The 55,851-nt window shown below is 72.2% G+C and carries 57 protein-coding genes and 1 tRNA gene (2 of these 58 cut by a window edge); 22 read left to right on the forward strand and 36 right to left on the reverse strand.

The window, feature by feature from the left end; genetic code table 11:
* Positions 1-1,844, forward strand: partial view of an MMPL family transporter gene (locus tag BM236_RS00815; protein ID WP_091119114.1) — the 3' portion only. Its footprint begins 370 nt before the window's first position; only the last 1,844 of its 2,214 coding nucleotides appear in the window; the start codon falls outside the window, past its left edge; the stop codon is at positions 1,842-1,844.
* A gap of 83 nt (positions 1,845-1,927) precedes the next feature.
* On the opposite strand, the gene rho is transcribed toward BM236_RS00815, so the two are convergent.
* The 4 genes from rho to BM236_RS00835 all read right to left on the reverse strand — a co-directional run bounded on the left by rho (position 1,928) and on the right by BM236_RS00835 (position 7,415).
* On the reverse strand, positions 1,928-3,901 hold the full coding sequence (gene rho, locus BM236_RS00820) for a transcription termination factor Rho (RefSeq protein ID WP_245750054.1): 1,974 nt from the start codon (positions 3,899-3,901) through the stop codon (positions 1,928-1,930).
* A 231-nt stretch (positions 3,902-4,132) separates the two neighbouring features.
* Positions 4,133-5,044 (reverse strand): homoserine kinase, encoded by a 912-nt coding sequence (gene thrB / locus BM236_RS00825; protein ID WP_091119119.1) that lies wholly within the window; start codon positions 5,042-5,044, stop codon positions 4,133-4,135.
* Positions 5,045-5,049: 5 nt separating this feature from the next.
* On the reverse strand, positions 5,050-6,117 hold the full coding sequence (gene thrC / locus BM236_RS00830) for a threonine synthase (RefSeq protein ID WP_091119121.1): 1,068 nt from the start codon (positions 6,115-6,117) through the stop codon (positions 5,050-5,052).
* Positions 6,117-7,415: a homoserine dehydrogenase gene (locus BM236_RS00835; protein ID WP_091119123.1), complete on the reverse strand. Its 1,299-nt coding sequence runs from the start codon at positions 7,413-7,415 to the stop codon at positions 6,117-6,119. The genes thrC and BM236_RS00835 overlap by 1 nt, the downstream gene beginning before the upstream one ends.
* A 41-nt stretch (positions 7,416-7,456) precedes the next feature.
* Between BM236_RS00835 and BM236_RS00840 the strand changes: the two genes are divergently transcribed.
* Positions 7,457-8,110: a hypothetical protein gene (locus tag BM236_RS00840; protein WP_245750055.1), complete on the forward strand. Its 654-nt coding sequence runs from the start codon at positions 7,457-7,459 to the stop codon at positions 8,108-8,110.
* On the opposite strand, the gene lysA is transcribed toward BM236_RS00840, so the two are convergent.
* Both lysA and argS read right to left on the reverse strand, forming a co-directional pair.
* On the reverse strand, positions 8,107-9,492 hold the full coding sequence (lysA, locus tag BM236_RS00845) for a diaminopimelate decarboxylase (protein ID WP_091119125.1): 1,386 nt from the start codon (positions 9,490-9,492) through the stop codon (positions 8,107-8,109). The two genes, BM236_RS00840 and lysA, sit on opposite strands and share 4 nt — an antisense overlap.
* Entirely contained in the window at positions 9,489-11,192 is a 1,704-nt protein-coding gene (gene argS, locus BM236_RS00850) for an arginine--tRNA ligase (RefSeq protein WP_091119127.1), read from the reverse strand. The genes lysA and argS overlap by 4 nt, the downstream gene beginning before the upstream one ends.
* A gap of 83 nt (positions 11,193-11,275) precedes the next feature.
* On the opposite strand from argS, the gene BM236_RS00855 reads away from it, so the two are divergent.
* Both BM236_RS00855 and BM236_RS00860 read left to right on the forward strand, forming a co-directional pair.
* Positions 11,276-11,348, forward strand: a tRNA-Arg gene (locus BM236_RS00855).
* Positions 11,349-11,612: 264 nt separating this feature from the next.
* On the forward strand, positions 11,613-13,349 hold the full coding sequence (locus BM236_RS00860; RefSeq protein ID WP_091119130.1) for a hypothetical protein: 1,737 nt from the start codon (positions 11,613-11,615) through the stop codon (positions 13,347-13,349).
* Between the two features lie 7 nt (positions 13,350-13,356).
* Here BM236_RS00860 and BM236_RS00865 read toward each other — a convergent pair whose 3' ends face one another.
* Genes BM236_RS00865 through BM236_RS00885 form a run of 5 tightly spaced genes read right to left on the reverse strand, consistent with a single transcriptional unit; the run spans position 13,357 to position 17,339 of the window.
* Complete coding sequence (locus BM236_RS00865) at positions 13,357-13,836, reverse strand: DUF421 domain-containing protein (RefSeq protein ID WP_091119132.1); 480 nt, start codon at positions 13,834-13,836, stop codon at positions 13,357-13,359.
* Positions 13,837-13,863: 27 nt separating this feature from the next.
* A complete protein-coding gene (locus BM236_RS00870; protein ID WP_091119134.1) occupies positions 13,864-14,382 on the reverse strand; it encodes a hypothetical protein in 519 nt (172 codons plus the stop codon).
* Complete coding sequence (locus BM236_RS00875) at positions 14,379-15,737, reverse strand: dihydrolipoyl dehydrogenase family protein (protein WP_091119136.1); 1,359 nt, start codon at positions 15,735-15,737, stop codon at positions 14,379-14,381. Before BM236_RS00875 ends, BM236_RS00870 begins: the two co-directional genes overlap by 4 nt.
* Before the next feature lie 25 nt (positions 15,738-15,762).
* Positions 15,763-16,707, reverse strand: a complete 945-nt coding sequence (locus BM236_RS00880; RefSeq protein WP_091119139.1) for an LCP family protein — start codon at positions 16,705-16,707, stop codon at positions 15,763-15,765.
* Positions 16,704-17,339, reverse strand: coding sequence for a hypothetical protein (locus tag BM236_RS00885; protein ID WP_139229986.1), 636 nt, complete (start codon positions 17,337-17,339; stop codon positions 16,704-16,706). The genes BM236_RS00880 and BM236_RS00885 overlap by 4 nt, the downstream gene beginning before the upstream one ends.
* A gap of 148 nt (positions 17,340-17,487) precedes the next feature.
* On the opposite strand from BM236_RS00885, the gene BM236_RS00890 reads away from it, so the two are divergent.
* Positions 17,488-21,240, forward strand: coding sequence for a multifunctional oxoglutarate decarboxylase/oxoglutarate dehydrogenase thiamine pyrophosphate-binding subunit/dihydrolipoyllysine-residue succinyltransferase subunit (locus BM236_RS00890; RefSeq protein WP_091119901.1), 3,753 nt, complete (start codon positions 17,488-17,490; stop codon positions 21,238-21,240).
* A 28-nt stretch (positions 21,241-21,268) separates the two neighbouring features.
* On the opposite strand, the gene BM236_RS00895 is transcribed toward BM236_RS00890, so the two are convergent.
* Positions 21,269-22,072: a maleylpyruvate isomerase family mycothiol-dependent enzyme gene (locus tag BM236_RS00895; protein ID WP_217645174.1), complete on the reverse strand. Its 804-nt coding sequence runs from the start codon at positions 22,070-22,072 to the stop codon at positions 21,269-21,271.
* Positions 22,069-22,725 (reverse strand): TetR/AcrR family transcriptional regulator, encoded by a 657-nt coding sequence (locus BM236_RS00900; RefSeq protein WP_091119143.1) that lies wholly within the window; start codon positions 22,723-22,725, stop codon positions 22,069-22,071. The genes BM236_RS00895 and BM236_RS00900 overlap by 4 nt, the downstream gene beginning before the upstream one ends.
* A gap of 58 nt (positions 22,726-22,783) precedes the next feature.
* On the opposite strand from BM236_RS00900, the gene BM236_RS18805 reads away from it, so the two are divergent.
* A complete protein-coding gene (locus tag BM236_RS18805; RefSeq protein WP_091119145.1) occupies positions 22,784-22,960 on the forward strand; it encodes a DUF6104 family protein in 177 nt (58 codons plus the stop codon).
* 9 nt (positions 22,961-22,969) lie between these two features.
* On the opposite strand, the gene BM236_RS00910 is transcribed toward BM236_RS18805, so the two are convergent.
* From BM236_RS00910 to BM236_RS00925, 4 genes are all read right to left on the reverse strand, one after another.
* On the reverse strand, positions 22,970-23,629 hold the full coding sequence (locus BM236_RS00910) for an SDR family oxidoreductase (RefSeq protein WP_091119147.1): 660 nt from the start codon (positions 23,627-23,629) through the stop codon (positions 22,970-22,972).
* Positions 23,630-23,658: 29 nt separating this feature from the next.
* On the reverse strand, positions 23,659-24,627 hold the full coding sequence (locus BM236_RS00915) for a zinc-binding dehydrogenase (RefSeq protein ID WP_091119149.1): 969 nt from the start codon (positions 24,625-24,627) through the stop codon (positions 23,659-23,661).
* 9 nt (positions 24,628-24,636) lie between these two features.
* Positions 24,637-25,830 (reverse strand): NAD(P)-dependent malic enzyme, encoded by a 1,194-nt coding sequence (locus tag BM236_RS00920; RefSeq protein WP_091119151.1) that lies wholly within the window; start codon positions 25,828-25,830, stop codon positions 24,637-24,639.
* A 166-nt stretch (positions 25,831-25,996) separates the two neighbouring features.
* Positions 25,997-26,362 carry a S24/S26 family peptidase gene (locus BM236_RS00925; protein ID WP_281247606.1) on the reverse strand — a complete coding sequence of 122 codons (366 nt, stop codon included), beginning with the start codon at positions 26,360-26,362 and terminating at the stop codon, positions 25,997-25,999.
* Positions 26,363-26,413: 51 nt separating this feature from the next.
* Here BM236_RS00925 and sodN point away from each other — a divergent pair, with 51 nt between their 5' ends.
* The 3 genes from sodN to BM236_RS00940 all read left to right on the forward strand — a co-directional run bounded on the left by sodN (position 26,414) and on the right by BM236_RS00940 (position 28,202).
* Positions 26,414-26,815: a superoxide dismutase, Ni gene (gene sodN / locus BM236_RS00930; protein ID WP_091119155.1), complete on the forward strand. Its 402-nt coding sequence runs from the start codon at positions 26,414-26,416 to the stop codon at positions 26,813-26,815.
* 144 nt (positions 26,816-26,959) lie between these two features.
* Positions 26,960-27,385, forward strand: coding sequence for an ATP-binding protein (locus BM236_RS00935; protein WP_091119157.1), 426 nt, complete (start codon positions 26,960-26,962; stop codon positions 27,383-27,385).
* A gap of 1 nt (position 27,386) precedes the next feature.
* A complete protein-coding gene (locus BM236_RS00940; RefSeq protein ID WP_091119159.1) occupies positions 27,387-28,202 on the forward strand; it encodes an RNA polymerase sigma factor SigF in 816 nt (271 codons plus the stop codon).
* A gap of 4 nt (positions 28,203-28,206) precedes the next feature.
* On the opposite strand, the gene BM236_RS00945 is transcribed toward BM236_RS00940, so the two are convergent.
* Entirely contained in the window at positions 28,207-28,599 is a 393-nt protein-coding gene (locus tag BM236_RS00945; RefSeq protein WP_139229987.1) for a hypothetical protein, read from the reverse strand.
* A 228-nt stretch (positions 28,600-28,827) separates the two neighbouring features.
* On the opposite strand from BM236_RS00945, the gene BM236_RS00950 reads away from it, so the two are divergent.
* Positions 28,828-29,082, forward strand: coding sequence for a WhiB family transcriptional regulator (locus tag BM236_RS00950; protein WP_091119163.1), 255 nt, complete (start codon positions 28,828-28,830; stop codon positions 29,080-29,082).
* Positions 29,083-29,088: 6 nt separating this feature from the next.
* On the opposite strand, the gene BM236_RS00955 is transcribed toward BM236_RS00950, so the two are convergent.
* Positions 29,089-30,564 (reverse strand): sensor histidine kinase, encoded by a 1,476-nt coding sequence (locus BM236_RS00955; RefSeq protein ID WP_091119166.1) that lies wholly within the window; start codon positions 30,562-30,564, stop codon positions 29,089-29,091.
* A gap of 68 nt (positions 30,565-30,632) precedes the next feature.
* Between BM236_RS00955 and BM236_RS19475 the strand changes: the two genes are divergently transcribed.
* Positions 30,633-31,583, forward strand: coding sequence for a DUF2785 domain-containing protein (locus BM236_RS19475; RefSeq protein ID WP_281247607.1), 951 nt, complete (start codon positions 30,633-30,635; stop codon positions 31,581-31,583).
* Positions 31,584-31,665: 82 nt separating this feature from the next.
* On the opposite strand, the gene BM236_RS19590 is transcribed toward BM236_RS19475, so the two are convergent.
* The 5 genes from BM236_RS19590 to BM236_RS00980 form a co-directional block, all read right to left on the reverse strand.
* The gene (locus BM236_RS19590; protein ID WP_370249596.1) at positions 31,666-31,740 is read right to left on the reverse strand and encodes a 50S ribosomal protein bL37; all 75 of its coding nucleotides are present in this window, start codon (positions 31,738-31,740) and stop codon (positions 31,666-31,668) included.
* A gap of 116 nt (positions 31,741-31,856) precedes the next feature.
* Entirely contained in the window at positions 31,857-32,147 is a 291-nt protein-coding gene (gene rsrA, locus BM236_RS00965; protein ID WP_091119168.1) for a mycothiol system anti-sigma-R factor, read from the reverse strand.
* Positions 32,144-32,872 (reverse strand): sigma-70 family RNA polymerase sigma factor, encoded by a 729-nt coding sequence (locus BM236_RS00970; protein ID WP_091119170.1) that lies wholly within the window; start codon positions 32,870-32,872, stop codon positions 32,144-32,146. The genes rsrA and BM236_RS00970 overlap by 4 nt, the downstream gene beginning before the upstream one ends.
* 51 nt (positions 32,873-32,923) lie before the next feature.
* Positions 32,924-33,565: an alpha/beta hydrolase family protein gene (locus BM236_RS00975; RefSeq protein WP_091119173.1), complete on the reverse strand. Its 642-nt coding sequence runs from the start codon at positions 33,563-33,565 to the stop codon at positions 32,924-32,926.
* Positions 33,562-34,329: an SOS response-associated peptidase gene (locus BM236_RS00980; protein ID WP_091119175.1), complete on the reverse strand. Its 768-nt coding sequence runs from the start codon at positions 34,327-34,329 to the stop codon at positions 33,562-33,564. The genes BM236_RS00975 and BM236_RS00980 overlap by 4 nt, the downstream gene beginning before the upstream one ends.
* A 58-nt stretch (positions 34,330-34,387) precedes the next feature.
* On the opposite strand from BM236_RS00980, the gene BM236_RS00985 reads away from it, so the two are divergent.
* Genes BM236_RS00985 through rsgA form a run of 3 tightly spaced genes read left to right on the forward strand, consistent with a single transcriptional unit; the run spans position 34,388 to position 37,266 of the window.
* Positions 34,388-34,909, forward strand: coding sequence for a DoxX family membrane protein (locus tag BM236_RS00985; protein WP_091119177.1), 522 nt, complete (start codon positions 34,388-34,390; stop codon positions 34,907-34,909).
* Between the two features lie 34 nt (positions 34,910-34,943).
* Positions 34,944-36,236, forward strand: coding sequence for a 3-phosphoshikimate 1-carboxyvinyltransferase (gene aroA / locus BM236_RS00990; RefSeq protein ID WP_091119179.1), 1,293 nt, complete (start codon positions 34,944-34,946; stop codon positions 36,234-36,236).
* Between the two features lie 16 nt (positions 36,237-36,252).
* Positions 36,253-37,266, forward strand: a complete 1,014-nt coding sequence (rsgA, locus tag BM236_RS00995) for a ribosome small subunit-dependent GTPase A (protein ID WP_091119181.1) — start codon at positions 36,253-36,255, stop codon at positions 37,264-37,266.
* 51 nt (positions 37,267-37,317) lie between these two features.
* Here rsgA and BM236_RS19285 read toward each other — a convergent pair whose 3' ends face one another.
* Positions 37,318-38,415: a calcium-binding protein gene (locus tag BM236_RS19285; protein ID WP_091119183.1), complete on the reverse strand. Its 1,098-nt coding sequence runs from the start codon at positions 38,413-38,415 to the stop codon at positions 37,318-37,320.
* Positions 38,416-38,486: 71 nt separating this feature from the next.
* On the opposite strand from BM236_RS19285, the gene hisN reads away from it, so the two are divergent.
* The 5 genes from hisN (at position 38,487) to BM236_RS01025 (ending at position 43,590) form a co-directional block, all read left to right on the forward strand.
* Positions 38,487-39,344: a histidinol-phosphatase gene (hisN, locus tag BM236_RS01005; RefSeq protein WP_091119185.1), complete on the forward strand. Its 858-nt coding sequence runs from the start codon at positions 38,487-38,489 to the stop codon at positions 39,342-39,344.
* A gap of 51 nt (positions 39,345-39,395) precedes the next feature.
* Positions 39,396-39,830, forward strand: coding sequence for a CBS domain-containing protein (locus BM236_RS01010; RefSeq protein WP_091119187.1), 435 nt, complete (start codon positions 39,396-39,398; stop codon positions 39,828-39,830).
* Between the two features lie 88 nt (positions 39,831-39,918).
* Positions 39,919-40,614 (forward strand): response regulator transcription factor, encoded by a 696-nt coding sequence (locus tag BM236_RS01015; protein WP_091119189.1) that lies wholly within the window; start codon positions 39,919-39,921, stop codon positions 40,612-40,614.
* Positions 40,611-43,211: a DUF4153 domain-containing protein gene (locus tag BM236_RS01020; protein ID WP_091119192.1), complete on the forward strand. Its 2,601-nt coding sequence runs from the start codon at positions 40,611-40,613 to the stop codon at positions 43,209-43,211. The genes BM236_RS01015 and BM236_RS01020 overlap by 4 nt, the downstream gene beginning before the upstream one ends.
* A 10-nt stretch (positions 43,212-43,221) precedes the next feature.
* A complete protein-coding gene (locus tag BM236_RS01025) occupies positions 43,222-43,590 on the forward strand; it encodes an FKBP-type peptidyl-prolyl cis-trans isomerase (RefSeq protein ID WP_091119193.1) in 369 nt (122 codons plus the stop codon).
* Positions 43,591-43,652: 62 nt separating this feature from the next.
* On the opposite strand, the gene BM236_RS01030 is transcribed toward BM236_RS01025, so the two are convergent.
* Together BM236_RS01030 and BM236_RS01035 are read right to left on the reverse strand one after the other, a co-directional pair.
* Positions 43,653-43,946 carry an RNA-binding S4 domain-containing protein gene (locus tag BM236_RS01030; RefSeq protein WP_091119196.1) on the reverse strand — a complete coding sequence of 98 codons (294 nt, stop codon included), beginning with the start codon at positions 43,944-43,946 and terminating at the stop codon, positions 43,653-43,655.
* Positions 43,946-45,202 carry a DUF445 domain-containing protein gene (locus BM236_RS01035; RefSeq protein WP_245750057.1) on the reverse strand — a complete coding sequence of 419 codons (1,257 nt, stop codon included), beginning with the start codon at positions 45,200-45,202 and terminating at the stop codon, positions 43,946-43,948. The genes BM236_RS01030 and BM236_RS01035 overlap by 1 nt, the downstream gene beginning before the upstream one ends.
* A 67-nt stretch (positions 45,203-45,269) precedes the next feature.
* Between BM236_RS01035 and BM236_RS01040 the strand changes: the two genes are divergently transcribed.
* Positions 45,270-45,665: an FAD synthase family protein gene (locus tag BM236_RS01040; protein WP_091119200.1), complete on the forward strand. Its 396-nt coding sequence runs from the start codon at positions 45,270-45,272 to the stop codon at positions 45,663-45,665.
* Positions 45,666-45,669: 4 nt separating this feature from the next.
* Here the strand turns inward: BM236_RS01040 and BM236_RS01045 are convergent, their stop codons facing one another.
* Positions 45,670-46,014: a bifunctional 3-phenylpropionate/cinnamic acid dioxygenase ferredoxin subunit gene (locus BM236_RS01045; RefSeq protein WP_091119202.1), complete on the reverse strand. Its 345-nt coding sequence runs from the start codon at positions 46,012-46,014 to the stop codon at positions 45,670-45,672.
* A 52-nt stretch (positions 46,015-46,066) separates the two neighbouring features.
* Here BM236_RS01045 and purU point away from each other — a divergent pair, with 52 nt between their 5' ends.
* On the forward strand, positions 46,067-46,930 hold the full coding sequence (purU, locus tag BM236_RS01050; RefSeq protein WP_091119908.1) for a formyltetrahydrofolate deformylase: 864 nt from the start codon (positions 46,067-46,069) through the stop codon (positions 46,928-46,930).
* 194 nt (positions 46,931-47,124) lie between these two features.
* Here purU and BM236_RS01055 read toward each other — a convergent pair whose 3' ends face one another.
* From BM236_RS01055 to BM236_RS01090, 8 genes are all read right to left on the reverse strand, one after another.
* Positions 47,125-47,694: a GTP-binding protein gene (locus BM236_RS01055; protein WP_245750058.1), complete on the reverse strand. Its 570-nt coding sequence runs from the start codon at positions 47,692-47,694 to the stop codon at positions 47,125-47,127.
* A 22-nt stretch (positions 47,695-47,716) separates the two neighbouring features.
* The gene (locus BM236_RS01060) at positions 47,717-48,085 is read right to left on the reverse strand and encodes a DUF742 domain-containing protein (RefSeq protein WP_091119208.1); all 369 of its coding nucleotides are present in this window, start codon (positions 48,083-48,085) and stop codon (positions 47,717-47,719) included.
* Between the two features lie 19 nt (positions 48,086-48,104).
* Complete coding sequence (locus BM236_RS01065) at positions 48,105-48,509, reverse strand: roadblock/LC7 domain-containing protein (RefSeq protein WP_091119210.1); 405 nt, start codon at positions 48,507-48,509, stop codon at positions 48,105-48,107.
* A complete protein-coding gene (locus tag BM236_RS01070) occupies positions 48,506-52,219 on the reverse strand; it encodes a sensor histidine kinase (RefSeq protein ID WP_091119212.1) in 3,714 nt (1,237 codons plus the stop codon). Before BM236_RS01070 ends, BM236_RS01065 begins: the two co-directional genes overlap by 4 nt.
* A gap of 235 nt (positions 52,220-52,454) precedes the next feature.
* Complete coding sequence (fdhD, locus tag BM236_RS01075; protein ID WP_091119214.1) at positions 52,455-53,285, reverse strand: formate dehydrogenase accessory sulfurtransferase FdhD; 831 nt, start codon at positions 53,283-53,285, stop codon at positions 52,455-52,457.
* A gap of 30 nt (positions 53,286-53,315) precedes the next feature.
* Positions 53,316-54,116, reverse strand: coding sequence for a GNAT family N-acetyltransferase (locus tag BM236_RS01080; RefSeq protein ID WP_091119217.1), 801 nt, complete (start codon positions 54,114-54,116; stop codon positions 53,316-53,318).
* A 30-nt stretch (positions 54,117-54,146) separates the two neighbouring features.
* Complete coding sequence (locus BM236_RS01085; RefSeq protein WP_091119220.1) at positions 54,147-54,374, reverse strand: DUF6457 domain-containing protein; 228 nt, start codon at positions 54,372-54,374, stop codon at positions 54,147-54,149.
* A 17-nt stretch (positions 54,375-54,391) separates the two neighbouring features.
* The gene (locus tag BM236_RS01090) at positions 54,392-55,543 is read right to left on the reverse strand and encodes a molybdopterin-binding protein (protein WP_091119909.1); all 1,152 of its coding nucleotides are present in this window, start codon (positions 55,541-55,543) and stop codon (positions 54,392-54,394) included.
* Between the two features lie 32 nt (positions 55,544-55,575).
* Here BM236_RS01090 and BM236_RS01095 point away from each other — a divergent pair, with 32 nt between their 5' ends.
* Positions 55,576-55,851, forward strand: the start of a protein-coding gene (locus BM236_RS01095; RefSeq protein ID WP_245750059.1) for an MOSC domain-containing protein. 492 nt of this gene lie beyond the right edge of the window; only the first 276 of its 768 coding nucleotides appear in the window; the start codon lies at positions 55,576-55,578; its stop codon lies off the right edge, out of view.

The following is a 55,851-nucleotide window of genomic DNA, read 5'->3' on the forward strand; positions in this document are numbered from 1 at the left end:
TCGCCCAGGTCGGCTTCGAGGACACCGGCGAGGAGCTCGACGACGCCACTCGCGTCGCCGTCCACCGGGCCGCCGACACCGCCGAGGACGCCGGCGTGCAGGTCGAGCTCGGAGGTGACGCGGTGGTCGACTCCGACGAGTCGGGACTCACCGAGTTCATCGGCCTCCCGGTGGCGGCGCTGGTGCTGCTGCTGACCTTCGGCAGCCTCATCGCGGCCGGGCTGCCGCTGCTCACGGCGATCGTCGGCGTCGCCACGGGCCTGGCCGGCATCACCGCCGCCACGGCCGTCTTCGACCTCAGCGACGAGGCGCCGACCATCGCGCTCATGCTCGGTCTCGCGGTCGGCATCGACTACGCGGTCTTCATCGTGTCCCGCCACCGCAGCCAGCTGGCGAGTGGCATGCCCCTGGAGGACTCCGCCGCGCGGGCCATCGCGACGGCCGGCACGGCGGTCGTCTTCGCGGGCGCCACGGTCGTGATCGCGCTCGCCGCGCTCAGCGTCGTCGGCATCCCGTTCATCACCGGCATGGGCCTGGCCGCCGCGGCGACGGTGGTGATCGCGGTCGCGGTCGCCCTGACCCTCGTCCCGGCGATGCTCGGCTTCGCGGGGACGAGGATCGCCGGGCGCCGGCGAAGCGGCCCGTCGGCGCAGCAGATCGACGAGGCCTCGAGCGACGCCGGTCGGCGTACCCTCGGCGCCCGATGGGCCCGGCTGGTGACGCGCCACCGCGTGGTCGCCGCGTTGGTCACCACCGTGCTGCTCGGCGCCTGCGCGCTCCCGGTCTTCGGGCTGAGGCTCGGCCTGCCGGACGACTCGACCGCCTCGCCGAGCGCGACGAACCGGCAGGCCTACGACCTGCTCGCCGAGGGCTTCGGGCCCGGCTTCAACGGCCCCCTCACTCTGGTCGTCGCCGGCGGAGCGGGCGATGACGTCGCCGACTCGGCGGCGGCCGTCGCCAGCGGGATCGACGACGTCGACGGCGTCGCCAACGTCGGCAGGCCGGTCCTCAACCCGGCCGGCGACACGGCCGTCATCTCGCTCACGCCCGAGAGCGGTCCCTCGACCGACGCCACGAAGCAGCTCGTCCACGACGTCCGGGACCGTGCCGAGGTGCTCGAGCACGACGTCGACGCCCAGGTTTTGGTGACCGGGCAGACGGCGGTCAACATCGACGTCTCCGAACGGCTCGCCGACGCGCTCATCCCGTTCCTCGCGGTCATCGTCGGGCTCGCGTTCGTGCTGCTGGTGATCGCGTTCCGGTCCATCCTGGTGCCGCTCACGGCCGTCGCCGGATTCCTGCTCTCCATCGGAGCCGCCCTCGGCGCCCTGGTCGGCATCTTCCAGAACGGCTTCGCGGCGGACCTGTTCGGTCTCGAGCCCGCGCCGATCATGTCGCTGCTGCCGATCATCGCGATCGGGATCCTCTTCGGACTCGCGATGGACTACCAGGTGTTCCTCGTCTCGCGCATGCGGGAGGAGCACGTCCACGGGGCTGGCCCGATCCGGTCGGTGACCGAGGGCTTCCGGCACGGCGCCCGGGTCGTCACGGCGGCCGCCCTCATCATGGGCGCCGTCTTCGCCGGTTTCATGCTCGAGAGCGGGCTGATCAAGTCGGTCGGCTTCGCGCTCGCCTTCGGCATCCTGGTCGACGCCTTCGTGGTCAGGATGACGCTGATCCCCGCCGTGATGGCCGTCCTCGGCGAGCGGGCCTGGTGGCTGCCACGCTGGCTCGACCGGTTGCTGCCCCGGGTCGACCTCGAGGGCGCCGCCCTGGACGAGCCGACGCCGGCCGTCGTCGGCGCCGGCGACGCCGGCGACGCCGAGCCGGTGCCGCAGCACTGACCGGTCGCGTCCCGGCCTGCACAGCACGAGACGCCCGCCGCGGGTATATCCCGCGGCGGGCGCCTCGTCGTCCTGCAGCCGGCTCAGCCCTGGTCGGAGCCCGGGGTCGTCTTCTGCACCTGGAGGAGGAACTCGATGTTGCTCTGGGTCTTCTTGAGCCGCTCCAGGAGCAGCTCGAGCGCCTGCTGGCCGTCGAGGGCGGAGAGCAGCTTGCGCAGCTTCCACACGATCGCCAGCTCCTCCTTGCTCATGAGGAGCTCCTCGCGACGCGTGCCCGACTGGACGGCGTCGATGGCCGGGAAGATGCGCTTGTCGGCGAAGTCCCGGCGCAGCCGGATCTCCATGTTGCCGGTCCCCTTGAACTCCTCGAAGATCACCTCGTCCATCTTCGAGCCGGACTCGATGAGCGCCGTCGCCAGGATGGTGAGCGAGCCGCCGTTCTCGATGTTGCGGGCCGCGCCGAAGAACTTCTTCGGCGGGTAGAGCGCCGCGGAGTCCACGCCGCCCGACAGGATCCGACCGCTCGCCGGGGCCGCCAGGTTGTAGGCCCGGCCCAGGCGGGTGATGCCGTCGAGGAGCACGACGACGTCATGCCCGAGCTCGACGAGCCGCTTGGCCCGTTCGATGGCGAGCTCGGCCACGATCGTGTGGTCGCCGGCGGGCCGGTCGAAGGTCGAGGAGATGACCTCGCCCTTGACCGAGCGCTCGAAGTCGGTGACCTCCTCCGGCCGCTCGTCGACCAGGACGACCATCAGGTGGCACTCGGGGTTGTTGGTCGTGATCGAGTTGGCGATCGACTGCATGATCATCGTCTTGCCGGCCTTGGCGGGCGAGACGATGAGGCCGCGCTGGCCCTTGCCGATCGGAGCGGCGATGTCGATGACCCGGCCGATCATGTTGTCGGCGCCCGTCTCCATCCGGAGTCGCTCGTTGGCGTAGAGCGGCGTCAGCTTGGAGAACTCCACCCGGGTCGTCGCCGCCGACGGGTCGGCGCCGTTGACGGTGTCGATGAGCACCATCGGGTTGAACTTCTCCTTGCGCTCCCCCTCGCGGGGCTGGCGCACCTGGCCGGTGATCGCGTCGCCGCGGCGCAGGCCGAGCTTGCGGACCATCGACAGCGAGACATAGACGTCGTCGGGGCCGGGCAGGTAGCCGCTGGTCCTGACGAAGGCGTAGTTGTCGAGCACGTCGAGGATGCCGGCCGCGGGCACCAGCACGTCGTCGTCGCGTACGTCGACCTCCGGCTCGTTGCGCTGGCCGCCCTGCCGCTGCGGGTTGCGCTCGCGGTCGCGGTCACGACCCCGACGGCGGCGGTTCCGACGGCTGCCGCCCTCACCGTCGGCGTCCTGGGCCTGGTTGCCCTGGTGGCCCTGCTCGTCCTGGTCCTGGCCGTGCTGGCTGCGGTCCGGCCGGTCCTGGTTGCGCTGGTCCTGGTTGCGCTGGTCCTGGTTGCGATCTGCCTGGTCGCCCTGGGCCGCCTGGTCGCCCTGGTTGCGCTGGTTGCCGCCCTGGTTGCCGCCCTGGTTGCGCTGGCCCCGCTGCTGGTTGCGGTCCTGCTGCTGGCCCTGCTGCTGACCCTGCTGCTGACCCTGCTGCCGGTCCTGCTCGGCGCGCGACTCCGCCCGGTCCTGGCGGTCGTCCTGCTCGGCCTGGCGCTCGGCCTGGCGTCCACGCCGCTCACCGCGGTCGCGGGTCTCGGCCGGGGGGGCCTCCTCCTGCGGGGCGCGCGCGGTCTCGGGCGCAGGCGTCTGCTCGGCCCGGTCCTCGGCAGCCTTCGCGCCGCGAGCGCGGCGCGGCTTGCGGGTGTCCGCCTTCGGGGCGTCGCCCTCGCTGGAGGTCGAGGCGGTGGAGGCGGAGGCGGCCGCTGAACGGCCGCCGCTCGGCTGGGCGGCCTTGATGGCATCGATGAGCTGGGCCTTCTTCATCGACCCGGCACCGGAGATGCCCATGCCGCTCGCCATGGCCTTGAGGTCCGCGAGCAGCATCGCGTTGAGCCCACCGCGCTTCTTCGGGGCGCTCTCGGCGCCCGCCGCAGTGGGTTCGATGGTTTCCGTCACGTGAGGTCCTTCCCACGTATCACAGCCTGAGCCGGCGTACCGCCGGCGGCTGACCTGGTGTTGAGGCTTCCCTCGTTCATGGAGGTCCCGGTCGGGGCAGGGTTCACTGCGCGGGGTGAGGGAAGAGGGTTTCCGCATCGCGGACCGATCGGTCCTCATGATGCCACGCCGAGCTGTGCGGCGCGGAATGACTGTCACAACACGCCGCCCGCGTGTCTGATTCCGGCCCGGTCACTCGACGCGGGCGCCGTCGAGAGAGACGGCGAGGTGCTGCGCCGACCACCCGGCGGGACAGCGGGCCAGCAGGTCATGGGTCAGGCTCGACCCGTCGCTGTCGGTGAAGGCGAGCACCGTGGGCCCGGCACCCGAGACCACAGCCGCGACGCCATCGGCGCGCAGCGCGTCGACGAGGGCCAACGAGTCGGGCATGGCCGGGCGCCGGTAGTCCTGGTGCAGGTAGTCGCGGGTCGCCCGGTGCAGCTGCTCGGGCTGGCTGGCCAGTGCGGCGACGAGGAGGGCGGTCCGTGCCGCGTCGGCGGCGGCGTCGGCGTGCGGCACCTCGGCCGGCAGCAGGCCGCGCGCGACCTTGGTCTCCACCCCGGTGGGCGGCACGAAGACGACCGCGCCGACACGCGGGTCGACCGAGGCGCTGACCGCCCAGAAGTCGCTCCCCGTCTCGTTGCCGGAGATCACGAACCCGCCGTGGAACGCCGGCGCGACGTTGTCCGGGTGCCCCTCGAGCCGGGCCGTCAGCCGGAAGGCGGCCCCGTCGTCCATGAGCAGCTCGCCACCGGCGACCAGTGCGCGGGCGAGCACCACCCCACCGACGATCGCCGCCGAGGACGAGCCGAGCCCGCGTGCGTGGGGTACGACGTTGCGGCAGCTCAGCCGCAGCCCCGGGGGCTGCTGCCCGAGCAGGTCGAAGGCAGCCCTCATCGAGCGGACGACGAGGTGGCTCTCGTCGCGTGGCACGTCGTCGGCGCCCGCTCCCTCGACCTCGACGACCAGGCCGGACCCGGTCACCTCCGCCTCGAGGGCGTCGCGCAGCTCGAGCGCCAGGCCGAGCGAGTCGTAGCCGGGGCCGAGGTTCGCCGAGGTGGCGGGCACGGTGACCCGCACCGGGCCCGGGACGAACGACGTCATCCGGGTCAGACGAGGCCGGCCGCGGCGGCCGCCGCGTCGATGTCGGCGTCGACGACGACCTGCGGGATATCGCCGAAGAACTCCAGCGCCGTGATCGTGTCCTTGAGGCCGTGCCCGGTGACCGTGATGACAACGCTCTTGCCGGCGTAGGACTCACCGGCCTCGACCTCCGCGAGCAGGCCCGCGACGCCGACGGCCGAGGCGGGCTCGACGAAGACGCCGTCGCGGCGGGCCAGGTCGGCCTGGGCACTGAGGATCTTCTCGTCGGGCAGGGCCGCGAACCGGCCGCCGGACTGCTCCCGGGCCGCCTCGGCGAGCTCCCAGGAGGCCGGGTTGCCGATCCGGATGGCCGTCGCCCTGGTCTCGGGGAACTCCACCGGCCGGCCGAGCACCAGCGGGGCGGCGCCCTCGGCCTGGAACGCGCGCAGCACCGGCTTCCTGGTCGCCTTGCCGGCGTCGGCGTACTGCCGATAGCCGAGCCAGTAGGCCGACATGTTGCCGGCGTTGCCGATGGGCATCAGGTGGTAGTCGGGTGCGTCGCCGAGCCGGTCCACGATCTCGAAGGCGGCCGTCTTCTGGCCCTCGAGCCGGACCGGGTTGACCGAGTTGACCAGCGAGACCGGGTAGTGGTCGGCGAGGCCGCGGGACAGCTTGAGACAGTCGTCGAAGTTGCCGCGGACCTGGATCACCTGCGCCCCGTGGACCAGCGCCTGGGCGAGCTTGCCCGCGGCGATCTTGCCGTCGGGCACGAGCACGATCGGGGTGAGGCCGGCCTTGGCGGCGTAGGCCGCCATCGATGCCGAGGTGTTGCCGGTCGAGGCGCACACGCAGGCCTTGGCCCCCTCGTGCACGGCGACCGAGATGGCGGCGGTCATGCCGCGGTCCTTGAAGGACCCGGTCGGGTTCTGGCCCTCGACCTTCAGCCAGACCTCGCCGTCGGTGAGCCCCGAGAGCCACTCCGAGCGCACGAGCGGGGTGCCGCCCTCGCCGAGCGTGACCGAGGGGGTGCCGGCGGGGATGTCGAGGAGGTCGCGGTACTCCTCGATCACGCCGCGCCACTGGTGGCTCGTCATCACAGCTCTCCCTCTACACGCATGACGCTCGTGACGTCGCGAACGATGTCCATCCCCCGCAGCACCTCGACGGTCGCGGCGAGCTGGGCGTCGGTCGCCTGGTGGCTGACGACGACCAGCTGGGCGTCGGCGTCCCGGCCCTCCTGGCGCACGGTCTGGATCGAGACGTCGTGCTCGGCGAACGCGGTCGCGACCGCAGCGAGCACGCCCGCCTTGTCGGCGACGTCGAGCGACACGTGGTAGCGGGTGATCGTCTCGCCCATCGGCAGCACCTGCCGGTCGGCGTACGCCGACTCGCCGGCGCCCGTGGTGTCCTGGATCCGGTTGCGGGCGACCGTCACGAGATCGCCGAGCACGGCGCTCGCGGTCGGTGCGCCGCCCGCGCCGCGGCCGTAGAACATCAGCTCGCCGGCGGCCTCGGACTCGACGAAGACGGCGTTGAACGCCTCGCGCACGCTCGCCAGCGGATGGCTGCGCGGGATCATCACCGGGTGCACCCGGGCGCTCACCGCCTCGTCTCCCCCGGGAACCGCACGCAGCTCGGCGATCGCCAGCAGCTTCACGACGCTGCCCATCGCCTTCGCGCTGGCGACGTCGGCGGCGGTCACGTCGGAGATGCCCTCGCGGTGCACGTCGTTGGCGGTCACCCGGCTGTGGAAGGCGAGGCTGGCGAGGATGGCGGCCTTCGCGGCGGCGTCGAAACCCTCGACGTCGGCGGTCGGGTCCGCCTCGGCGTACCCCAGCTCCTGCGCCTCGGCCAGCGCCTCGTCGAAGCCGGAGCCGTGGGTGTCCATCTTGTCGAGGATGTAGTTGGTGGTGCCGTTGACGATGCCCATCACCTTGGTGACCCGGTCACCGGCGAGCGACTCCCGCAGCGGACGCAGGATCGGGATGGCACCGGCCACGGCCGCCTCGTAGTAGAGGTCGCGCCCGGCCTTCTCGGCCGCCTCGAACAGGGTGGCGCCGTCCTCGGCGAGCAGCGCCTTGTTGGCCGTCACGACGCTCGCGCCGCTCTCCAGCGCGGCCAGGATCAGGCTGCGCGCGGGCTCGATCCCACCGATCACCTCGACGACCACGTCGACGTCGTCGCGGCGCGCGAGGGCGAGGGCGTCCGTGGTCAGCAGGGCCTGGGGTACGTCGACCTCGCGCGGCGCATCGAGACGGCGCACGGCGACGCCGGCCAGCTCGACGGGTGCGCCGACCCGGGCGGCGAGGTCGCCGGCCTGCTCCGTGAGCAGCCGCACGACCTGGGATCCGACGGAGCCGCAGCCGAGCACCGCCACCTTGAGGGGACGCATGCTGGCAAGGGTATCGGCGGTCGAGGGTCTCGCGCCCAGGGGTGACCGTCCGCGGACACCGCTGGTTCGTCGAGGTATGGACCGTCAGCACGACCGGGGCCGGCTGGCAGGATGCCGATGTGCTCTTCCCGAACGCCGATCTCGACCGGATCGCCTCCGGCGAGATCGACCTCGCCTTCCGGACGTGGACCCGGCCGATGCACGTGGCCGGCGGGCGGCAGCGGACCCGGATCGGCGTGGTCGAGTTCACCGAGGTCGCGAAGGTCGACCCGGCAGAGCTCACCGACGAGGACGCCCGCCGGGCGGGCACCGACCTGGCCCGGCTCCGGGCGTTCCTGTCCCGGAAGGACGGCGACGTCTACCGGGTCGGCGTGCGGTTCGCCGGGGCCGACGAGCGGGTCGCGCTGCGGGCGAAGCGGCCCGGGCGGCGTCAGGTCGCCGAGGTCCTCGACCGGCTCGCCGCCATGGACCGCCGCAGCCGGCGCGGGCCGTGGACCCGCGAGCACCTCGAGCTCATCGAGGCGCGTCCGGCCGAGCTCGCCGAGACGATCGCGGCCAGCATCGGACGCGAGAAGAAGCCGTTCAAGGCCGACGTACGACGGCTCAAGGAGCTGGGGCTGACCGAGAGCCTGCCGGTCGGCTACCGGCTCTCACCTCGTGGTCGGGCGGTGCTGGAGGCGCTGCGCGGGCTCTAGCCCACGTCGGTCGCGAGCAGGTCGTCGACCGTCTCGCGGCGGACGATGACCCGGTAGGACCCGTCGCGCACGGCGACGACCGGCGGCCGGAGCGCGTGGTTGTAGTTCGACGCCATCGAGCGGCCGTAGGCACCCGTCCCGGGCACCGCGACGAGGTCGCCGGGCTGGATGTCGCCGGGCAGGAACTCGTCCTTGACCACGATGTCGCCGGACTCGCAGTGCTTGCCCACGACCCGGGCCAGCACCGGCGTGGCCGCCGAGGTGCGTGAGGCGAGCGTGCAGGAGTAGTCGGCGTCGTAGAGCGCGGTCCGGATGTTGTCGCTCATCCCGCCGTCGACGCTGACGTAGGTCCGGCTGGCTCCGCCGTCCAGCTGCACCTGCTTGACCGTGCCGACCGTGTAGACGGTGATCATCGACGAGCCGACGATGGCGCGGCCCGGCTCGATCGAGAGGCGGGGGACGTCGATGCCGAGCGCCGCGCACTCGCCCTTCACGATCCGGGTGATCTGCGCCGCGAGGTCGGCGGGGTCGGCCGGGTCGTCCTGGGTGGTGTAGGCGATGCCGAAGCCGCCGCCGAGGTCGAGCTCGGGCATCACATGGCCCAGCTCGTCACCGATGCGGGCGTGCAGGGCGAGCACCCGACGCGCGGACACCTCCCAGCCGGACGTGTCGAAGATCTGGCTGCCGATGTGGCTGTGCAGCCCGCGCAGGTCGAGGCTCCCGGCGGCGAGGACGCGCGACACCGCCTCGAAGGCGGAGCCCGAGCTGATCGAGAACCCGAACTTCTGGTCCTCGTGCGCGGTGGCGATGAACTCGTGGGTGTGCGCCTCGACGCCGGCGGTCACGCGGACCATCACCGGCTGCAGCACGCCGAGCTCGCCGGCGACGTCGGCGACCCGCTCGATCTCGACGAACGAGTCGACGATGATCCGCCCCACGCCCTCGTGCACGGCCCGGCGCAGCTCCATGGCCGACTTGTTGTTGCCGTGGTAGCCGATCCGCGTCGGGTCGACCCCGGCCCGCAGCGCGACGGTCAGCTCGCCGTCGGAGCAGACGTCCAGGAGCAGACCCTCCTCGACGACCCATCGGGCCACCGCCGTCGAGATGAACGCCTTGCCCGCGTAGTAGACGTCGTAGTCGGCGAACCCGTCGCGGAACGCCCGGGCGCGGGTGCGGAAGTCCTCCTCGTCCAGGAGGTACGCCGGGGTGTTGACGTTCGCAACGACGTCCGGGACCGGGAGACCGCCGACGCGCAGCACGCCGTCGACCTTCTCGGCCGTCGCCGGCCACAGCGCCGGTACGAGCGCGTTGACGTCCTGGGGCTCGCGCAGCCAGAACGGCGACGTGCCGGCGTAGTCGCCCGGCGGGACCCGACCGCTCACATCCGCTCCGGGGCGGAGACGCCGAGCAGGGCGAGGCCGTTGCCGACGACCGTCTGGGTCGCGACGACCAGCACCATCCGGGCGATGTTCGCAGGCATCACCGGCTCGTCGCCCTGCGGCAGCATCCGGCACTCCTTGGTGTCGTACCACTTGTTGAAGACGGAGGCGGTCTCCTCGAGGTAGCGCGCGACCCGGTGCGGCTCGCGCAGCTCCGCCGCCGCCGCCACCACCCGGGGGAACTCCGCCAGGGCGCGCAGCAGCTCGCCGTCGCGCTCATGGGCGAGCAGCGAGGGGTCGAACTCCGTGGCCGAGCCGTCGGCGAGGCCGGCCGGCAGCACCATGCCGAGGTCGGCGGCGTTGCGCAGCATCGCGCAGGTCCGCGCGTGGGCGTACTGCACGTAGTAGACCGGGTTGTCGTTGGACGCCTTGGTGATCTCGGCGATGTCGAGCGTCAGCGGGCTGTCCGCGGGATAGCGGGCCAGCGAGTAGCGCAGCGCGTCGACGCCGATCTCCTCGGCCAGCTCGGTCAGGGTGACGATGTTGCCGGCACGCTTGGAGAGCTTGACCTCCTGGCCCTCCCGCAGGATCTTGACCAGCTGCCCGATCATCACGTCGAGCGTCTGGTCGGGGTCGTCGCCGACGCAGGCGGCCATCGCCCGCAGCCGGCCGACGTAGCCGTGGTGGTCGGCGCCGAGCAGGTAGATGCAGTGGTCGAAGCCGCGGGCGCGCTTATTGAGGTAGTAGGCGGTGTCGGAGGCGAAGTAGGTCAGCTCGCCGTCGGACTTGATGAGGACGCGGTCCTTGTCGTCACCGAAGTCGGTGGTGCGCATCCACAGCGCGCCACCCTCCTCGTAGACGTGCCCGAGGTCCTTGAGCCGCTCGAGGGTGTGCGGGACGCCGCCGTCCTCCTGGCCCTCCTCGTGCAGCGACAGCTCGGAGAACCACACGTCGAAGTGCGTGTTGAAGCTCTCGAGCGACTCCTGCTGCTCGGCGAGCTGGAGCTCGTAGCCCTTGGCCCGCACAGCGGCCGTCCGCTCCGGCTCGGGCAGCTCGAAGATCCCGGGCACCGCGTCACCGACGGCCTTCGCGAGGTCGTCGATGTAGCCGCCGGCGTACCCGTCCTCGGGCTTCTCCTGACCGGTGGCCGCGGCGATGATCGAGGCGGCGAAGTGGTTCATCTGCACGCCGCGGTCGTTGATGTAGAACTCGCGCGTCACGTCGGCGCCGGCGGCGGAGAGCACCCGGCCGATCGCGTCACCGAGCACCGCCCAGCGGGTGTGCCCGAGGTGGAGCGGGCCGGTGGGGTTGGCCGAGATGAACTCGACGTTGATCCGCTGTCCGGCGAGCGTCTCGGTGTGTCCGTACGCCGGCCCGGCGGCGACGACCTGCGCTGCGACCGCGCCCTGGGCGCCGGTCGAGACGGTCACGTTGAGGAAGCCGGGCCCCGCCACCTCCACGCCCGCCACACTGTCGTGCTCGGTGAGCCGGGCACCGATCAGCTCCGCGAGCGAGCGCGGGTTCGTGTGCGCCTTCTTCGCCAGCTGCAGCGCGACGTTGGTGGCGTAGTCGCCGTGACCCTTCTGCCGCGGTCGCTCCACCGTCACGCTGGCCGGGACGCCGTCGGGGAGGGCGAGGACACCGTCGTCGGACAGCGTCGTCAGGACGTCGACGATCGCGGTGGAGAGCTGCTCAGGGGTCACCGGTCAAGCCTATCGGGGGCGCCCGGTTTCACCTGCACCGATATCGCCCGGTAGGGTCATGCCCGCATCGCTCAGCGGTGCGGGCCTCCGTAGCTCAGGGGATAGAGCACTGGTTTCCGGTACCAGGTGCCGCAGGTTCGAATCCTGCCGGAGGCGCCCTCGAGATGCCGGCCCTGACCGTACGACGGTTGGGGCCGCTCTGCATTTTCTCCACCTCGACTTGTCAAGCACCGAGGCGGCGTGTCGATGCGTATTTTGCCCAACGGGGTGACGGCTGCGCGATCTGGGGTTACGGTTCCGTCACACAGGTCACACCAATCACATGCGCCACTGCTCTCGCAGGGCGCCGAGCGGAGGGGCGGTGCGATGGCGCTGCTTGGTACTCATCCGAGGCGACGACTCGTCGCCGCAGCAGCGGCAGTGGCCGCCGTCGCACCGACGGCGAGCATCGACATCGCACACGCGGACACCACCGTCGCGGCCGTCGTGTTCTACACCCCCGTCGATGCCCAGACGGCCCGCACCGGGAGCGGCGTCCACCTGCTGCTCGGCACGAGTGGAAAGTCAGTCCAGCTGAGCTACAGCACCGACGACGGGGCCAACTGGTCCCCCATCGGCGGCCCGTTGACGCCGAGCGCGGGCATGGTGGACACGACGTGGGTGACGGCTATCAGCGGCAAGGTCGACCTCCAGGCCACCGCCTCGCTCACCGACGGAAGCACGAGCAGCGACGTCGTCGAGGACCTCATGCTCTCCCCCACCGGGGGCACGCAGTTCACCGAGCCCAACAAGACCGACCCCTCCACGCACGAGACCCTCTGTGGACCGTTCGTCCGTCCGCGGATCAAGGTCGTGAAGGGCACCTGCTCGGCCGTCCCGCTCGGCTTCTACACCTCCCGCCTCACCGGCCTGACCCAGGCACGGGTGTCCGGCAGGACGACCGGAACGGCTGTGCACTCCGCGATCGCCCCGGCGCTCGGCACCTCCGCGCCGGTCGCCGCCGCCGCTGCTCCGTCGGGCGGCTACTTCCGCCTGCCGGTGACCCTCAGCCCGGCCCAGGTCGCGGCCCGCCGCGCGGTCGTCCGCGTCACCGACGGCGTCTCGTCGGAGGCCGTCGAGACGCCCCTCTACGCCCAGATCGTCACCCACGTGCGGTCCACCGCGATCCCCTACGCCGGCGGTTACGTCATCCGGACGCAGCTCGCCGACCAGTACGGCCAGCCGGTGGTGGGCGCTCCGGCCCGGCTGACCGGCTACGCCAACGGCTCCTCCACGCCGGTCAACCAGCTCGTGGCGACCGACGTCAACGGCGAGGCGACCTTCCCGAGCGTCGTACCGCCGAACGGCTTCTACATCGCCGTCGCGGACCTCGACCTCAACGGCTCGAAGGCCGCTTCGGAGCCGAGCTTCGAGACCGTCGTCGGCCATCTCGCCCACGCCGCACCCGGGCGGGCGCTCTACCACAACAACGCCAGGGCCAAGGGCGCCGGCGGCACGGTCGGCGACTCGCGGCGGGGCACGGCGAACGCGGCCGCCCGCCGCTACCAGTGGATCGACCAGGACGGGCACCTGTCCTACTCCACGCTCGCCGCCCGGCGCGGCGGCACCCGACAGGCGTCCCAGCCCGGGCACCTCACTTGGGTGAACGCCCACGGGGCGCCGTACAACCCGCGGTGGCTCGGGAGGGGCCGGTTCGAGACGCGGGTGTGGTCGGGCATCAGGAAGCGGCGCGGCCTGCGCAACGCCGACATGACCTTCCAGCAGAACGCCGCCCGCGGCCTCTCGGTCGAGTGGGAGGTGAAGGACATCCGCCCGTTCGCCAAGACCGCCGTCCTCAACACCGCCTTCGCGAGCCTGGCTGCCAGCGCACGGCGCGCCTACGGCTCCAACTGGCAGAACCGGGTGCAGATCAAGGTGCTCTCGAACCTGTCCGGCGGGCAGAGGTTCGGGCTCCGCGTGCTCAAGGCCGCGCACGCGCACGGCTTCAGCACGATGTACCTGGCCCGCGGCGCCGCCACCCGGCACCAGATCCCCGCGTCCGCCCACGGGTACGTCGACTTCGTCCGCGGCGCGGCGGGCACCCTCTACGCCTACGACCCGCCGGCGTGGCAGAAGGACAAGCCCGTGCCGAAGGACCCGGCCCTCACCGCGCGCTGAGCGCGGGTCACCCCTGGGCCGGCCCTGAGTCGGGTGCGCCGCTGCTGTCGGCGAAGGTGAAGAACGAGATCTTCCCGTCCGCCTCCAGCACGGCGTACTCGATCTCCGCTGTGCGCAGGATGCCCTGCTCCCGCGCGGCGACGAGGACGTCGGCGACCGAGAGCCGCTCACGCCTCATGTGGCCCTCCAGCGGCCGCCCGTCGGCGAAGACGAGCACCGGCCTGCCGGTCACGACCGGCCGGGTGCCCGGGAGGCGCCACTGCAGCCAGGCCAGGCCGACGGTGAGCAGCGCGAACGTGCCCACCGCCAGCATCGCGCCGGTCACGGAGTAGTCCTGCTGGGTGACGGACTGCTGCACGAGGTCGCCCATGGTGACGTAGAGCAGCAGCTCGAAGGCGCTGAGCTCCCCGAGCGTGGACCGGCCCGCGGCCCGCGTGACGATCCACAGGAAGACGAAGACGACGAGCGCCCGGAGCACGATCTCCATGCCTGTTCCTCTCGGTCTCTGGGGCGATCAGGGCATCAGGAACGTGTGGAAGTCGACCGACGCCACGCGCTGCCCGTCGTCCACGACGCTGACCGTGCCCGAGCGGCCGATCTGCGAGGCCGGCTGGATGTAGGCGTCGTAGGAGATGATCAGGGTGTCCCCCTCGGGCTTCTTGAAGGTCAGGTAGCGCGTGTCCGCGTCACGGGTCTCGTCGGACGGCTCGGGGTTGAAGCCCTGCGTCTCGAAGATGTCGAAGTAGGCGCCGGTCACCGCGATGGTGACGTCGTCGTCGAAGCCGCCCGCATGCGTGACCGTCACCTCCCACGGCACGTCGAGCCCTGGTCGGGCCACCGCCGCGTGCCGCAGCGAGAGCGTCCAGCCGGACTCGCTCGCCTCCGACGTCGTGCTGCGTACGCCGAGCAGGCCGGCGAGCCCCGCGGCGACGAAGCAGAGCAGCAGCACCAGGAAGGCGCGCCGCAGCCACACCGCGGCGCGCGCCTCGCTGGTGCTCTCGAGTCCGTCCAGGGTGGACGCCGGGATCCTCACAGCTCGGACAGTGCGCTTTCGATGGCCCGGTGAAACGTCGGGTAGGCGTAGATCATCGTCCGCAGCGTCGCCACCGGGATCCGCGCGTGGACGGCGAGGGTCAGCATTGAGATGATCTCGCCGGCGTACGGGCCGACGACGGCGGCGCCGACCAGCACGCCCGTCGAGACGTCCTCGACGACCTTGACCAGTCCGTCGCTGCCCGGGCCGTGCGTGTAGCCCCGCGAGGAGGCGCCCAGGTCGGTCTGCCCGACCTTCACGTCGAGCCCACGCGCCCGGGCGTCCGCCTCGGTGAGCCCGACGCCCGCCACCTCGGGATCGGTGAACGTCGTGTGGGGCACGGCGTGGTACTCCGCCGTCGGGCCGTCCTCGTCGAGGATGTCGCGCGCGGCGATCTCCGACTGGTACATCGACAGGTGGGTGAAGGCGCCGTGCCCGGCGACGTCGCCGATGACCCACAGGCCGTCGGCGGCCCGCATCCGCTCGTCGACGCTCACCGCATGCGGGTCGAGACCGACCGACTCCAGGCCGATCCCGTCCAGGTTCGGGATGCGACCCGCACCGACCAGCAGCCGCTCCGCGCTCAGCCGGGTGCCGTCCGCGAGCCCGAGGGTGAAGGTGCCATCGGCGTACGCCGCCGTGGCGAGCTCCGCCCGCGTGAGCACCCGGATCCCCTCGCGCATGAAGACCTGCTCGAGGAGCGCGGACGCCTCGGGCTCGTCGCGCTCGAGCAGGCGCTCGCCGTGCTGGAGGACGGTGACCCGAGAGCCGAAGCGGGCGAACGCCTGGGCCAGCTCGACGCCGATCGGTCCGCCTCCGACCACGACGAGGGAGGCCGGGACGGCGGTGGCGCGCACGGCGTCCCGGTTGGTCCAGTAGGGCGTTCCCTCCAGCCCGTCGACCGGCGGCACGGCCGGACGGGTGCCCGGGTCGAGCGCCACCCCGCGCCGCGCCGTGTAGGTGGTCTCGGAGCCGTCGGCGAGGGTCACCACCACGCGGCGCGGCCCGTCGAGCCGGCCGGTGCCGTGGTGGACGACGGCGCCGGCGTCCTCGAGCCGCTTGACCGCGACCGCGTCGTCCCAGTCGGCCGTCGCCTCCGCGACGCGTGCGGCGACCGGCGCCCACGACGGCTCGAGCGACACGTCACCGGCGAGCTCGCCCGCGCGCCTGGCCTCCGCGAGGGCGTCGGAGGCGCGCACCATGATCTTGGTCGGGATGCAGCCGTAGTAGGGGCACTCGCCCCCGACCAGGTGCGCCTCGACCGCCACCACCTCGAGTCCCGAGGACGCCGCCCGGCTGGCGAGCGCCTCGCCGCCGGGGCCGGTTCCGATCACGACCAGGTCAACCTCAGGCATGCGCTCGCCTTTCGCTCGGGTCAGCTCACCAGGGGCTGATGCACTTCGAGATCACTGCGTCCTTCTTGGCATCCTCGCCCATCTCGTGGGCCTCTTGCACGAACGGCAGCACGACGCTCTGCCCGGCGATGTTCCCGATGTCGCCCTGGACCACGCAGTTGGTCACCTTGGCGGGGTCGATGTCGGCGAGCACGTGGCCGAGCTTGAAGAGCTCGACGGGCGAGAGATCGGTGTGCAGGTCCCTCATCGCCGACAGGACGCCCTTGGCGATGAAGCCGGCCTTGTCGCGGTTGCGGCGCACCTTCCTCTGGATCGCCTTGACGACGACCTGCTGGTGGGCCGACCGGTCGAAGTCGCCGCGCAGCAGCGCGTGCCGGATGCGGGAGTAGGCCATCGCCTCGTAGCCGGTCAGGTGGATGTGCCCCGGCTGGAACCCGTTCTTCTTCAGCGCCTCGTCGTCGAAGTAGAAGGGGTTGTCGATGTCGATGCCGCCCATCTGACCGACGAGGTCCTGGAACTTCTCGAAGCGGGTGATGAAGACGTAGTCGGGCTGGATGCCGACGAGGTCGCCGACCACCTGGCCGAAGAGCTTCGGGCCGCCGAAGTAGAGCGCCGCGTTGATCTTGTTCGAGCCGTGGCCGGGGATGTCCACCCAGGAGTCGCGCGGCACGCCGAGGATGGCTGCCGCCCCGGTCCTCGTGTTGATCCCGACCATCTGGATCGCGTCACCGCGGCTGTGCGTCATGTCCTCGCCCGGCCGCGCGTCCGAGCCGACGGCGAGCACCCAGACGACGTCGCGGCCGATGTCGACGCCCTTGGCGTGCTCGGTCGCGACCAGCACGGTGTCCGGCTCGTGCCTGACGTCGCCGGGCAGCGCCACCAGCGTCAGCCCGAGTACGCCGGCCAGCGCGACCGTCGCCGCCGCCCGGCGCCTCAGCAGCCGACCCAGGGTGTTCGTCAGGGCGCTCATGATCCGCTCTCCGGGGTCTCGGTGGGGCTGGCCGGCGCGGCCGGCGCGGCCGGCGTACGCGTGATGTCGAACGCGAAGACCTTCCAGCCGTCGCCGTCAGGGGTGAGGTCGAGGGTGCCGGTGACCTCCTGCGGGCCGGTCAGGGCTCCCTCGGTCTCGAAGGCCAGGTCGACGGTGGCGGTCACGCCGACCGGCTTCTGCTTCACGGCCAGGACGTCGAGCGACACCGAGCGGCTCGTCGCGTCGGCCTTGTCGAGCCGGTCCGAGATGGCCGCGTTGGTCATCAGGGCGAGGTCGCCCTGTGCCTTGACCGCCGCCCCGGGGGTGAAGGCCGCGAACGCCGCTGAGTAGTCCGACCGGGGGAAGTCGCCGAGGTAGGCGGCGTCGAGCCAGTCGTCGACGACGCTCCCGACCGCCTCGGCCAGTGCGTCGCGTCCTGCCGCGGGGAGCCTGCCCGTGACGGTCGCGACCTGTGCCCGGGCAGCGGTGGCGGCGTCGGCGCCGTCCGAGGCGCCGTCGCTGCGCGCCGACGCGTCCCCGGAGCGCTCGTCGTGGTCGCCGGTACTGCATCCCGCAAGCGTGATCCCGCTCACCAGAATGGCCGCCAGGACCCTCGTGGTCCGTCGTCTCATGGCCCTTCGCTCTCCCGTTCGTGTGGTGTCCACGACACCATGCCGGAATGCGGACCCCGACGCCTGCATTTGGTGGCGTGTGGGTCTAGCCTTGACGACCGGAACTCGTTCCACCGCATCGACAGCGCGCTCATTTCCGGAAGAGGCGATCCAAGCCGTGCCGCAGCCTTCAGGCAACCCGTCCCCCAACTCCACCGAGGTCCCCGCCGAGTTCGGCGCGAACGAGTGGCTCGTTGAGGAGATGTACGACCAGTACAAGAAGGATCCAGGCAGCGTGGATCCGGTCTGGAAGAAGTTCTTCGAGGCAGGCAACGGAACCCCTGCGACGGCGGGCAACAAGAACGGCACCGCCAAGATCGCCGCCCCCGCGGCCCCGGCGGCCCCCGAGCAGTCGACGCCGGCGGCCAAGCCCGCGGCCAAGCCCGCGGCCGCCACGCCCGCGCCCGCACCGGTCGCGAAGCCGCGCCCCGACAACACCAAGGCCGCCGAGCCGGCCAAGGGCACCACCAACCCGGTCCCCAAGGACGCGCCCGTCCCCGCGAAGGCGGAGGCCGCCGACCAGCCGACCTACACCGTGCTGCGCGGCGCCCCGATGCGCACCGCGCAGAACATGGACGTCTCCCTGACCGTCCCGACCGCCACGTCGGTGCGCAGCGTCCCGGTCAAGCTGCTCTGGGACAACCGCACCGTCATCAACAACCACCTCGCCCGGGCCCGCGGCGGCAAGGTCTCCTTCACCCACCTGATCGGCTACGCGCTGGTCCAGGCGGTCAAGGCGATGCCCGAGATGAACGTCGGCTACGACGTCATCGACGGCAAGCCCAACCTGATCACGCCGGCTCACATCAACCTCGGCCTGGCGATCGACGTCCCCAAGCCCGACGGCTCGCGCCAGCTGCTCGTGCCCAGCATCAAGGGTGCCGAGGCGATGGACTTCGCCGGCTTCTGGGCGGCCTACGAGGAGCTCGTCCGCAAGACGCGTGACAACAAGCTCACCGTCGCCGACTTCCAGGGCACCTCGGTCAGCCTCACCAACCCCGGCGGCATCGGCACCGTCCACTCGGTGCCGCGCCTGATGAAGGGGCAGGGCGCCATCATCGGCGTCGGCGCGATGGAGTACCCCGCCGAGTGGCAGGGCGCCAGCGCCGACGCGATCGCCAAGACCGGCATCAGCAAGGTCATGACCCTCACGTCGACGTACGACCATCGCGTCATCCAGGGCGCGCAGTCGGGCGAGTTCCTCAAGGTGATGCACGAGCTGCTGCTCGGCAAGAACGGCTTCTACGACGACATCTTCCGCTCGCTGCGGATCCCCTACACTCCGATCCGCTGGAACGTCGACGTCGCCACCAGCCACGACGACCAGATCAGCAAGCAGGCCCGGGTCCTCGAGCTGATCCACGCCTTCCGGGTGCGCGGCCACATGATGGCCGACACCGACCCGCTGGAGTACAAGCAGCGCAGCCACCCCGACCTCGAGGTCGAGAACCACGGGCTGACCCTGTGGGACCTCGAGCGGGAGTTCCCGACCGGCTCCTTCGGTCGCCACGACCGGCCGTTCATGAAGCTGCGCGACATCCTCGGCATCCTCCGCGACTCCTACGTGCGGACCACGGGCATCGAGTACATGCACATCCAGGACCCCGAGCAGCGGCGCTGGATCCAGGAGCGAGTGGAGCGCCCGCACGAGAAGACCCCGCGCGAGGAGCAGCTGCGCATCCTGCTCAAGCTCAACGAGGCCGAGGCCTTCGAGACGTTCCTGCAGACGAAGTTCGTCGGGCAGAAGCGCTTCTCCCTCGAGGGCGGCGAGACCGCGATCCCGGTCATCGACGAGATCTGCGAGGCGGCCGCCGAGGCCGGTCTGGACGAGGTCGTGATGGGCATGGCCCACCGTGGCCGGCTCAACGTGCTCGCCAACATCGTGGGCAAGTCCTACAACCAGATCTTCCGCGAGTTCGAGGGCAACATCGACCCGCGCACCGTCCAGGGCTCCGGCGACGTGAAGTACCACCTCGGCGCCGAGGGCGAGTTCGTGGCCGGCTCCGGCGACACCATCAACGTGTCGGTCGCGGCGAACCCGTCCCACCTCGAGACCGTCGACCCGATCCTGGAGGGCATCGCGCGCGCCAAGCAGGACGTGCTCAACCAGGGCGAGGCCTTCCCGGTCCTCCCGCTCCTGGTCCACGGCGACGCGGCGTTCGCGGGTCAGGGCGTGGTCGCGGAGACGCTCAACCTCTCCCAGCTGCGCGGCTACCGCACCGGCGGCACCGTGCACGTCGTGATCAACAACCAGGTCGGCTTCACCACCTCCCCCGGCTCGTCGCGCTCCTCGCTCTACTGCACCGACGTGGCCCGGATGGTCCAGGCGCCGATCTTCCACGTCAACGGCGACGACCCCGAGGCATGCGTCCGGGTCGCCCGGCTGGCGTTCGAGTACCGCCAGGCGTTCCACAAGGACGTCGTCATCGACCTGGTCTGCTACCGCCGTCGCGGCCACAACGAGGGCGACGACCCGTCGTTCACCCAGCCGCTCATGTACGACCTCATCGAGCAGAAGCGGTCGGTCCGCAAGCTCTACACCGAGTCCCTCATCGGTCGTGGCGACATCACGATCGAGGAGGCCGAGGAGGTCCTGCGCGACTACCAGAACCAGCTGGAGCGCGTGTTCACCGAGGTCCGCGAGGCCGACAAGAAGCCCGAGGCGTGGACCACCGTCCCGGACTACCCCGAGAAGCCCGCCGGCGAGACCCAGACAGCCGTCTCCCCCGAGGTCCTCAAGCGGATCGCCGACGCCTACGTCACCCCGCCGCAGGGCTTCACCGTCCACCCGAAGGTGATGCCCCAGCTCCAGCGCCGCGCGACCTCGATCACCGAGGGCGGCATCGACTGGGGCACCGGTGAGCTGCTCGCCTTCGGCTCCCTGCTGATGGAGGGCCGCCCGGTCCGCCTCGCCGGCCAGGACTCGCGCCGCGGCACGTTCGCCTCGCGGTTCGCGACGATCATCGACCGGCACAACGCCGACGAGTGGACGCCGCTGGCCAACCTCACCGAGGACCAGGCGAAGTTCTACGTCTACGACTCACTGCTCTCGGAGTACGCCGCGCTCGGGTTCGAGTACGGCTACTCGGTCGCCCGCCCGGACGCGCTGGTCCTGTGGGAGGCGCAGTTCGGTGACTTCGTCAACGGCGCCCAGACGGTCATCGACGAGTACATCTCCTCGGGCAAGACCAAGTGGGGCCAGGACTCCGGCGTCGTGCTGCTGCTGCCGCACGGCTACGAGGGCCAGGGCGCCGACCACTCCTCGGCGCGCATCGAGCGGTTCCTGACCCTCGCCGCCGACGACGCCTTCGTGGTCGCCCAGCCGTCGACGCCCGCGTCGCACTTCCACCTGCTGCGGCGGCACGCGCTCGGTGAGTTCCACCGGCCGCTGATCGTGCTCACCCCGAAGTCGATGCTGCGTCGCAAGGAGGCCGCCTCGCGGCCGGAGGACTTCACGACCGGCTCCTTCCAGACCGTCGTGGGCGACGCCACCGCCGACCCCGCCCAGGTCGAGACGCTCCTGCTGTGCTCGGGGCGCATCACCTGGGACCTCATGGTCGACCGCGGCAAGCGGGAGAACGGCGGCAAGTTCGCCATCGCGCGCGTCGAGCAGCTCTACCCGTGGCCGGTCGAGGAGCTCAAGGCCGAGCTGGCCAAGTACCCGAACCTCAAGCAGGTGCGCTGGGTCCAGGACGAGCCGTTCAACCAGGGTCCGTGGCCGTCGTACGCGCTCAACGTGGTGCCGCAGCTCGGCATCGCCGTCGAGCCGATCACCCGCCAGGCGTCCAGCACGACGGCCGTCGGCACGGTGAAGCGCCACCTGGCCGAGCAGTCGGTGCTGCTCGACCGGGCGTTCGCCTGAGCTCTGCTGCCAGGCCCGGGCTCGGGCTCTAGAACGGGACCTCCGCGAGGAGGAGCCCGCCGCCCGAGCCCCGGCCGGAGACGACGCGGCAGAAGTCGACCGCGTCCATCTCGATGACCTGCCCACCCTCTCCGGCTGTCCAGTCGCCGCCCGCGGCCCCGGTCAGCCGGAGACGGTAGGGGCGGCCGTGCCGCTCGGCCCACTCCCCCACCACGTCGCCGACGATCGTGCCGTCGTGGTCGGCGGTGAGGACCGGCGACCGTCCGGTCGCGCGGGCGATGTCCATCCGGTGCATCCACGGGTCGCGGGTGAGGATCGTGTCGACCAGGAAGGCCAGCGTCCAGGTCTCCTCACGGTCGGCGACGAGCTGCTTCTGCGGGATCGCCCGGCGCCGCAGGAGGGACGGCACGCGTCGCCGGGCGCGCGCGCCACGAGGACCGATCGACCGCATCTCGGCCAGGACGCGCTGCGGCGTCCAGCCGGCCCGCTCACGCACCTGGAGCGCGGTGAGCGCGTCCAGGAACGGTACGCCGGCCGCGGCCGCCTCGGCGGCGGCGACCCTCTGCTGGCGCAGCTGCTCGCGGATCCCGGCGGCCATCGCCGCCATCCCGACGGTGTGGCACGCGACCTGGCGCACGTCCCAGTCGGGGCAGTCGGTCGGCTTCGCCCAGTCCTCGGGCGCGAGCTCGGCCAGCGCGTCGGCGAACCTGTCGTACTCGGCCGCGGCCAGCCGGGCCGACGTCCGCCTGTCCAGGCGCGGGCGTCGTGGCGTCTCACGGACCTGCTGACCGGACTGGGGCTTGGCGGTGTTCATGCTCTTCTCGGTGCTCATCTCGGTGCTCTTCTCGGTGCTCTTCTCGCGGTGCGCGACTCCCGAGCGGCCGACGCGGAGGGAGGAAGGCCGACGGCGTCGGCCCACATGTCGACGGCGCGGACGAGCAGCCGTGAGAAACGGTCCCCGCCCGGGTCGTTCGCGTGCTGCTGGTCGGCGAGCCCGCCGATCAGCGCCAGCCAGATGTCGAAGTCGGCGCGATCCTCCAGGCCGAGCTGTCCGAAGACGGCCACGCCCCGCTCCAGGATGCGCACGGCAGGGGCGTAGGACTCCGCGCTCGGCTCGAAACCCGGGACGGTGCGCTGGTTCATCAGCTGGTAGCGCGCCAGGTCGGCCACCGCGAAGTCGAAGAATGTCCGCGACACCTGCTGGACCGCGGCACGCGCCTCGTTCGCCAGCTCGGCGAGGTCGCGCTCTGCGACCTGCTCGTACGTCGACCAGGCCTGAGCGAACATCGCATCGTAGATCGCGTTCTTCGAAGCGAAGTGCGTGTAGAGCGACGGCGCCTGCATCCCGACCCGGCGCGCGATGTCGCGGAGCGTGATCCCCGCCAGGCCGACCTCGCGAGCGAGCGCCCAGGCCGCATCGAGGATCTCACGCCGAGTCGCCTCACGACGTTCGGAGACCCTATCCCGATTCGCTTCGCCTAACATGATTAGGAGAATGCGCCCGTCGTGCGGCGTCCGTCAAGCGCTTTGCGAGAATGTCGGCATGTACTTCACCGATCGCGGCATCGAGGAGCTGGAGAGGCGGCGCGGTGACGACGAGGTCACCCTCGCCTGGCTGGCCGAGCAGCTGCAGGCGTTCGTCGACGTCAACCCCGAGTTCGAGACGGCCGTCGAGCGGTTCGCCACCTGGCTGGCCCGGCTCGACGACCCCGAGGACTGATATGCCCGCTCAGCGCGGGGTGACCGACACCTCCGGCACAGTGGCGTCGGGCGGCAGGTCGAGCACCGAGACGATGGTGTCGACGACGGTCGCCGCCCGGACCCAGTCCGAGGCGTCGTACGCCTTGCCCTCCTGACGGTGCACCTTCTCCTGCATGGGGGTGGCGCTGCGCCCCGGGAAGACGCTGGTGACCCGGACGCCGTGCGCCCGCTCCTCGGCGCGCACGGCGTCGGCCAGCGCGCGCAGGCCGAACTTCGAGGCGGCGTACGCCGCCCAGCCGGGGTTCGCCCGCAGGCCGGCTCCCGAGTTCACCATCACGAGGGTCCCCCGAGCGGCGCGCAGCGCGGGCAGCGCCACCCGCGTGAGCAGCGCCGGCCCGACGAGGTTGACCGCGACCTGGGCGGTCCAGGCCGCCGCGTCGAGCTCGGAGACGCTGCCGAGCTCGACGACTCCGGCCGCGTGGACCACCGAGTCGAGCCGATCCGGCAGGGCGAGCGCCTCGATCGCCGCGGGGTCGCCGAGGTCGGCGACGAGGACGGTCGCGTCGGGGAAGTCGGCGGCTCTGGCCGGGTCGCGCACCAGGAGCACCAGCTCGTCGCCGCGGTCGCGCAGGCGCAGCGCCAGCTCGCGGCCGATCCCGGAACCGGCACCGGTGACCAGGTGCCTCATCGGGCCCTCACCTGGCCCTCACCTGGTCCTCATCGGGTCAGCACGACCTTGCCGAAGAGGTCGCCCTTCGCCATCGCCTCGAACCCGTCGCGGGCGTCGGTCATCGGGATCACCCGGTCGATCAGCGGCCGGGTGCCGGTGGCGTCGAGCATCTGCACCAGCGAGCCGAGCTCGGCCTTGGTGCCCATCGTCGACCCGATCACCCGGAGCTGGAGGAAGAAGATGTTGGTCAGCAGCGCGTCGTCGAGGTCCGGGCCGGACGTCGTGCCCGAGATGACGATGGCGCCGCCGGGACGCAGGGACCGCACCGAGTGCGCCCAGGTGGCCCGACCGACGGTCTCCATCACCGCGTCGACCTTCACAGGGAGCCGCGTGCCGCTCTCGAACACCTCGTGGGCGCCGATCTCGAGGGCCCGCCTGCGCTTGTCCTCGTCCCGGCTGGTGGCGTAGACGCGAAGCCCGCCGGCCCTGGCCAGCGTGATGAGCGCGGTGGCCACGCCGCCGCCGGACCCCTGGACGAGCACGCTGTCCCCGGCCTTGAGATTCCCCTGCGTGAAGAGCATGCGGTAGGCCGTGAGCCAGGCCGTCGGCAGGCACGCGGCCTCCTCGAAGGAGAGGCCCTCGGGCTTCGGCACCAGGTTGCGCCGCGGCACGACCACCGTGTCCGCGAAGGTGCCCTGGTGGCGCTCCGAGAGCAGGGACCGCTTCGGGTCGGTGGTCTCGTCGCCGACCCAGTCCGGGGAGCTGATGACGGAGTGGACGACCACCTCGTTGCCGTCCTCGTCCACGCCGGCGGCGTCGCAGCCGAGGATCATCGGCAGCGCCTCGTCCTTGAGGCCCTGGCCCTTGAGCGACCAGAGGTCGTGGTGGTTGAGGCTCGCGGCCCTGACCGTGACCGTCGCCCAGCCCTCGGGCGCGACCGGGTCGGGCCGCTCCCCCACGACCAGGCCGCTCAGCGGGTCGTCACGGGAGATCGACTGTGCGTAGACGGCGAACATGGATCCAACCTAACGGGCGCGCGCGACGCCGTCCTCGCGGGCCGCGCCGGCCACGGCGCCGGCGACGGACGGACCGACCCGAGGGTCGAACGGCGACGGGATGACGAGGTGCTCGCTGAGGTCGTCCCCCACCAGGTCGGCCAGCGCCCGGGCGGCGGCCAGCTTCATCCCCTCGGTGATGGCGGTGGCCCGGGCGTCGTACGCACCGCGGAAGATGCCGGGGAACGCGAGCACGTTGTTGATCTGGTTGGGAAAGTCGGAGCGGCCGGTGGCGACCACGCGGGCGTACCGGTGCGCCACGTCGGGGTGGACCTCCGGGTCCGGGTTGGCCATCGCGAAGACGATCGACTCGGGAGCCATCGTGGCGAGCAGCTCCTCAGGGACCGTCCCGCCGGAGACGCCGATGTAGACGTCGGCGTCGCGCAGCGCGTCCGCGAGCGAGCCGGCGTGCCCGTGGCGGTCGGCGGTCAGCTCCGCGAGCGTCCGCTTCACCGGCGTGAGGTCCTCGCGATCGGAGCTCACGATGCCCTTGCGGTCGGTGACGCACAGGTCCTTCACGCCCGCCTCGACGAGGATCCTGGCGATGGCGACGCCGGCAGCGCCGGCGCCGGAGATCACCACGCGGGTCGACTCGACCGTGCGTCCCGTCAGCCGCAGGGCGTTCCACAGCGCGGCGAGGGTGACGACCGCGGTGCCGTGCTGGTCGTCGTGGAAGACGGGGATGTCGAGGCGCTCCTTGAGCCGCGCCTCGATCTCGAAGCACCGCGGTGCGGAGATGTCCTCCAGGTTGATGCCGCCGAAGCTGGGCGCCATCCGGATGACCGTCTCGACGATCTCGTCGACGTCGGTGGTGTCCAGGCAGATCGGCACGGCATCGACGCCGCCGAACTGCTTGAACAGCACCGCCTTGCCCTCCATCACGGGCATCGCCGCGGCCGGCCCGATGTCGCCGAGGCCGAGGACCGCGGTCCCGTCGGTCACCACGGCGACGGTGTTGGGGACCCAGGTGAAGTGCTGGGACAGGGAGGGGTCGCGGGCGATCGCCGAGCACACCCGGGCGACTCCGGGCGTGTAGGCCCGCGAGAGCTCCTCGTTGCCGCTCAGCGGCACCGACAGCGCGATCTCCATCTTGCCGCCGGCGTGGAGGTCGAAGACCGGGTCGCCGGCGTGGGGGCGCCAGGTGTCGTTCGTGGGGACGTTCATGGGCTGCTCTCTGTGCGGCCAGCAGGATGCTGGCCTGTGAGGAGGTGGCCGCCCGGGGGGTGTCAGGCGAGGTCGACGCGAAGGGTGGTCGCGGACGGGATGAACCGGTCCTTCGAGTCTGGCACGGATGACGCTGCCCGTCGCCCGACCGCGGCTATGGTCTGGCTCACAACGGACGCCGGATCCGCCCGGGTCGCGGCCACATCCGGAGCAGGACGACGGCCAGGACGTCCGCCTCCGGGATCACGCCGCGGTGCCGGGAGTCCACGCCCGCACCGGGGTTGTCGCTGAGCAGCCACCAGCCGGGCCCGCCGGTGCGCGTCGTACGCCTCTCGACGGCGCGCTTGACCGCGATGGTGCCGTCGGGGAGGCGGGCCACGACGACGTCCCCCTCCTGCCCGGCGCGGCGGTAGGAGACCAACAGCCGATCCCCCGGCAGGAGGGTCGGATCCATCGACTCGCCACGCACGCGAGCGAGCCCCCACCGCGCGCGCGAGCGCGAACCGGGTACCTGTGGAGAGCGACGCGACACGCGGAGTAGTGTCGCAGCCGACCGCTTCCCTTCCCCGACGAGAGGACCCGCATGTTCGCGCGACTGTTCGCCCCCACCATCGAGGTTTCCGCCCACTGCGACCTTCCCTGCGGCGTCTACGACCCCGCGCAGGCGCGCTACGAGGCGGAGTCGATCAAGGCCATCATCGGCAAGGTCGCGGACAACGACGACCCCGACTTCCGCACCCGCGCCATCCTCATCAAGGAGGAGCGCTCGCAGATCGTCAAGCACCACCTCACGGTGCTGTGGACCGACTACTTCAAGGCCCCGCACTTCGAGAAGTACCCGCAGCTGCACACGCTGATCAACGAGGCCTGCAAGCTCGCCAGCGGCACCGGCACCAAGGCGACCTTCGACGCCGAGAAGGCCGACCAGCTCCTCGCCAAGATCGACGAGATCGCGGAGATCTTCTGGGAGACGAAGAAGGCCTGAGGAACGAAGGCATTCTTCGTCTGAGCCAGCTCGCGGCGCCAGCCAGGAGCTGAAGGAAGAAGGCCTGAGCACGCACGAGCGTTTGACGGGGCCGGGTCGGGGTAGAACCTCGACCGGCCCCGTCTGCTGCAGGAGGACACGGTTTTGATCACGCGTGACACGACGTCCGACGTGGAGCTGCGCCTTCCCACCGACAGCGCGTTCATCTCGGTGCTGCGGACGGCCACCGCCGGGCTCGCCGCTCGCCTCGACTTCACCCTCGACGACCTCGAGGACGTGCGGATGGCCGTCGGGGAGGCCGCCGCGCTGGTGCTGGAGGCGGCCGAGCCGGGCGCCGACCTGACCATCCGCTACTGGCTGGCGCCGCGCGAGCTGACCATCGCCGTCTCGACGACGGCGGGGAGCGTGGTGCCCGAGCGCGACAGCTTCGCGTGGACCGTCCTCACCACCCTCGCGGAGGAGGCGACGGCGACGACCGAGGAGGGCATCTTCCAGGTCACCCTGCGGACCGCCTCGTCGATCGACGTGTCCGGCGGCGACGTCGACCCCCGCGCCGGGGTCGACGGCTGAGATGGTCGAGGCGTCGACGCGAGGAGAGCAGCCGGAAGGCTCCGGGGGGTACGACGAGGTCAAGCGCCGCAGCGCCGAGCTCTTCGTCGTCCTGACCGGCGGGCGCACGTCCGCCTCCGCCCGCGAGCGCGCCCGCGCCGACCTGGTCAGCCTGCACCAGCCGCTCGTCGAGCACTGCGCCCGCCGGTTCCGCAACCGGGGCGAGCCCCTCGACGACCTGCTGCAGGTGGGTGCGATCGGCCTGCTCAAGGCCATCGACCGGTTCGACGCCGACCGGGGCGTCGAGTTCTCGACCTATGCGACGCCGACCATCCTGGGCGAGATCAAGCGCCACTTCCGCGACAAGGGCTGGGCCATCCGCGTCCCGCGCCGGTTGCAGGAGATCCGGATGCAGATCGCGACCACGAGCGCGGAGCTGACCCAGTCGCTCGGCCGCTCGCCGACCGCTCCCGAGCTGGCCGCGAAGATGGAGTGCAGCGTCGAGGAGATCGTCGAGGGCCTGGAGTCGGGGAACGCCTACGCGACCCTGTCCTTGGACGCCGGCGAGGAATCCGAGGACGGCGCCGCGAGCATGCTCGAGTCCCTGGGCGTCGACGACGCGAACCTCGCCCACATCGACCTGCGCGAGTCGATCCGGCCCCTGCTCGAGCAGCTCGGCCACCGCGAGAAGCGGATCCTGCTGCTGCGCTACTTCGGCAACATGACCCAGTCGCAGATCGCCGAGGAGATCGGCGTCTCGCAGATGCACGTCTCGCGGCTGCTCACCCGCACCCTCGCGCAGCTTCGCGCCGGTCTGGACGACAACCGGAACGTCTAGCCGGTCAGTCCTCGTCCTGCGGCTCGAGCGCGGCGAGGCTGGCGGGCGAGAGGATCGCGGCGAGCACCGCAACGGCCACCAGCGCCAGCGGTACGGCGACCGTGGGGTTGTGGCGGGAGTCCCACGCGAGGCCGAGCTGGATCAGCTGGGTCAGCACGACGGGGCTGCGCGCCCAGGAGACCAGACGCAGCAGTCCGTAGCCGCACAGCGCGAGCGCCGCGGCGTACAGCAGCAGGAAGACCGCTGCGGTCGTCCCCATCGTGAGCTGGTCGCCGCTGAGGTCGGCGAGGTCGAGCAGGGCGACGACGGTCAGCACCAGGGCCTCCAGCCCCACCAGCACGACGGCGATCGTGAGAGGCAGGGGCCGCGAGGTATGGCCGAGGGGACTACGGGTCACCGGGGCAGCCTACGAGGCGGCCGGCGCACCCCGGGCAGGCCGTCGGCCGGAAGGTGGGCGGGCGGTGATGAAACACACCACCGCTGCCCCTTGTTTAACGTGCCAATAGTCGGAAAACTAGTCCGGTGCGCTCGTGAAGGCGTTCACACATCACGCCCCGAGCCGTGCGGCAGCCGTTGAACCGGCACCGCAGCCCCAAACGCTTATGGAAAGAGGGATCCGCCAGCCATGGATTGGCGCCACCGTTCGGCGTGCCTCGACGAGGACCCGGAGCTGTTCTTCCCCATCGGGAACACCGGCCCGGCCATCCTTCAGATCGAGGAGGCCAAGGCAGTCTGCCGCCGCTGCGACGTTCGTGAGCAGTGCCTGCAGTGGGCGCTCGAGGCCGGTCAGGATCACGGCGTGTGGGGAGGCCTGAGCGAGGACGAGCGACGCGCCCTCAAACGGCGCAACGCCCGAGCCCGCGTCCGCACCAACGTCTGAGGCCGGTCACCGCAACGGCACCCTGATCTCGGCACGCGCGCCCGTCCCCGAAGGACGGTTCTCGAGGCGCAGGCTGCCGCCGAGCTCGGACTCCACCAGCGTGCCCACGATCGAGAGCCCCAGGTTCGTCGAGGTGGCCAGGTCGAACCCGTCGGGCAGGCCGTGACCGTCGTCCTCGACCGTGACGGTGAGTGCTGCGTCGGTGCGCCTGACCGCCATGACGATCCGGGCGACGTCGGCCGATGCGCCTTCGGGGTAGCCGTGCTCGACCGCGTTCTGGAGCAGCTCGGTCAGGGCCATCGCCAGCGGGGTGGCCACCTCGGCGTCCAGGCCGCCGAAGCTGCCCTGGCGACGGACGCGGACGGCCGCGCCGATGGCGCCCACCTCGCCGAGCGCGCCGCCGATCCGGTCGGCGATCTCGTCGAAGTCGACGACCTCCTCGCCCGCCTGGCTCAGCGTCTCGTGGACGATGGCGATCGACCCGACCCGGCGTACCGCCTCCTCGAGCGCTGACTTGGCCTCCGCCGAGTCGATCCTCCGCGCCTGGAGCCGCAGCAGCGCGGCGACCGTCTGCAGGTTGTTCTTCACCCGGTGGTGGATCTCGCGGATGGTGGCGTCCTTGGTGACCAGCTCCCGGTCGCGGCGGCGCAGGTCGGTGACGTCGCGGACCAGCACCAGCGCCCCGATGTGGTCACCCTTGGGCCGCAGCGGGATCGCCCGTGCGATGAGGACGACCAGGTCCGTGCCGATCTCGGTGTCGCGGTGCGCGCGGCCGCCGAGGACCGCGCTCAGGGTCTCCTCGTCGGGCCGGCTGCGCGGAGGGACCAGCTCGCGCGTGACCTGCGCCAGGGACAGGCCGGCCAGGTCCCCGGAGAGGCCGAGCCGGCGGAAGGCCGAGAGTGCGTTGGGGCTGGCGTACTCGACCTTCCCGTCGGCGTCGACGCGCACCGCACCGTCGCCGACGCGTGGGGTGTCGGCGTGGTCGCTGCGCTGACCCGAGGACGGGAAGTAGCCGTTGGCGATCATCTGGGTGAGGTCGGAGGCGGTCTGCAGGTAGGTCAGCTCCAGCCGCGACGGCGTGCGTACGCCGAGGAGGTTGGTGTTGCGCGCAACGACCGCGATCACCCGGCCCGCCCGCCGCACGGGGATGACCTCGACCCGGACGGGCACGTTGTCGCGCCACTCCGGATCGCCCTCGCGCACCAGCCGGCCCTTGGTGTATGAGGTGTCCAGCAGCGGTCGGCGACCGACCGGGACGAAGGTGCCGAGCACGTCGTCGACGTAGGCCGTGGGACCGGTCGTCGGCCGCATCTGACCACCAGCCCAGAACCCCTGCCCGTCCCGGTCGGGCAGCCACAGGACGAGGTCGGCGAAGGACAGATCGGCGACGATCTGCCAGTCGGCCATGAGCAGCTGGAGCCAGTCGACATCGGCCCCGTCGAGGTCGGTGTGGCTGAGCACCAGCTCGTTCAGGGTCGGCACGGCGGCAAGCGTAGCCACGGCTTCTACGCGATGTGTGGGCGACCGGCGGGGTCTGTCAGGATGGGTGCATGGCGATGTCGGGGTCGTACTGGGAGAGCGTGCACGCAACCGGGCTCGCCGTGCCCTCGGACCGACCGCTCGACGACCTGACCGCCGAGCTCACCCGGATGCTGGGCGACCCCGATCCTGAGATCCGCGAGGCGATCGCTGTGCCCACGCTCGTCGCCTGGATCGAGCGCGGGGTGTACGACGACCTGCTGGCCGGCCTGGGAGACGGCATGGCGACCGGGCTGGGCGTCGGCCTGTCCGGGAGGAACAGCGCCAAGCGCCGCGCAGGCGGCGGCCCCGGTGATGGTCCGGGTGATGGTCCGGGTGATGGCCCGGGTGATGGCCCCGGCGGTGACACCGGCGACGACACCGTCTTCCGACGGACGTCCTCGGCCGTCGTACTCACGGCGTGCATCGAGCGGGACAACGAGCGTCCTCTTGTGCCGGGCGGCAAGGTCCTCGAGTGGGGCGACCGGCTCGCGACCTGGCTGCTGCGGGAGCACGACCTGCGCGGGTTCGTCCCCGGACGCGGATCGGCGCGCACGATCGCGCGCGGCGCCGACGCGCTCGCCGTCCTGGCCGCCTCCCCGCACGTGAGCCGGCCGGAGCTGACGGTCGTGCTCGACGTCGTCGCCGACCGGGTGCTCGCGCCCAGCGCGGTAGCCTTCGGCCTCGACGAGCCCGACCGCCTCGCGGCGGCGACGCTGGCGGTGCTGCGACGCAACGCACTGCCGCTCGGCGTGCTCGAGCCGTGGGTGGAGCGGATCGCCGCTGCGGCCTCGGCACCCGATCGACGCAGCGACGACGGCGACGACGCCGCAGCCGTCACGACCGCGTCGAACGCGCAGTCCTTCCTGCGCTCGCTGCACCTGCGGCTCGCCCTCGGCCGTCGTCAGCCGGAGGTCCGGGCCGACCTGCTCCTGGTCGTCATCGACGCCCTGCAGCGGACGAACCCCGACCTGTCCGCCTGACGGGTCCCAGTCCGCCGTCACACAGCAGAAGGCCCCGCACCGGTGATCCGGTGCGAGGCCTTCCGACGTCAGTGAGCGGTGCTCAGCTGTTGGGGCGCTTGCCGTGGTTCGCGCCCTTCTTGCGACGCGCGCGGCGCTTGCGGCCGGTCTTGCCCATGGTGTCCTCCTGAATCCTGTGCCCGTAGCGGGGTGCCGTGCGGGTTCCTGCCCGCGACACGGGCCGAGGGACAGTCTCTCAAACCGCCCCCGCTGCCGCGAAATCAGGCCGGTCGGTCAGCCTTCGCGAACCGTGGTCGTGGTCGTGGTGACCTCGACCCGCACCTGCTGCAGCCGCAGCATCACCTTGTCGCGCAGCTCGTGCGGGGCGACCTCGCTGCACGAGCGGGCCACGACCGACTTGATGGTGCGCTGGAGGTCGTACTTCTCCAGGCAGGGGTTGCAGCTGTCGAGGTGCTCCCGGACGGCGCTACAGTCGGCCTCGGCCAGCTCGTTGTCGATGAAGAACACGATCTGTTCGAGGAAGTCCGCACACTCGGCGGCGGTGGGGTCGTGCCGGTCGTTCATTTCTTGTCCTCGCTCGCCGTGCCCACGGGCAGAAGGTCGTTGTCACGCACGTAGTCGGAGAGAAGGTCGCGCAGCTGGCGGCGGCCGCGGTGCAGCCGCGACATCACGGTGCCGATCGGCGTCTCCATGATCTCCGCGATCTCCTTGTAGGCGAACCCCTCGACGTCGGCGAGGTAGACGGCCAGGCGGAACTCCTCGGGGAGTCGCTGGAGGGCCTCCTTCACCTGGCTGTCGGGCAGGTGCGAGAGCGCCTCGGTCTCCGCCGACCGCAGGCCCGTCGAGCTGTGGGACTCGGCCCGCGCGAGCTGCCAGTCCTCGACGTCCTCGGACATCGACTGCTGCGGCTGGCGCTGCTTCTTGCGGTAGGTGTTGATGAAGGTGTTGGTCAGGATCCGGTAGAGCCACGCCTTGAGGTTCGTGCCCGGCCGGAACTGGTGGAAGGAGGAGTACGCCTTGGCGAACGTCTCCTGGACCAGGTCCTCCGCGTCGGCCGGGTTGCGGGTCATCCGCATGGCCGCCGAGTAGAGCTGGTCGAGGAAGGGCAGGGCATCGCGCTCGAACCGCGTCGCACGCTCGGCGTCGGTCTCGGTGGCGACATCGACCGGAGCCGGTGTCGCGTCGAGGTCAACGAGGTCGTGGAAGTCTGACTCACTCATCGCCGCCCAGCCTACGCGCACGCCGGACAGCACAGGTGCGGCATCGGGGCGCTCGAGCAGGACGGTCATGCTCTTCGCAACGCGGCGACGGCGCCGGCCATTCCCGGCCGCCGGCACCGGTCAGCGCGCGCCGACCACGTCGCGCACCAACCACTCGAGGGCGGACTCGACGAGCACCGCGAGGGCGTCCTCCTGGCTGACCGGACCGCGCTTGCCGACCTTCATCGAGTGGTCCGCGCCCGGGACGACGGCCAGGTCGACGCCGGGCAGGTCCGGGAACTCGTCGGGCCGTCCGAACGTGTCCTTCTCGCCCTGCACGACCAGCGTCGGGACGCGTGCGCCGCGCAGCTCCTCGACGCGTGAGCTCTCCGGCCGGCCGGGCGGGTGCAGCGGGAAGGCGATGGCCAGGCAGCCGGCCGCGCCGAGCGACCGGGCGGTGCGGGCCGCGGAGCGGGCGCCCGCCGAGCGGCCGCCGACGACCAGGGGCGTGCGCACCCGCATCCAGTTCGCCGCGTGGGTCAGCGCGGCGTCGAGCGTCGCGGGCGGCGTGGCGATCCGGCGCCCGGCCACCCGCCACGGCTGCTCGAAGCGGACCACCGTGATGCCCTGCGGCGGCAGGGCACGGTCGAGGGCCAGCAGGTCGGGCGTGTCGATCCCGTTGCCGGCCCCGTGGCTGAGCAGGACGGTCGCGAGCGGGCTGCGGGCCCGACGGGTCACGAGCAGCCCCTCGCCGTACGGCGTCTCGATCCGCATCCTGCTCATCTGCTCCCCTGCTCGTCGGAGACCGCTGCCTCGGGGCCCTCGACGGGCAGGGGCTCGACCAGGTCGGAGCCGTTGTTGTCGACGCTGTTGACCCGGGTGGAGACGGGGTAGGCCTCCAGCCGGCCGGGCGCTGCCGGGACGAGGAGGTCGAGCGAGCCCGACGCGGTGGGGTCGAGCCACTCGGCCCACCGCCCGCGCTCGACCATCAGCGGCATCCGGTCGTGGATGCGGCCGAGGTCGTCGGGCGCGTCGGTGGTGATCACGGTGCACGACCAGAGGAACGGGTGCGGGTCGTCGTCCGGCTTGGTGGGGTCGCGCCAGATCTCGTAGAGCCCCGCCATCGCCAGGACGCCACCGTCGCGCGGACGGATGAAGAAGGGCTGCTTCACGGCCTTGCCCGCCTTGGTCCGCTGCTCGGTGGCGTACCACTCGTAGTAGCCGTCGGCGGGCAGCAGGCAGCGCCGGGAGGCGAACGCCTTGCGGTAGGCCGGCTTCTCCGCCACCGACTCCATCCGGGCGTTGATCATCCGGTTGCCGATCGAGCGGTCCTTGGCCCACGACGGCACCAGGCCCCAGCGCAGGGTCCTGAGCTGGCGCTGCTGAGGACGGTCGTCCTTGGCCGGACGCTCGAGGACGGCGTAGACCTCCTTGGTGGGCGCGACGTTCCAGTCGGCCGGGCGAGGCTCGTCGATGTGCAGCTCGGCGACGTCGAACTCCTCGGCGAGCTCCCCGGCATCGCGGCTCGACGCATAGCGACCACACACGGGAACCACCTTAGGGGGACGGAGTGTGGTCACGGACGGATCAGGGTATGGAGAAGCCATGACCGTCAGCAGACTCCTGGCCCGCCCCCTTCTCGCCGCGTCGTTCGTGGCCGGACCGCTGCATGCGATCAAGCACATGGACAGCACGTCGGCGAAGGCCAAGAAGGTGACCGAGCGGCTGCTGCCGCTCGCCGAGAAGGCCGGTCGTCGCGCCGGCGTACCTGTGCCCACCGAGCCCGCGACCTGGGTCAAGATCAACGCCGCCGCCCAGATCCTCGGCGCGGTCGGGCTCGCGACGGGGAAGGCGCCACGCGCGTCGTCGGCGCTGCTCGCCCTCACCCTCCTGCCGACGACGATCGCCGGCCATCCCTTCTGGGAGGAGACCGATCCCGCCGCGAAGAGCGCCCAGCGCACGCAGTTCTTCAAGAACGTCTCGCTGCTCGGCGGCCTCCTGATCGCGGCTGGTGACACGAACGGTCGGCCGGGCGTCGCCTGGCGCGCCAGGCACGCCGCCAAGGACGCACGTCGGACCGCCCGCCAGGAGGCCCGAGTGATCAAGGCCAAGGCGCACCTGCACTGAGTCGGCACGCCGTGCGACCGATAGCCTTGCCGGCGTGACGGCACCGCTCGACGATCCCTGGCCCGCACCGCGCGCACGCGGACCGGTCGACGCCGTCGTCACGCTCCCCGGCAGCAAGTCTCTGACCAACCGGGCTCTCGTCCTCGCCGCCATCGCCGACGGCCCCTCCGTCGTACGCCGGGCGCTGCGCTCGCGCGACAGCCTGCTGATGGCCGGGGCGCTCTCCGCGCTCGGCGCCGGTATCGACACCAGCGGCGAGGACTGGACAGTCACGCCGGCGAGGCTCGCCGGCGACGCGACCGTCGACGTGGGCCTCGCCGGCACCGTGATGCGGTTCGTGCCCCCGGTCGCCGCCCTCGGCACCGGGCTGGTCTCGTTCGACGGTGACGCCCACATGCGGCAGCGGCCGATCGGCGAGATCCTCGCCGCGCTCCGGGCCCTCGGCGTCGACGTCGAGGGCGACGCCCTGCCCTTCAGCCTGCGCGGCAGCGGCGCGGTGCCCGGCGGCATGGTCACCGTGGACGCGTCGGGGTCCTCCCAGTTCGTCTCCGCGCTGCTGCTGGCGGGCGCGCGCTACGACGCGGGCATCGACGTCCGGCACGCGGGCGAGCCGGTCCCGTCGCTCCCCCACATCGACATGACGGTCGAGATCCTGCGGGCGCACGGCGTCGTGGTCGACACGGCGCTGAACGACCGCGGCGAGCCGGACCGCTGGGTGGTCGCGCCCGGGCCGATCAAGGCGGTCGACCACACCATCGAGCCGGACCTCTCCAACGCCGCGCCGTTCCTGGGCCTGGCCGCCGTCAGCGGCGGCAGCGTCACCGTCCGCGACTGGCCGCTGCGGACCACGCAGGCCGGCGACGCGCTGCGCGGCCTGCTCGAGCAGATGGGCTGCCGGGTCGCCCTGAGCGACGAGGGCCTGACGGTGACGGGCACCGGAGAGCTGCTCGGCATCGAGGCCGACCTGCACGACGTCGGCGAGCTGACCCCGGTGGTCGCCGCCCTCTGCGCGCTCGCCACGACCCCCAGCCACCTGCGCGGCATCGGCCACATCCGCGGTCACGAGACCGACCGGCTGGCGGCGCTCGCGACCGAGCTCGGCGACCTCGGCGCCGACGTCACCGAGCACGCCGACGGACTGACGCTGAGGCCGGCCACGCTGCACGGCGGCACCTTCCACACCTACGCCGACCACCGCATGGCGCACGCGGGGGTCGTGGTCGCGGCCGCGGTCGGCAGTGACGACGACCCGGTCCTCGTCGAGAACGTCGCCACCACGTCCAAGACCTTCACCGACTTCGCGCCCTTCTGGGCCTCGCTGTTCTGAGTCGACCGAAGCCCCCATGGTCCGCAACACGAACCGCTACTCCGACCACGACGTCGAGCACTACGACAGGCCGCGGCGGCGAACCCGGCCGCGGACCAAGGACCGGCCGACCTACGACGAGGCGGTCGACGGCGTCGTCGTCACGGTCGACCGCGGGCGCTTCACGCTGATCGTCGACGGCCGGGAGATCTGGGCGGTCAAGGCGCGTCCGCTGGGCCGCAAAGGGGTCGTCGTCGGCGACCACGTGCGGGTCGTGGGCGACGTCTCCGGCATCGAGGGCGCTCTCGCCCGGATCGTCGAGGTCAGGCCGCGCAGCACCGTGCTGCGCCGCACGGCGGACGACGACGACCCGGTGGAGCGGGTGATCGTCGCCAACGCCTCCCAGCTCGTCGTCGTCATCGCGCTGGCCGACCCGGAACCACGGCACGGGCTCATCGACCGCGCCCTCGTGGCGGCGTACGACGCGCGCATGACGCCGCTGCTCTGCCTCACCAAGGCCGACCTGGCCGATCCGGAGACGCTGCTGTCGACCTACCGCGCCCTCGGGGTCCCGTGGGTGGTCACCCAGCGCGGGGGCGACACCGGTATCGACGGGCTGGACGAGCTCCGCGACCGCCTCGAGGGCAGGGCCAGCGTGCTGCTCGGGCACTCGGGCGTCGGGAAGTCGACCCTCGTCAATGCGCTCGTGCCCGACGCCCGCCGAGAGGTGGGCCACGTCAACGCCGTCACCGGGCGCGGCCGGCACACCTCCACCTCGGCGCTGATGCTCGAGCTGCCGCGGGCGAGCGGCTGGATCATCGACACGCCGGGCATCCGGTCGTTCGGGCTGGCCCACGTCGAGCCCGAGCACCTCATCGAGGCCTTCCCGGACCTCGACGAGATGACGGAGGACTGTCCGCGCGGCTGCACCCACGGCGTCGACGAGCCGGAGTGCGGTCTCGACGTCGCGGTCGCGGAGGGCCAGGCCGACCCCGACCGGGTCGAGTCGTTCCGGCGGCTGCTGGCCGCCCGGTCCGAACCGCTCTACTGACCGGCCACCGACCGGCCACCGACCGGCCACTGACCGGCCACTGACCGGTCGTCAGCGGTAGTGGACGACCTCGCAGCCCCGGACCAGGTCGCGGTGGTCGGCGATGGCGACGTCGTGACCGCCACCGCAGTCGAGCAGGTCGCGGCCGCGGCCGCCCACCAGGCGGTCGGCGCCCCGCCCGCCCCGCAGGGTGTCGTCGCCGCGACCGCCGCGAAGCACGTCCCGGCCGCTGCGCTGGGAGATGCCGCGGTCGTCGACGTCGTAGGCGGCGAACCCCGCCAGGACATCGCGGCCGGCGCCACCGAGGATCTCGTCGCGTCCCGCGCCGCCGAACCCGATCCCCGGACCGCGCATCCCGCGCGCGTCGATGCGCCGGGCACGGGCCGTCCGACCGGTCTGGAAGCTGACGGTCCAGCCGCGGATCGCGGCGAGCCGGATGACGTGGCGGAGTCCGGCGGGCCCCACGAGAGTGGCCAGGGAGGGGCGCAGACGGACCCGGCTCAGCACCCGGTCGCGGACGTAGGCCGGGATGGTGCCGTCCTGCCAGACCCGGCCCTCGCGGCGTACCGACTCGGCGATCTGGATCTGCCCACCCCGCGCGGACACGCCGGTGGTCGGGTCGGGCATCAGCTGGTCCAGCCCCGGTCCACCGTCGAGGATGCGGCCGCCCCACAGGACGTCGCTGCCGGGACCGCCGGCGACGCTGCCACCGCCGAAGATGCCGTCATCGCCGGGTCCGCCCGACGCGGCGCCGTCCGGCGTGGCGAGCCGGACCGTCTCCGAGAGCGCCGACCCGCTGACGACCGAGGCGTTCGAGACCTCGATGTTGCCGTCCAGCCAACGCGGACCGGTGAGCCCGGACAGGTCGACGGCGTTGCTGCCGCCGCCTCCGTCGACGGTGACCCGGTCGAGGTCCTGGCACCGCGCATGCGCGGTGCCGTCGACGACCAGCGAGCGCGCGACGCACGCCACGACCACCCGGTCGTCGGCAGCATCCCCGCGGACGACCACGAGCTTGCCGAGACCGTCGTCGCGCACGGTGACGGTCACCACCGCCGACGCGGGAGCGGCCACGGCGACCGCCAGGAGCAACGAGGCACCGGCGACCGCACCCGTCCGGGTCCGCCGCCACGAGTTCCGAGAGCGCATCCCCCATCCGAACACGGCGTCGCCCGCCCGTCCACCCACCTGCGGTCGGGCGCGGCACTACGCTGACCCCCGTGCCCAGCGACTACACCGACGACCTGCGCCTCGCGCACCTGCTGGCCGACGACGCCGACTCGATCAGCTCGGACAGGTTCAAGGCCCTCGACCTGCACGTGATGACCAAGCCGGACCTCACGCCGGTCAGCGACGCCGACCAGGCCGTCGAGGAGGCGATCCGCCGGACGCTGTCGCGCACCCGGTCCCGTGACGCGATCACGGGCGAGGAGACCGGCTCGACGGGCTCGTCCAACCGCCGGTGGATCATCGACCCGATCGACGGCACCAAGAACTACGTCAGGGGCGTCCCCGTGTGGGCGACCCTCATCGCCCTCGCGGTCGACGACGAGGTCGTCATGTCGGTGGTCTCGGCACCGCAGCTGGGCCGGCGCTGGTGGGCGGCCGAGGGGCAGGGCTCGTGGACCGGGAAGTCGCTGATGAAGGCGACACGCAACACCGTGTCCGACGTACGCCGCCTCGAGGACGCGTCCTTCGCCTACTCCGACCTCTCCGGCTGGGAGGACCGCGGCCGGCTGCAGGAGACGCTCGCCCTCATGCGCCGAGTGTGGCGCACCCGCGCCTACGGTGACTTCTGGTCCTACATGCTCCTGGCCGAGGGAGCGGTCGACATCGCCGCCGAGCCCGAGCTGGCGCTCTACGACATGGCGGCGCTGGTGCCGATCGTCACCGAGGCGGGCGGCACGTTCACGTCCCTCGACGGCGCTCCCGGCCCGTGGGGTGGCAACGCGGTCGCGACCAACTCCCACCTGCACGAGGCGGCCCTGTCCTTCCTCGGCTCGCTGCCCGACGGTGACGACGACCCTGACTGGCCGTCGTCCGGCCCCGGCAGCGTCACGCCCCTGCACGGTCGCTAGCGAGCGGCGCGGGCGGTTGTCGGCCCGTCGGCGCAGGTCTACGGTCGAGGCATGCACATCAGCGACGTACTCGCCCGCAAGCCGAGCGGTGCTGTCGTGACGGTGACGCCCGACACCACCATCCGCCAGCTGCTCGGCATCCTCGCCGAGCACAACATCGGTGCCTGCGTGGTCTGCACCGATGACGCCATCACGGGCATCGTCAGCGAGCGCGACATCGTCCGTCGGCTGCACTCCGACGGCCCCGCCGTCGCGGTCGAGAACACCGTCGGCGCGATCATGACGAGCGACGTCACCGTCTGCACCTCCGCCGACGACATCGAGCAGATCCTCGGCGTGATGACCGAGCGACGCTTCCGGCACCTGCCCGTGGTCGACGACGACCGCCTGGTCGGCATCGTCAGCATCGGCGACCTGGTCAAGCACCGCATCGACCAGCTCACCTTCGAGCGCGACCAGCTCGAGGGCTACGTCCACCAGCACTGACCCGCTCCAGTTCGGGCCGAGTCGATCTGCACGGAACCTCCACACGTCGCGCGCACCTCGGCGACACGTGCGCTTCTAGCCTGGCGTCATGCAGGAGTCGCGCCGGGTCCTCGTCGTCGAGGACGAGCCGGTCATCAACCAGACCGTGTCGGACCGGCTCACCGCGGAGGGCTACGAGGTCGTCCGCGCCTGGGACGGGCCGGGGGCCGTCGCGGCCGACGCCGAGCACGAGCCGGACTTGGTCGTCCTCGACGTCATGCTCCCGGGGTACGACGGCCACGAGGTGTGCCGCCGGATCCAGGCCCGGCGCCCCGTGCCGGTGCTCATGCTCACCGCCCGCGACGACGAGTCCGACGTGCTGGTCGGCCTGGGCGTCGGCGCCGACGACTACCTCACCAAGCCCTTCCGGATGCGGGAGCTGGTGGCCCGCGTGGCCGTCCTGCTGCGCCGGGTGGAGCGGGCCGCCGAGCTGGCCGAGCGTCGCCCCGCCGAGCTGGGCGGCCTGCGCGTGGACGCGGCGGCGAGGCGGGTCTGGCTGAGCGCTGGCACCGGCTGGGAGGAGGTGCGGCTGACCCCCACCGAGTTCGACCTCCTCCTCTGCCTGGCCGCCGAGCCCGGCACGGTGGTCAGCCGCGACCGACTGATGGCCGAGGTGTGGGGCTGGCCGGGCGCCTCCGCGACCCGCGCGGTGGACAGCCAGGTGAAGGGGCTGCGCGCCAAGGTCGGCGCCGACCGGATCCGCACCGTCCACGGCGTCGGCTACGCCTTCGAGGTCACCGCATGACGCCGCTGTCCTGGGTCGGCTCGGTCAAGGTCAAGCTCGGCCTCCTGGTCGCCGCTAGCGTCGTGGTGGCGGTGGCCGTGACGAGCCTGGGCAGCGCCGGTGGCGTGCCTGTCGCGCTGAGCATCCCGGTGACGATCCTGCTCGCGCTCGCCGTCACGCAGCTGCTGGCGGTCGGCATGACGTCGCCCCTGCGCGAGATGACGGCGGCGGCCGGGAGGATGGCGACGGGCGACTACGCCGTCCGCGTCACCGACACCTCCAGCGACGAGGTCGGCGAGCTGGCCCGCGCCTTCAACACGATGGCGCGCGACCTCGCGACGGTGGACCAGCAGCGCCGGGACCTGGTCGCCGGCGTCAGCCACGAGCTGCGCACCCCGCTGGCCGCCCTGTCCGGCGTACTCGAGAACCTCGTGGACGGCGTCGGTCCGACCGACCCGACCTCGCTGCGGTCGGCGCTCGCGCAGACCGAGCGGCTCAGCGCGCTCGTCGCCGACCTGCTCGACCTGGCCCGCGTCGACGCGGGGAAGGCGCCGCTCAGCCCCGCCCCGGTCCCCCTGGGGCCGTTGCTGGCCGACGCCGTCGCTGAGGCGATGACGCTGGGCGCCCTGGGCCGCGCGGTGACGTACGACGTCAGCGTCCCTGACGACCTCGTCGTCAGCGCCGATCCGGACCGGCTCCACCAGCTCGTCGCGAACCTGCTCGACAACGCCTCCCGGCACAGCCCGGCCGGCGGGGTGGTGCGGGTGAGCGTCTCGGTTCAGGGCGACCGCTACCGCCTCGAGGTCCACGACGCGGGCCCGGGGGTGGACCCGGCCGACCGGGAGCGGGTCTTCGAGCCGTTCGGCACGCTGCGCGCGACGAGCGGTGGCGGCGGCACGGGCCTCGGCCTGGCCATCGCCCGCTGGGTGACCGAGCTGCACGGCGGCTCGATCAGCTTCGTCGACCCCGAGCCCGGCCCCCAGGGGGCGGCGATCGGCGCCCGCGTCCGGGTCGACCTCCCGCTCCGTCCCCCCGACCGTCCCGCCGTCCGTCAGGAGACCCTCATGTCGCCGAACCCCGCCGCCGCTCCGGCTCCGACGCCACCGCCGGCATCCTCCGAGGCGCCTGCGACGCCTCCCCCGACCGCGCCCCGGCCCCTCCTGGACGACGTGTTCGGCACGTTCTGGACCGAGCCCGGCACGCCCGCGCGGCTGTCGCTGCTCGCCGGCGCCCTCGGGGTCGGCCTGCTCGCCGCCATCGTGCTGCCGTTCCGCGTCCAGGGCATCGGGACCTCGCTGGTGCTGCTCGCCGGCGGTGGCGTCGTACTCGTGGCGAGCAAGGACCGGCGCGACCCGTTCACCCTCGCCTGCGCCGCGCTCTGCGCACTGCTCGCCCTGGTGCCCACCGTCCGCGCCGCCGACTGGCTGCTCGTCCTCTCCCTGCTCGCGGGGGCCGTCACCGCAGCGGTCGGCCTGACCCGAGGCCGGACGCTGCCCGGCTTCATCGTCTCCTGCCTCTCCTGGCCGCTCGCCGGCCTGCGCGGGCTGCCGTGGCTGGGCCGCACCGCCGCGCGAGTGACCGGCCTCGGCCAGGGCGCCGCGCTCCTGCGCACCCTGGTGCTCTCCCTGGCCGGTCTCGTCGTCTTCGGCCTGCTGCTGGTCTCCGCCGACGCGCTGCTCGCCGAGTGGGTCGACGCCGCGCTGCCGGACCTCACCCTCGACACCTTCGTGCTGCGCGCCTTCCTCCTCGTCGCCGTCGGCGGCGTGGTGCTCGCCGGCGCCTACCTCGGCCTCAATCCACCCCGGGTCGACCGCACCGGCCAGCCGGCGCGCCCCGTGGAGCGCCGCTACGAGTGGCTGGCCCCGGTGCTGGTGGTCGACGCGGTCTTCGCCGCGTTCCTCGTCGCCCAGGCGGCGGTGTTCTTCGGCGGCCACGACTACGTCCGCCGCACCACGGGGCTGACCTACGCCGACTACGTCCACCAGGGCTTCGGCCAGCTCACCGTCGCGACCGCCCTCACCCTGCTGGTCATCGCGGTCGCCGCCCGCAAGGCGCCGCGGGCCACGCCGGCGGACCGGCTCTGGATCCGGGTCGCGCTGGGCGCGCTCTGCCTGCTCACCCTGGTCGTCGTGGCCTCCGCGCTCCACCGGATGCACCTCTACCAGGAGGCCTACGGCTTCACCCGGCTGCGCCTCCTCGTCGACGTCTTCGAGGGCTGGCTCGGCCTGGTCGTCCTCCTGGTCGCCGCGGCCGGCGCCGCGCTGCACGCCAGGTGGCTCCCGCGCGCCGGGCTCGTCACCGCCGTCGTCGCCCTGCTCGGCATCGCCGCCGTCAACCCCGACGCCTGGATCGCGCAGCACAACCTGGACCGGTACGACGACACGGGCAAGGTCGACTGGTCCTACCTGCAGGGTCTCTCCGACGACGCGGTGCCGGTGCTCGCCGACCACGACGCCGCCTGCGCCCTGGTCGGGCGCGAGGACGCCCGGGACGACTGGCTGGAGTGGAACCTCGGCCGGTCCCGTGCCGCCGACCACCTCCCCCGCTTCGCGGGCGCCACCGGGTCCGTCGCGTCAGCGGACGGGTGCCCCAGCGATGCGGCAACCACCGCTGACTAGGCTTGCCCGCATGAGTGAGAAGCCCGAGATCGACTTCGTCGACCCCACGCCCCCGACCGACCTCGTCATCAAGGACATCACCGAGGGCGACGGCGAGGAGGCGGTCGCCGGCAGGACGGTGAGCGTCCACTACGTCGGTGTCGCGCTCAGCAGCGGCGAGGAGTTCGACGCCTCCTACAACCGCGGCGCGCCGTTCCAGTTCCCCCTCGGCGCCGGCCGGGTCATCGCCGGCTGGGACCAGGGCGTGCAGGGGATGAAGGTCGGCGGCCGCCGCCAGCTCGTCATCCCGCCGCACCTCGGCTACGGCAACCGCGACCTCGGCGTCATCAAGCCCAACGAGACCCTCATCTTCGTGGTGGACCTGCTCGGCGTCTCCTGACGCCATGACGGGCGCTCGGCTGCGTCGTCGGAGCTCGACGGCCCGCTTCGCGTCTCACCGCGTCACCAGGGCAGGTCGTCCTCGTACGTCGCCTGGTCGGCCACCCGGGCGGCGCGGCTCTCCGACCCGCTGCCGAGCCGGACGACGTCCCCGACGTGCAGCTGCCGGCCGCGGCGCGTGTCCACCTCGCCGTTGACGCTCACCGCGCCGGCCGCGATGACCTCCTTGGCCTCTCCCCCGTGCTCGACGAGCCCGGCGAGCTTGAGGAACTGGCCGAGTCGGATCATCTCCTCGCGGATCGGGACGTCCTCGGGCTCGGGCTCCTGAGACTGCTTCTTGCGACCGAACACGGGCATCAGTCAACCAGCACGGTGATCGCGTGGATGAGCACGCCCACCAGGCCGCCGACCACCGTGCCGTTGATCCGGATGAACTGCAGGTCGCGGCCCACGTGGAGCTCGATGCGCCGGGCGGCCTCCTTGCCGTCCCACCGCTCGATCGTGTGCGTGATGACGGCGGTCACCTCGGCGCCGTACCGGTCGACGGCGAAGACCGCGGCGTCGGCCGCGAGGCCGTCGAGGCGGCGGCGCAGCGGCTCGTCCTCCAGCAGCCGCTCGGCGAAGTCCGACAGCTCACGGCGCAGGCGGTCGCGCAGGGCGCCGTCCGGGTCGCGCAGCGATGAGGTGACCACGCGGCGCAGGGCGTTCCAGACCGAGATGGTCGAGGCCAGCACCTGCGGGTGGTCGAGCATGCGGTCCTTGAGCCGTTCGGCGCGCTCCTGCGTCGGCGGGTCCTGCTGGAGGTTGTGCGCCAGCGTGGCGAGCATCGAGTCGATGGCCTCGCGGGCCCGGTGGTAGGGGTCGTCGCGGATGTCGGCCACCCAGCGCACGAGCTCGAGGTGGATGCGCGAGGCGACCCGGTCGTTGAGCGCGGGCGGCGTCCACCAGGGGGCCCGCTCGCCGAGCACGTCGGTGACGGTCTCCTCGTTGGCGAGCAGCCACGCGTGCAGCTCGACCAGGGCCAGGTCGACGAGGCCGCGCTGCAGGTCGTCGTCGATCGCCTCCTCGATCAGGCCGCCGAGCAGCGGCGCGATCGGCTCCTCGCGCAGCCGCGGGAATAGCGCCTCGGTGAACAGCGACGAGACGTGGTCGTCGCGCACCCGGGACAGGGCGCTCGCGGCCACGACCGACACCTCGTCGACGACCCGGCGGGCGTTGGCCGGCTCGCTCAGCCAGCGGCCCACCCGCTGGGAGACGTCGGCGATGCGCACCCGATCCCGGATCACCTCCTCCTGCAGGAAGTTCTCCCCCACGAATTCCTCCAGCCCGCGGCCTAGCTCGTCCTTGCGCTTCGGGATCAGCGCCGTGTGCGGGATCGGCAGGCCGAGCGGGTGGCGGAAGAGGGCGGTGACGGCGAACCAATCGGCGATCGCGCCGACCATCGACGCCTCGGCGCCGGAGTTCACGAAGCCGAGGAAGCCGTGCCGCCGGAGGGTGGCCAGGTAGACCAGCGCCGCCACCACCAGCAGGCCGAGGGCCAGGGTTCGCATGCGGCGCAGCGCCTGCCGTCGCGTCTCGTCCGCCGCCGGATCACCGACTATCAGGCCACTCACGGGCCCGATTGTGCCGTGCCGACCAACGATTCAGCCGCGCCTCACCCCGCGTGGGAGACTCCACTCCATGGTTCGCACCGTGATCACCTTCGGCACCTTCGACGTCTTCCATGTCGGACATCTGCGGATGATCGAGCGCGCGGCGTCCTACGGCGACCGCCTCGTCGTCGGCGTCTCGGCCGATGCGCTGAACCGCGTGAAGAAGGATCGCGAGCCGGTGTTCACCGAGTCCGAGCGACTGGCCATCGTCGGCGCGCTCAAGCCCGTCGACGAGGTCTTCGTCGAGGAGAGCCTCGAGCTCAAGCGCCACTACATCGAGAAGTACTCCGCCGACGTCCTCGTCATGGGCGACGACTGGACGGGCCGCTTCGACGAGTTCGCCGACATCTGCGAGGTCCGCTACCTCCCGCGGACGCCGGCGATCTCCACCACCGCGCTCATCGAGAAGATCTCCGGCCAGTAGCTCGTCAGTAGGTGACGCCCGGCGGCAGGTGCGGCCGGGCGTCGGAGAGCGAGACGTGCACGACGCCGTCGACGATCTCCACGGCGTGGGTGCGGATCGGCAGCGTCGCCGGCAGGATGTCGACCTTGCCGGTGCGCAGGTCGAACGCCGAGCCGTGCAGCGGGCACTCGATCTCGCAGCCCTCGACCCACCCCTCGGAGAGCGAGGCGTTCTGGTGGGTGCAGGTGTCGTCCACCGCGTAGACCTCGCCGTCCTCGGCGAGCACGACACAGATCGGCGGCTCGCCCTCGGGCTCGAAGCGGATCGGCTCGGAGGTCTCCAGGTCGGACAGCGCGCAGACGGGTATCACGATCGAGACAGTAGCGGCCCGCGGTCGGTCGGCCGTGACAGACTCCGGTGCCGTGAGTGGGAGCGCCCGGCCGACGTACGTCCTGACCGTGGACTGCCCCGACGGGCCGGGTCTCATCCACGCGGTCTCGGGGTTCCTCTTCGAGCGCTCCGGCAACATCTTGGAGCTGCAGCAGTACGAGAACCACCGCGAGGGGCGCTTCTTCCAGCGCATCGAGTTCGAGGTGCTCGGCGACGTCCCGGCCGAGCGGCTGCGTGAGGAGTTCGCCGAGGTCGCCGAGCGCTACCGCATGCACTGGCAGCTGCGGGCCGCCGACGCTCCCTGCCGCATACTGATCATGGTGTCGAAGGACGGCCACTGCCTCAACGACCTGCTCTTCCGCTGGCGCAGCGGCGGCCTGCAGATCGACGTGCCGCTGATCGTCTCCAACCACCGCGACCTCGAGCAGCTCGCGGCGTCGTACGACGTCCCGTTCCAGCACCTCCCGGTGACGGGAGCGACCAAGGCCGATGCGGAGGCGCGCCTCCTCGACCTCGTCGAGGCGGAGCAGATCGACCTGGTCGTGCTGGCGCGCTACATGCAGATCCTGTCCGACGATCTCTGCACGCGCCTGGCCGGTCGAGCGATCAACATTCACCACTCGTTCCTGCCCAGCTTCAAGGGCGCGAAGCCCTACCACCAGGCCTTCGACCGCGGTGTGAAGCTCGTCGGCGCGACCGCGCACTACGTGACCGGCGCCCTCGACGAGGGGCCGATCATCGAGCAGGACGTGCTCCGCGTCGACCACCGCGCCAGTGTGGAGGACATGGTCGCGGCCGGTCGGGACGTCGAGGCGCAGGTGCTCTCCCGCGCCGTCCGCTGGCACGCCCAGACCCGGATCCTGCTCAACGGCCACAAGACCGTCGTCTTCCGTTGAGGAGTCGCCCCCGCACCCCCGAGGGGTCAGTCCCTCACTAGCGAGGGGTCACTCCCTCACTAGCGAGGGGTCAGTCCCTCACTAGCGAAGAGTCGATCCCTCCGGGTGGAGGGATCGACTCTTCGGTGCTGAGGGATTGACCCCTCGGTGCTGAGGGATTGACCCCTCGGTGCTGAGGGATTGACCCCTCGCGGTCAGGCGCGGGCGGCGACGAGCTGGAGGACGTGCTCGACGAGCGAGATCAGCGTCGTCTTCGTCGACGCGCGGTCGCGGGCGTCGCAGGTGACGACCGGGATCTCGTCGCGCAGGGCGAGCGCCTCGCGGATCTGCTCGGCGGTGTAGCGGTCGTCGTCGAAGACGTTGTGGGCCACCACGAACGGCACGTTGCGCGACTCGAAGTAGTCGATGGCGCCGAACGAGTCGGCCAGCCGGCGGGTGTCGATGAGGACGACGGCACCGATGGCGCCCTGGGTCAGGTCGTCCCACATGAACCAGAACCGGTTCTGGCCGGGCGTGCCGAAGAGGTAGAGGATCAGGTCGGAGTCGAGCGAGACGCGGCCGAAGTCCATGGCGACCGTCGTCGTGCGCTTGTCCGGCACGGCCGAGAGGTCGTCGACCTCGGCGCTCGCGGAGGTCATCACGGCCTCGGTCGTCAGCGGCATGATCTCGGAGACCGAGCCCACGAAGGTGGTCTTGCCGACGCCAAAGCCACCGGCGATGACGATCTTGGCCGACATGGTCGCCTGACGGGTGTCGGGAATCACGGGGTTTCCTCCACAGTGTTGTTCAGAGTTTGCGGAGTCCGCGGAGGACTCGCTCGAGCAGGGCGGCGTCAGGACGGTCGTCCTCACTGGCGGAGGCACTGGTGTGCACCTGCACGACGCCTCGGTCCACGAGATCGGAGATGAGCACCCGCACGACGCCGAGCGGGAGCTTGATGAGCGCGGCGACCTCGGCCACGGAGCGGCTCTGGGCGCACAGGTCGGCGATCGCCGACTCCTCGGGGCTGCGGAACCCGTTGGCACCGAGGACTCCCGACTCGGAGTCGGTCTTGACGAGCGCCTCGATCGGGTAATCGCGTTTGGGCTTGGTGCGTCCGCCGGTCAGGGCATACGGCCTGACGAGCGGAAGCGGCTCGGGGGAAGCGTTGCTCACGGTCTCACCTCATGAACCGTCAGGCGCCGTCGGCGCCGGTTCGAGTTGCGGGGGTCAGGGCGCTGGTCACCCGCGAGATGAGCAGCTGCATCTCGTAGCCGACCTGGCCGAGGTCACAGTCCGGGCTGGCGAGCGCAGCGAGGCTGGAGCCCTCGCCGACCGCCATGAGGACCAGGTAGCCACCGTCCATCTCGATGACCATCTGCTGCACCTGGCCGGCCGCGAAGCAGCGTGCGGCGCCCATGGTGAGGCTGGTCAGTCCCGACGTGATCGCCGCGAGCTGGTCGGCCCGGTCCGGCGGGAAGTCCCGCGAGCTGGCCATGGGCATTCCGTCGGCGGAGACCAGGATCGCGTGTGCGATGTCCGGCGTCCGCTGGGTCAGGCTGTCGACCAGCCAGTCGAGTCCGGCGCTGACAGTCGTCACTGGTGCTCCTCGTGTGCTCGGTTCTGCGACGCGTCGTAGGCGCCGAGAACGGTGATCTCTTCACTGTGGTCGTCGGTGTCGGGCGTGTCGCTGGTCCGGGCCCGGCTCACACCCTGCTGGAAGCTGGTGAGGCCGCGCGTACGACGGCGCTCCAGCCGTGGCAGCTGGACGACGTTCTCCGGAACGGTGTCCAGCGTCTCGGCGGCCGGCGCGGCCGACCCGGGCACGAGGTTGCGTCCGGGCACCCGCACCGGCAGGCCGTCGACCGTCATCGGCGAGTCGCCGTCGGAGGTGGCGGGGTCGGCGGCCAGCTCGGCGGCTCGGCGCCAGCCCTCGTCACCGGGCGAGACCCACTCGCCCGACTCCGGGGCCGCCTCACCGGACGTCGGCTCCGACTGGCTGCGACGCGCCTCGAGGGGCGTGCGCCGGGTGAACCACTCCGACTGCATCGTCGCGAAGATCGACGAGTCGTCGGCGCCGTCCTCCTCGTCGAGGCGGTTGAGCGCCTCCGCGGCCGAGGGAGCGTTGAGCACGTCGGCGGCCAGCTCGGCGATGAGCGGGTCGAGCACCGGCCCGGACTGCTTCGCCACCGGGCGCACCAGGGACGGGCTCAGCGACTGCAGGAGCTCTCCCGGAGCGGCCGTCGGGGCGGGCGGCACGGTCTCGGCCTGCTGCTCGGCCTGCTGCTCGGCCTGCTGCTCGGCCTGCTGCTGGGGCTGCTCGGGCTGCTCGGGCTGCTGGGACTCCTCCGGCCCGGCGGGCTGCGCGGCGGCCTGAGCGACCTGCTCCGGCTCGACCGGTGCGGGAGGCGTGAGCCGTGCGGGAGGCAGAAGCGGCACGCGGGGGGCGGGCAGCACCGGCGGGGCGGCGGGCGCGGCCGGCGTGCCCGAGCCGAACGCGTCGAACGTCGAGTCGCCTGCGAGTCCGGCGGGCAGGTTGCTGCGCGGGACGCGGGTCGGCAGACCGCTCGAGCTGATCGCCGGCGGCGCGGGCGGCTCTTCGGCCTTCGGCGGCAGGAAGAGGTCGCTGCGGACCGGGTCCTGCGGCGCCGCGAACGGGTCAACGACCGGCTGAGCGCGCTTGGCGATGGTGCCGAGCGGGTTCTTGATGGCGCCGTCGACGCCCTCGGCCCGACCGGTCAGGTAGGTGTTGAGGAGCTCCTCGGGGTCGCGCAGCGGCACCGTGGTGGTGAACCAGTTCTTGACCGGAGGCTCGGAGGCGATCGGCGTGGTCGGCGGCGTGTAGCCCTCCGGGGGCCGGATCGCCGACCGGGTGGCCGGCTCGGGCGCGGACGCCGCCGGAGCGGCGGTCGGCTCCGCTGCCGGCGCCTCGGGGGCCGGAGCCGGCTCGACGGGCGCTGGAACGGGCGCCGCGGGAGTCAGGTCCACCGGAGCTTCGCGGGTGAAGTCCTCCGGCGGGACGCCGGTCGCGGTGCGCTTCGGGAGGGTGGGGATGCCGGACTCGGTGAAGGCGGCCGGCGTGGGCGCCTGCTCGGCGACGGGCTGGCTCGAGTAGGTCTGCGCGGTGAGCGGGTCACCGTCGAAGGAATCCGCACCGAGCGGGTCGGCGTGGAAGGACTCCGCACCGAGCGGCTCCAGGGAGTCGGCCTCCTCGACGGACACGTCGTCCAGCGCGGACGGCCGGGACGGGTCGAACAGCTCGGCCGGAGCGGCCACAGCGACCGGCTCGAGCGGCTCCTCGGAGATCCACGGCTGCGTGGCCTCGGCCGGGCTCGCAGTCAGCTCCTCGACCGGGACCGCCGGGTCGAGCACGTCCACGGCCAGGGCGGAGCGGGTCTCGGGCTCGACCAGGACGCCGGCCGGGATCTCGACACGGGCGACGACGCCGCGCGGGCTGTTGGCCCGCAGCTCCACCGTCAGACCGTGCCGGTCCGCGAGGCGCGAGGCGACGACCAGGCCCATCATCCGGGCGACGTCGGCGTCGAGGCCGCCGGCGCTGCGAAGCTTCTCGTTGGCGCCGTCGAGCTCGACCGGGGACATCCCGATGCCGAGGTCGCGGACCTCGATGACGAGGGGGCCTGCCGCCGACGTGCGCATCGAGCGTACGACGACCGGTGAGTCCGGCGGCGAGAAGTTCGTCGCGTTCTCGATGAGCTCGGCGAGGAGGTGGACGAGGTCGCCGGCGACGCTGCCGCGGAACTTCGCGGCCTCGCCCGACTCGATCTCGACGCGGGCGAACTGCTCGACCTCGGAGCTGGCGGCGCGAAGCACGTCGAGCACCGGGACCGGTCCGCGGGCGCCCTGGCCGGTGTCGCCACCGGCGAGGACCATCAGCGACTCGTCGTTGCGGCGCATGCGGGTGGCGAGGTGGTCGAGACGGAACAGGTTCGCCAGGTGCTCCGGGTCCTGCTCGCCGGACTCGAGCTCGTCGATGAGCCGCAGCTGGCGCTCGACGAGGCTCTGGGAGCGGCGGGAGAGGTTGACGAACATCCGGTTGACGTTGGCGCGCATCTGCGCCTGCTCACCGGCGAGTCGGATGGCCTCGGCGTGGACGGCGTCGAACGCCTCGCCGACCTCGGAGATCTCGTCGCGGCTGCCGACGGCGATGGGCTTGATCTCGAGGTCGTCGACCTTGTCGGACTCCTCGATCTCACGCACCCGCTCGGGGAGCTCGTGCCGGGCGATGTCGAGGGCCGCGTCACGCAGCTGGTGCAGCGGCCGCAGGATCGAGCGAGCCACGACGACGGTGGCGATGAGGGCGAACAGGAGGACGATGAGCACGGTCAGGGCGCTGATCAGCGCGTCGTGCTGGGCGGCGGCCCGGCGGTCGTCCACGGCCTTGGCCAGGTCCTGTGCAGCGGTCGAGACGACGCTGGTCATCAGGCCGAGGAAGGCGGCCGAGGTGGTGTTCCAGTGGGCCACGTCGATCTGCGCGGCGACCGGGTTGCCGGTGCTGATGATCGTCTCGATGGCGTCCTGCATGCCGGCGTGCGTGCTGGCGCCGTCCTCGCTGTCGGTGATCCGGTCGAACTGGACCTGCGCCTGGGGCGAGGTGTTGTCGCGGAAGAAACCGGTCGCGTCCTTGTAGGACTGGGTGGCGGACGCGAGCGCGGTGAGGTCGAACTGGCTGATGGAACGCTGACCGAGCGCCTTGGTGACCAGGATGCGCTGCGCGGCGATCGCCTCGGCCGCCGTACGCACCTGGCCCAGGGCGAGGGCCTGACGGTAGAGACCCTTGCTCGACCCGAGGTCGGGCAGGTGGCTCGCCAGGCCGAGCAGCAGGTTCAGCGTGGTGGTGTACTCCGTCTGACCCAGCAGGCGGGTCCGCGGGTCGGCGAGGTCGGCACGGACCTTGGACATGTCGTCGAGCGTGCCGGTGATCTTGCGCAGGTCCTGCTGCAAGGACGCGTCGCGCGAGGAGTCGATGTCAGCCAGTCGCGTGCGCCAGACCTTGATCGCGCTGTCGGTCGTCTGCCGGACCGGGTCGAGCGACTTGTCCGAGATCTTCGGCACGCTGCCGGTCTCACGCTCGACCTGGAGCTGGAGCGCCAGGCGGAAGCTGTCCGGCAGCGCGCTGGCGACGCTGGCGGCGCGCGTGGCGTCGGAGCTCTCGCCGAGGGCCGAGGCCATGCGCAGGCCGCCGAGGCCGAGCGCGGCTACTGTGGGGATCAACAGCACCCCGACCAGCCTGGGGCGGATGCCGCGCCAGGCCTTCCGACGGGTTGCTTGAGTGGTCGATGGCTCCGCCATGCTCCCTCACCTCTGGACGATGCCCTGCAGTCTGAAAGGGTCAGGCAGGCCACCCGAGTGGATGCCAGTTCCCTGCCATCCCTCGCGTGTCGATGCTCGTGGCGTCGACGTCGTCCGGTGCGGCAAGCGTCAAAGTAGCGGGATTCCGTGGCGTAGATCGCAAGATCTGGAAAATCGCCGGAATTCCCTCCGATGGGCGATGCGGAGCCGTACGTCCGGGCCGGGCGACCTGGCCCTAGCTGCCTATGCGCTCCGGCCGGCTGTATACGACCATCGAGGTCCCGCGCAAGAAGCCGACGACCGTCACACCGGCCTCGTCGGCCAGCTCCACGGCGAGCGACGAGGGCGCCGACACGGCCGCCAGCACGGGGATCCCCGCCATCGACGCCTTCTGGGTGAGCTCGAAGCTCGCGCGGCCGCTCACCATCAGCACGGTGCCGCGCAACGGCAGCTTCTCGTGCTCGAGGGCCCAGCCGACGACCTTGTCGACGGCGTTGTGACGGCCCACGTCCTCACGTGCGACGAGCAGCTCGCCGGTCCGGCCGTCGAACAGCCCGGCTGCATGCAGGCCGCCGGTCAGCTCGAAGATCTCTTGCGCCGCCCGCAGCCGCTCGGGCATCGCGGCGAGCAGCGCCGCGTCGACGACGACGGGGTCGTCGGCGACGTCGTACGACGACCGGGTGCGGACCGCGTCGATGCTCGCCTTGCCGCACACCCCGCAGGACGACGACGTGTAGACGCTGCGCTCGAGCCCGGTCTCCGGCACCGCCACTCCGGGTGCGAGCTGCACGTCGAGCACGTTGTAGGTGTTGACGCCATCGTCGGTGGAGCCGGCGCAGTAACGGGCGGTGGTGATGTGGTCGCGCTGGCTGACCACGCCCTCGGACACCAGGAACCCGGCCGACAGCTCGACGTCGTGGCCCGGAGTCCGCATCGTCACTGCGAGCGGACGGCCCTGCAGCCGGATCTCCAGCGGCTCCTCCGCGGCGAGCCTGTCCTCGCGGACGCGCGGCTCGCCGCCCACCTCGAGGCGGGTGACCCTGCGTCGTACGGCGCGCTTGCGCATGACTTCGAGGTTAACCGTTCAGGTGCCGTCTCACGCGTCCGCGGGTCCACCGGGCTCGCCGGACTCAAGGCCGGACTCAAGGCCGGACTCGAGGCCGGACTCAAGGCCGGACTCCGGGCCGGACTCCACCGACGGGGTGAGGTAGCCGCGGAAGGCCACCTCGCGCCGCAGCGTGAAGCCGAGCCGCTCGTAGAGAGCGATGGCGCCGGTGTTCGAGGAGGCGACATGGAGGAACGCGCGCTCACCTCGTGCGGCGATGCCGGCCAGCACAGCGGTCACCAGCGTGGCGGCGTACCCCCGCCCGCGGGCACCGGGAGCGGTGCACACGGCACTGATCTCGGTCCATCCGGGCGGGCGCAGCCGCTCACCGGCCATGGCGACCAGGTCGGCACCGTCGCGGATGCCGAGGTAGGTCCCGAGCTCGATCGTGCGGGGCCAGAACGGGCCGGGTCGGGTGAGCCGCGCCAGCGCGAGCATCTCCTCGACGTCGGCGGGACCGAGCCTCACGACCCGCGGGTCGGCTCCGTCGTCGCCAGCAACGGGCGGAGCGACGAGCGGAGCGACGAGCTGGACACCCGGCAGCGCGAACACCTGCTCCCAGTCGGCGGGCGGCGTCGCCGTCGAGCTGAACAGGTCGGCGAGCTCGCCCGGCCCGAGCAGGCCGGCGAGGCCGGCCCAGTCGGCGTCGGTCGCGTCGGCCGGCACGGCGGCGAAGGTGGCCACGCCCGGCAGGTAGGTGGTGGTCCGGCCGAGGCCGCGGGCGAGGCGGGCGTGGTGGCCGCGGAGCGAGTGTCCGACAGGGTCGTCGAGCACGGTCTCATCGGAGGGCACCAGCGCATGATGGCACCACTCGCCGGACCGTCAGCCTCCGGCCAGGTCCCGGGTCGCCCGGATGGCCTCGGCGACCGCCTCCGGCGTGCCTCCGGCGCGGCCCGCGGCGAGGCCGATCACGAACGCCGAGACCGGTGCCGCCTTGCGCTCCACCGCGTGGGCGACGTCGCCGGCGATCGCCAGGATCGCGTCGATGTCGATCTCGTCCTCGATGCCCAGCTCGGCGGCGAGCCTCGGCACCCACTCCTCGACGGTCATCTCTCTCCTCGGGTCGCTCACACGGGCAGGGGCTGGAGGAGGGCGGTCCCGCCCTCGGGGGGTACGACGGCCAGCGCATCGGCGGCGGCGACACCGCGCAGCATGGCGCTGTGGTCGTGGCCGAGGGCGACGACGCCGTCGGCGGTGAGCCTGACGGGCACCAGGCGCGTCGCGGACCGGTGCGGCGACAGGTCGCCGGTGACCGGTCCGAGCGGCGAGAGCGGGTCGCCCCGGAGGCCGCCCAGCGCCGGGGCGACGACGGTCACGAAGGCGACCAGCGCGGCGAACGGGTTGCCGGGCAGCGCGGCCACGAGCCGGCCGTCGGCGAGCCGCCACAGTCCCGCCAGGCTGCCCGGGCGGCAGTCCACCCCGTCGGCGACGGGAGTGGCACCGAGCTCGGCCAGCAGCGGCCGGACGTGGTCCTCCCGGCCGACCGAGGACGAGCCCGTGACCACGACGACCTCGGCGTCGGCGCCGCCCAGCGCGCCGCGCAGCATCTCGGCGTCGTCGATCAGCCGCGTCACACCGGTCGACGTACCGCCCGCCCAGGCGACCCATCCCGGCAGCGCCGGGCCGAGCGCGTCGCGCACTCGTCCGGGACCGTCGCCGAGCTCGGAGCCGGTGACCAGGGCCGCCACTCGCGGCGCGGGGACCACGCTGAGCGCGCTCACGCCGACGGCGGCCGCGAGCGCGACGACCTGGGGCGTCACGCGTGTCCCCGCCGCCAGGAGCACCTCCCCCGCCAGAGCCTCCTCGCCACGGTGCCGGACGTGCCGGCCGGGCTCGACGCACCCGCTCACGAGCGCCCCGTCGACGTCGGCGTCCTCGACGGGGAGGACGGATCGCGTGCCCGGAGGGAGGTGAGCGCCGGTGGCCACCTCCCACGCCTCACCGGCCCCGTCGGCCCGGTCGGCCCGGTCGGCACCGCCGACCGCTGCCGGTGGCGGCGGGTCGCCGGCGAGGGAGCGACCGACGACGCGCCACGGCGGAGCACCGGCGACGGCGTACCCGTCCATCGCCGCGTTGTCGAAGCCGGGCAGGTCCTCGGCCGCGACCAGCGGCGCGGCGAGCCGCAGGCCGAGCGCCGCGGCGAGCGGCTCCGTCACCGCGGTCAAGGGCACGACCGAGTCGTACGCCGCCCGTCGCGCCTGCGCCCAGCCCAGCACCATGGCGCCCACCCTATGAGGGCTACGGTTCGCTCGTGAGCGGGGTCATCATCCTGAACGTGGTCTCTGCCGGCTACGCGCCGGTCAAGGGCACCGCGCACCGTCCGTACGACGCTGTGGGGCTCGCTGCGACGGGCGCTGTCGGCGACCGCCGGCTGTGCGCGGTCGACCTCGAGCGGCGGCGCGTCCTGCGCACGGTCCAGAACCCGAGCCTCCTGACCGTGGTCGCCGGCCGCGATGGGGATGTGCTCGAGCTGACCGCGCCGGGCCAGGCACCGGTCGCGGCCGAGATCGAGCCGACCGGTGGGACG

This window comes from Nocardioides terrae (assembly GCF_900112345.1).
Taxonomy (GTDB): Bacteria; Actinomycetota; Actinomycetes; order Propionibacteriales; family Nocardioidaceae; genus Nocardioides; species Nocardioides terrae.

Coding starts and splice junctions, on each gene's coding strand:
- thrB (WP_091119119.1), bottom strand. CDS start 5,044: ATGACGTCGTTCGTCCCGGGCCCGGTGCGGGTCACCGTGCCCGCCACC.
- thrC (WP_091119121.1), bottom strand. CDS start 6,117: ATGACGAGCCACCAGTGGCGCGGCGTGATCGAGGAGTACCGCGACCTC.
- BM236_RS00835 (WP_091119123.1), bottom strand. CDS start 7,415: ATGCGTCCCCTCAAGGTGGCGGTGCTCGGCTGCGGCTCCGTCGGATCC.
- BM236_RS00865 (WP_091119132.1), bottom strand. CDS start 13,836: ATGGAGATCGTGCTCCGGGCGCTCGTCGTCTTCGTCTTCCTGTGGATC.
- BM236_RS00875 (WP_091119136.1), bottom strand. CDS start 15,737: ATGCCTGAGGTTGACCTGGTCGTGATCGGAACCGGCCCCGGCGGCGAG.
- BM236_RS00880 (WP_091119139.1), bottom strand. CDS start 16,707: ATGAGCGCCCTGACGAACACCCTGGGTCGGCTGCTGAGGCGCCGGGCG.
- BM236_RS00885 (WP_139229986.1), bottom strand. CDS start 17,339: ATGAGACGACGGACCACGAGGGTCCTGGCGGCCATTCTGGTGAGCGGG.
- BM236_RS00895 (WP_217645174.1), bottom strand. CDS start 22,072: ATGAGCACCGAGAAGAGCATGAACACCGCCAAGCCCCAGTCCGGTCAG.
- BM236_RS00900 (WP_091119143.1), bottom strand. CDS start 22,725: ATGTTAGGCGAAGCGAATCGGGATAGGGTCTCCGAACGTCGTGAGGCG.
- BM236_RS18805 (WP_091119145.1), top strand. CDS start 22,784: ATGTACTTCACCGATCGCGGCATCGAGGAGCTGGAGAGGCGGCGCGGT.
- BM236_RS00910 (WP_091119147.1), bottom strand. CDS start 23,629: ATGAGGCACCTGGTCACCGGTGCCGGTTCCGGGATCGGCCGCGAGCTG.
- BM236_RS00915 (WP_091119149.1), bottom strand. CDS start 24,627: ATGTTCGCCGTCTACGCACAGTCGATCTCCCGTGACGACCCGCTGAGC.
- BM236_RS00920 (WP_091119151.1), bottom strand. CDS start 25,830: ATGAACGTCCCCACGAACGACACCTGGCGCCCCCACGCCGGCGACCCG.
- sodN (WP_091119155.1), top strand. CDS start 26,414: ATGTTCGCGCGACTGTTCGCCCCCACCATCGAGGTTTCCGCCCACTGC.
- BM236_RS00940 (WP_091119159.1), top strand. CDS start 27,387: ATGGTCGAGGCGTCGACGCGAGGAGAGCAGCCGGAAGGCTCCGGGGGG.
- BM236_RS00950 (WP_091119163.1), top strand. CDS start 28,828: ATGGATTGGCGCCACCGTTCGGCGTGCCTCGACGAGGACCCGGAGCTG.
- BM236_RS19475 (WP_281247607.1), top strand. CDS start 30,633: ATGGCGATGTCGGGGTCGTACTGGGAGAGCGTGCACGCAACCGGGCTC.
- rsrA (WP_091119168.1), bottom strand. CDS start 32,147: ATGAACGACCGGCACGACCCCACCGCCGCCGAGTGTGCGGACTTCCTC.
- BM236_RS00970 (WP_091119170.1), bottom strand. CDS start 32,872: ATGACCGTCCTGCTCGAGCGCCCCGATGCCGCACCTGTGCTGTCCGGC.
- BM236_RS00975 (WP_091119173.1), bottom strand. CDS start 33,565: ATGAGCAGGATGCGGATCGAGACGCCGTACGGCGAGGGGCTGCTCGTG.
- BM236_RS00985 (WP_091119177.1), top strand. CDS start 34,388: ATGACCGTCAGCAGACTCCTGGCCCGCCCCCTTCTCGCCGCGTCGTTC.
- rsgA (WP_091119181.1), top strand. CDS start 36,253: ATGGTCCGCAACACGAACCGCTACTCCGACCACGACGTCGAGCACTAC.
- BM236_RS19285 (WP_091119183.1), bottom strand. CDS start 38,415: ATGCGCTCTCGGAACTCGTGGCGGCGGACCCGGACGGGTGCGGTCGCC.
- BM236_RS01010 (WP_091119187.1), top strand. CDS start 39,396: ATGCACATCAGCGACGTACTCGCCCGCAAGCCGAGCGGTGCTGTCGTG.
- BM236_RS01015 (WP_091119189.1), top strand. CDS start 39,919: ATGCAGGAGTCGCGCCGGGTCCTCGTCGTCGAGGACGAGCCGGTCATC.
- BM236_RS01020 (WP_091119192.1), top strand. CDS start 40,611: ATGACGCCGCTGTCCTGGGTCGGCTCGGTCAAGGTCAAGCTCGGCCTC.
- BM236_RS01025 (WP_091119193.1), top strand. CDS start 43,222: ATGAGTGAGAAGCCCGAGATCGACTTCGTCGACCCCACGCCCCCGACC.
- BM236_RS01030 (WP_091119196.1), bottom strand. CDS start 43,946: ATGCCCGTGTTCGGTCGCAAGAAGCAGTCTCAGGAGCCCGAGCCCGAG.
- BM236_RS01040 (WP_091119200.1), top strand. CDS start 45,270: ATGGTTCGCACCGTGATCACCTTCGGCACCTTCGACGTCTTCCATGTC.
- BM236_RS01070 (WP_091119212.1), bottom strand. CDS start 52,219: ATGGCGGAGCCATCGACCACTCAAGCAACCCGTCGGAAGGCCTGGCGC.
- fdhD (WP_091119214.1), bottom strand. CDS start 53,285: ATGCGCAAGCGCGCCGTACGACGCAGGGTCACCCGCCTCGAGGTGGGC.
- BM236_RS01085 (WP_091119220.1), bottom strand. CDS start 54,374: ATGACCGTCGAGGAGTGGGTGCCGAGGCTCGCCGCCGAGCTGGGCATC.
- BM236_RS01090 (WP_091119909.1), bottom strand. CDS start 55,543: ATGGTGCTGGGCTGGGCGCAGGCGCGACGGGCGGCGTACGACTCGGTC.